This window comes from Asticcacaulis sp. (assembly GCF_051956075.1).
Taxonomy (GTDB): domain Bacteria; phylum Pseudomonadota; class Alphaproteobacteria; order Caulobacterales; family Caulobacteraceae; genus Asticcacaulis.
This window is the reverse complement of record NZ_JBQCGA010000031.1, coordinates 1-56,236: the sequence shown is the minus strand read 5'-3', so window position 1 is coordinate 56,236 and position 56,236 is coordinate 1. Positions and strand designations below refer to the sequence as shown.

Here is a 56,236-nt window from a genome sequence, read left to right as displayed (position 1 = left end):
TTAAACGACTCGATCTTGCCGCTGGCCAGACGGCGCGCGCCGATAGGGTGGTGCGCCTCAAAGCCGCGAATACGGTGGAAATAGACCAGACTCAGACGCCGTCCGTCATCAAAGGTCTCAATCCGTTGCGGTCCTTTTGGGCCGGAGGGCGGATAACCGCCAATCGTGACGGCGACCGTCTGGACGTCGCCAACAACAGCGCGATCAAGCGTGACCGTCGGGCGCTGGATAAGTCCAACCGGCAGGAAAAAGGCCAGATCGCGCACATAAGGGCCGACGTGCTGACTGAGAGCAGGCGCCAGCTTGGGACCAACGCCTTTCAGGCTGCTCACGCTGGTGAAGTAGGGAAACAAAATTTCTGGCCGCATGGGGCTTATCAAGCACCAAATTTGCTTTATGAGAAGGCCCCTTGATCTTTTTGCGCAAAGGCCCAGCTATGTCGGCGAACGATCGTGAAGCCCGGTTGAAGAAGTTATCGTTCCGCGCCTGGCGTCGGGGTTTCAAAGAGGCGGATATTATCCTTGGCAATTTCGCAGACGACCGGTTGCCGATGATGAGCGACGCGCAACTCGACCTGTTTGAAGTTCTGCTCGAAGTTCCCGATCAGGATCTTTATGGCTGGATCATCGAGCGCGATCCAACGCCGATTGAATATCAATCGGAAATCATGAATGAACTCAACTACTATTACAAAACAGCTTATACGAAACTCTAGCTCATAATGTCCGCCTTTCCCGATCTGAGCCGCCAGGAGGGCGCGCTGACCCTCAGCGGTTGCCCCGAAGGCTACGACAGTCTGGTCGCCGCCGATATAGCGCGCGGGGCCGATCTCAGCCTGTTTGTCGCGCGCGATTTCAGCCGCATGAACGCCGTGCTGGAGGCGCTCAAATTCTTCGCGCCTGAACTCGAGGTTCTGACCTTCCCGGCCTGGGACTGTCTGCCCTATGACCGCATGAGCCCGACGCCGGGCGTGGTGGCGCAGCGCATGTGCGCCCTGTCGCAACTGACCGCGCGGCGGAAGGGTGATGCGCCGCTTCTGGTGGTGACGACGGCGGCGGCGGTCATGCAGCGCGTGCCGCCGCGCGCCATGATCGAAGAGGGGCGTCTGAGCCTGAAGCCGGGTCAGTCGCTCGATCCGGCCGATCTGGAAGCCTACTTCCTGCGCCACGGCTATGTGCGCGTTTCCAGCGTATCGGAGCGCGGGGAGTTCGCCGTGCGCGGTGGTCTTGTGGACGTATTTTCACCCACGCATGACGATCCGATGCGGCTGGACTTCTTCGGAGACACACTGGAGTCGATCCGCAGCTTCGACCCGGAGACGCAGCGTTCGCTCAGTCAGGTCAAGTCGCTCGACTTTACCGCCGTCTCGGAAATTCGACTCGATGAGGCCGGGATCAGTCGCTTCCGCCAGGGCTATCTCAGTCATTTCGGCGCGTCTGGTGACGATCCTATGTATGCGGCCCTGTCGTCGGGCATACGACGTCAGGGCGTCGAGCATCTACTGCCTCTGTTCTACGATCATCTCGACACCCTGTTCGACTATCTGACGCCGGAAGCCGTCATCATGCTGGACGCCCTGGCGGAAAACGCCGTGGCCGAACAGCAGGCGGCGGCGCAGGACGCCTTTGAACTGCGCCGCGACGCCGCCGAAGGCCGGTATCGCGCCCTGCCTCCAGAACAACTCTATCTCGATAATGACGATCTAACGGCTCTCCTGACGGGACGGCGCGTGCGCCGTTTCGAACCGTTCGCCCATGCAGGCGGCGTCGATCTGGGCGGGCGTCCCGGGCGCGATTTTGCTGAAGCGCGGCGTCTCGACGCGACCAATCTGTTCACCACCGTCGCCGACCATGCGCGCGCCCTGGCCAAGACCGGCAAGCGTGTCCTGTTCGCCTCGTGGACGGAAGGCTCATCTGACCGACTGGGCCAGATGCTGGCCGATCACGGTCTGGAAGGTTTGAGATTGGCGAAGGACTGGCCGGACGCGCAGAGCTTTGGCGTCGCAGGCACAAAGGTCAAACCGATCCAGCGCGCGGTGATCCCACTCGATCATGGCTTCGAGACCGAAGCGCTGGCGGTCATTTCGGAAACCGATATTTTAGGCGACAGATTAGCCCGCCCACGTAAACGACGCAGAGCGCAGAATTTTCTTGCGGAAGCTTCATCCTTATCGACCGGCGATCTGGTCGTGCATATCGAGCACGGCATCGGTCGTTATGACGGGTTGCGAACGCTCGACGTCGCGGGCGCGCCGCATGATTGTCTCGATCTGCAATACGCCAATGACGCCAAACTGTACCTGCCCGTTGAGAATATCGACCTCCTGACGCGCTATGGCGGCGACAGCGAGATGGCGCAGCTCGACCGGCTCGGCTCGGCAAGCTGGCAGGCGCGCAAGGCCAAGGCCAAGGAGCGTTTGCGCGAAATGGCTGAGGGCCTTATCCAACTCGCCGCTGCGCGCGCCACCAAGGCGGGTCCGCAGATCGACCCGCCATCCGGGCTTTACGACGAGTTCTGCGCCCAGTTCCCTTATGAGGAGACGGACGACCAGCTCGGCGCCATCGCCGACGTGCTGGAAGACCTCGGACGCGGTCATCCGAGGGATCGGCTTATTTGCGGCGATGTCGGCTTTGGCAAGACCGAGGTGGCGCTGCGCGCCGCCTTCGTCGTCGCCATGTCGGGGCAGCAGGTGGCGGTCGTCTGCCCGACGACTCTGCTGGCGCGCCAGCATTTCAAGACCTTCAGCCAGCGCTTTCAGGGTTGGCCAGTGCGGGTGCGGCAATTGTCGCGCCTGGTCGGGCGCAAGGAGGCCGATGAGACGCGCGCAGGCCTGAAGGCGGGCGAGATCGAGGTGGTGATCGGCACGCACGCCCTGCTGTCGGAGCAGATCGCCTTCAAGGATCTCGGCCTGGTCATCGTCGATGAGGAGCAGCATTTCGGCGTCAAGCATAAGGAAAAGCTGAAATCCTTCCGCGCCGATGTGCATATGCTTGCATTATCTGCAACGCCCATACCTCGGACGTTGCAAATGGCGCTATCTGGGATTCGCGATATGTCGATTATCGCCACCCCGCCGGTCGATCGTATCGCGGTGCGCACCTATGTGCTGCCCTATGATCCTGTGACCCTGCGCGAAGCCCTGCTGCGCGAGAAATATCGCGGCGGTCAGGTCTATTATGTCGTGCCGAGGATCAGCGACCTGCATGAGGTCGCCGACTTCCTGCGCGCTCAGGTTCCAGAGGTGCGGTTCGTCATCGGGCATGGTCAACTCTCGCCGACCGCGCTCGAAGACGTGATGAGCGCCTTCTATGACGGCGAATACGACGTGCTGTTGTCCACCACCATCGTCGAATCGGGTCTGGATGTGCCGTCGGCGAATACGCTGATTGTGCATCGCGCCGATATGTTCGGGCTGGCGCAGCTCTATCAGATCCGCGGACGGGTCGGGCGATCCAAGACCCGCGCCTTCGCCTACCTGACCACGCCGCAACATAAGACTTTAAGTGTTGCCTCAGAGAAACGCCTCAAGGTTCTGCAATCCCTAGATAATCTTGGGGCAGGCTTCCAACTGGCCAGCCACGATCTCGACATCCGCGGCGGCGGCAATCTGCTGGGTCACGAACAGTCGGGCCATATCCGCGAAATCGGCGTCGAACTGTATCAGCAGATGCTGGAGGACGCGGTCGCCGAGCTTCGCGAACGAAGCGATCATAGCCTAACCGACGCGCGCGCCTGGTCGCCGCAGATCAATACCGGCGCGGCCGTCATGATTCCGGAAAGCTACATTTCCGACCTCAATATTCGCCTGGCCATTTATCGCCGCGTCTCCGAAGCGGAGAAGATGGAGGACCGCGAAGCCCTGGCCTCGGAACTCATCGACCGCTTCGGTCCGATCCCGGAAGAAGCCGAGCAGTTGCTCAAGGTGGTCGGGATCAAAGGTCTGTGCCGCGAGGCCAATGTCGCCAAGCTCGACGTCGGCCCCAAGGGCGCGGTGATCAGCTTCCGCAATGACAGCTTCGCCAACCCCATGGGATTGGTGCGCTTTATTCCGACCCGACCCGACTGGAAACTGCGCCCAGATCAGAAGCTGCTGGTGCGCGGTGACTGGCCGGACGCAGCGCAGCGTCTGACGGCGGCGGAGAAAATCATGAAGGATTTGTCGCGTTTGGCTAAAGAAGCCTAAACCGCTTCCTTAGCTGTGTCGCCCGCCGCGCGCGAGGCGCGCATCAGCGCAGCGCCCGCCGCTTCGCCAGGCAGCAATTCCGCTGCGCCAATCGTGAATTCGACCACGAAGGGCGGCTTGCCCTGACCGGAATCGAAAGCGGTGCAACTGATGACGGCGGATATGCGCTCGCCGACATTACGCGCCTGCGACAGGCTGGTGGCGGGCAGGGCGATGGCGAAGACGTCGTTCGACAATCGTCCGGCGCTGTCTTCGGAACGCACCAGTCGCGAGATCATCGAACCAATTTGCGGCGCGGCGCGCTCCAGCGCGCCCTTGGCGCGGGCGCGGGCGATGTCCGGCGTATCGGCGATGCGCAGAACGCACAGACTGAGCGTGCGCTGACGCTCCCGACAGGCTTGCGATAACCGCGCCAGATGGCCAGCAAACAGGTCGCGTCCGAACAGACCGGTCGCCTTGTCCATCTCCGGGCGATGACGCATGGAATCGAGTGTTTTGCGGATCGTTGTCTGGCGACGATAGCCGCGCGCCAGACGGATCAGGCGATGGGCGATTTCCGTGACGCTGGCGCTGGGATTGGCGATGTCGTTGACGCCGCGCAGGTAGGCGTCACCAACGTCGATCTCGACCAGCCGGTTCAGGCGCAACAGGACCGGCGTATGATAAAGGCGCGTATTGCGTCGCATACCGCCCGCAATGGCCAGAGCCTCCGCCGGTTGCGCGCCGCCCCACAGTAAAACCGCATCGAAAGTGCGGTCGTGCAGATAATCGAACGCGCCATAGCTGCTCAAGGCGGCGACCACATCGACGCCTTCGGCTTTCAGGATGTGGTTGATGGCGAGAAATTCCGGGTCCGGCTGGCCGACCGACAACAGGCTGAGCGCCGGTTGCGACGCCATCTGCGCTTCCAGATCGGGCATGTCGGCGGCGAAGGTCTGACAACGCGTATCATATTCTTCTTCGCAGACGCATCCGCGCACCAGATGTTCGATACTGAGCAGGATCTGCTGCGGATGCGACTCGCGCGTAAACACCATGTCCCAGCCGATCGGCACCACATGATGGTCGTCGCGGCGCATCATGGCGACGGCGATGCGGCGCGGCGCGGCGGCGGCGCGCAGGCTGTCGACTATCGCCTCCTCGGATGGAAAGCTTGCTTCATCAACCAGAACCGCTTCAATCGGCAGATCGCCCAGCGCTATGCGCGCTGCGTCCTTGTCGGTTGCGCAAAGCGTGCGCAGCCCCAGTCGGTCCATATCGTCCGCCAGGGCGTGCGACCACAGCTCATCCTGGCTGAGAACCAAAAGACGCGCAGGAAAGGTCAGCATGAAAGCGCCTTTATGCACGGTGAAAACGGAGGAATCAGGGTCATGGCAATGTCACCTTAGATACGCCAGGTAAACAGGAGTGTAACACAAAAGCGGGCTTTAAACCCGCAGGGAGACATCGAACGCCCACCCCTTGTCAAGCGCATGGGTCGCCATGAGTCGATACTGGTTTTGATTGCAAAAATGCGGCACGTCAATCTGCGCCATCGGGTCATCGGCCAGCAACCGCACCCCGGCGACGTCCTCTTGCGCCAGCGCGCGACGCAGGCGCAGGGTCGGCACAGGGCAGCGATGGCCGCGCGCATCCAGACAAAGCCAGTTGGATGGGAGATCAGGCGGCGCTCCGGTCATGTCAGGCGAACTTATTGCGGAAACGTAAGGCGAGAAAGTCGATCAGGGTGCGCACGCGCCGCGTCGGCGCCCGTCCCGGCGGCATCAGGATATGCACAGGCGTGACGCCCCAATCGTAATTGTCCAGCACCGTATCGGCTTCGCCGGACTGAATGTAGCGCCCGACAATATAGACCGGCAGCAAGGTCAGCCCCAGGCTGGCGCGCACGCCCTCCATCAACATATAGGCGTTGTTCGAGCGCAGATGCGGGCGGATCGTGACGGCGCGCTCTTCGCCCTCGGCCTGATAGCGCCACAGATCCTGAGCGTTGACGCCGTTATAGTGCAGGATGGTCTGACCGCCCAGATGCTCAGGTTCGAGAATGGGCGGGTGCGTATCGAGATAGCCGCGGCTGGCGACGACGACACGCCGGGACTGGCAAAGCAGGCGCGACGTCATGCTGGAATCGGGCAGGGCGCCGACGCGCACCGCCAGATCATAGCCTTCGCGGATCAGATCGACCTTTTCGTCAATATAGTCGATGCACAATTCGACATTGGGGTACAGCCGGGCGAACTCGGCCAGGGCTGGCGTCAGATATTCCGATCCGAAAAACACCGGGCCGGTCAGGCGTATCTGTCCGGAAATGTCGCCGACCGAACCGGACAGGCTTTCGGCGGCGCATTCCAGTTGCGCCATCGCCGCGCGCGCTTCTTCATAATAGGTCTGGCCCGCCTCGGTCAGCAGCGCGCCGCGCGCCGAGCGTTGCAGAAGTTGCGCATTAAGCGTCTCTTCAAGCCGCGCCACACGGCGGGAAATCAATGATTTGGATGATTCCAGCCTTTGCGCCGCCTTGGCGAAACTGCCGGTTTCCGCGACCCGGAAAAAGGCGTGCAGATCGTCGAAGTCGATGCGAGCCTGTTCCATTTTGTGCAACACCATGATGCGCTTTGCGCGTCTTCCTGAAACGAAGCTAGCGGATTATATCGACGCTCACAAGCGTAATCCTGTGATTTTGAGCGGGCGTATTTTCCGCAACGGAGATGGTCGATGTTCATGAGTTCGCAGACACAGAAGCACAAGGCGCGCCGTATCGAGCGCGTGGTGCGCGGTATTCCGTCCAGTGAAAATTCCGGCGCGCGGCTGAACCGGGTGATCGGAACCGAAGCGCTCGATCAGGTTGATCCCTTCCTTTTGTTTGAAGACATGCGCTACGGCGCGGTCTTCGGCGATCTGGTCGAACATCCATGTGCCGGTTTCGAGATCATCACCTGCGTCATGCAGGGCGTGGCGTGGCACAGCACGGCGGGCAAGGGCGGCATGATCCCTGCGGGCGGCGCGCAATGGCTGACCGCTGGTCGCGGCGTCAGCCAGGGCTTGAGTCTGGGTGGCGATGAGGCTTTCGGATTCCAATTGTGGCTGAACCTGCCGGGCGAGAATAAGCGGCAACAGGCTGTGGCGCGCGACATAGCCGCTGAAGACGTGCCTGCGCTTATCGTTGGCAAGGCCGAAGCGCGCGTGCTTGCGGGACGCTTGCAAGGCCTTATGGGGCCGATCATGTCGCCGCCGACCCAACCCGTCCTGATCGATGTCACATTGGACGGTGAGGGTGACATTACCCTGCCGCTGCCCAAGGATCATCAGGGCTTTGTCTATGTCTTCAAAGGCGGCGTCGCGGTCGAACAGACCCTGATCAGCGCTGGGCAGGCGGGCCTGCTGAACGCCGATGGCGATACGCTCAACTTGGTTGCAGGTCAGGACGGCGCCCGCGCCCTGGTCGCGACCGCCTTGCCCCTGAAAGAACCGCTGGTGCGTTATGGCCCGTTCGTCATGAATGACCATGACGGGGTCAAGCAAGCCTTTACCGATTATCAGAACGGCCTCTTCTGATTTTCGGTCTGGCCGCGCCCCTCGTCATCCCCCCCAGAGCGGCGCGGCCTTTTTCTATGCTGACGCCAAAGCCTTGAGGCGCGCCGCATGCGCGCGGATCAGGGCCTGCGTGCTGGTATCTGTATTGAATACGCTGTACCAGCCCTGCGGCTCGTGCGGCGGATCGCCGACATAGGCGGTTTCGCCACGCAGCATATGATGATCGGCGTGCAGGGCGCGACCTGCGCCGCCCCAGGCCCAGAAATTCGAGCCCGCCACTGGCGTATCGGACACGATGGCGTCTTCGACCGCCTTGTAGATCAGGCTGTAGAATCTGTCCTTGAAGGTGGTCGGCGTACCGGGATCGTAGGCGATATTATCGCGCGGGAAGCCGAATTCCTCAAACACCAGCGGTTTATTGATCTGACGCGCGATGCGGATATGGGCGTCGATATAGGCCTGCACCTTGGCGGCGCCAGCGTCGAAACTGCCAGCCAGATCATCCTTATCAACCCAGCTCCAGTTTTGCGGCCAGATGTGCGCGGTCAGATAATCTATGTGTTCATGGGCTTTTATCAGAATATCTTCATGCATATTGGCGCCCATCAGCCCTTCGTGTCCCAGCGACACCAGATGGTTGGGCGCCTGCTGACGGATCAGCGCCGCCGTGTCCGCAATCCAGCCGTAATAGGCGTCCGCATTGGCCAGAACGGCGGCGTCGCTGCCGCCAGGACGCGGCTCGTTGCAGAGCTGCCAGGCCATGATGGCCGTATCGTCCTTATAGGGCTTGCCAGTGATCGAGTTGACGCGGTTGGTCAGCATGCCGACATATTGCCAATAGGCCTGTTTGGCCGCGCCGTCGGCGTAGAACTGCGCCGAAAAATCCGCAAATTCCGGCCAAGGATGCGCAGGATCGTTCATGTTGATGTAGTGGCCGCCATTGGTCCAGTACTGGTAGGTCACCATGCCGCCTGACCATTCCCAGAAGTTGGTCAGGTACAGAACCGCCTTCATGTCGCGCTTGCCCATTTCGGCCAGCAGGAAGTCCAGTCCGGTCAGCAAGTCGTCATTATATTTGCCCGGCTCATAGGAAAAGGCCGGATCAAGCGAGTTGATCAGCGGCGACAGTTCCGACGAACCGAGAACGCGCAGATTGCCGACGCCCAGCGCTTTGAGATCGTCGAGTTCCTTCACCAGACGCGTGCGGTCGCCGAAACTGGCCGCCGAACCGATATAGGCGCCATACCAGATATTGGCGCCGACATAGCGGTAGGTCTGACCGTCAAGCTTGAAATGCGCGCCGTCGCGGGAGACAAAACCTGCGCCTTGCGCATGCGCGGGGCGGCCAAGATTAAGGCCGAGCGCCAGAGCGCCTATCGCGCTGGCGCCGATGAAACCGCGCCGTGAAACGGATGACATGATACGGACTCCCTGGGGACCATTATTATGGGGCGCAGGCTAGCGAATAATCACGAATAAGCCAATTCAAAATAATTATTGCAGAGGGGACGACCAAGTATGGCTGCAAACCATATCAGGTAGCGCCGGTCTTACCACGCGATTCGCGCACGGTTCTGCACACTGCAGCGTATGCAGCTTCGTCTCGAAAGGTTGCCTGAAGGTTAACGCGGCTAGATCGACTGGACATGATCGCCGCGCGTAAAACGAACAAAGCCGTTCATGCGGCGATAGGGACGCAGACGTTCTTCCGGCGCGAACCGCATCATCAGGCGCATCAGCGGATTGACCGGTAGGTCGCGTCCCAGTCTGCGGCCTTCTTCGCCCAGATAGATCATCTCGTCGATCTGCCAGCCGCAGGCGGCGAAAAAGCGCGGCCAGTCGTCGCGCGAACTGCCAGGATCGAAGCGGAACGGCGCGTTTTCCGCCAGCCGACGCATCACCTTGCCGCGCGCCGACAAGGTGTGGAACAGTGGCGCGTAATAGTCACTGAGCCAGGCCATGATATGGGGTTGCGCGGCCAGATCATGCGCCAGACCCGCGACCTGATCGTTGCTCAAATAGGGAACCACGCCCTCGGTCAGCACAAGGATGCGCTTCGCCCGCAAAGCCGCCAGCGTTTCGCGCCGCGCCGCATCGTCGCCCAGATCGCATACAAGACGCTTAAGTCGGCATACGGGCTTCTCGTCAGCAAGCGCCTCCTCCTTGTACGCGATCATCGGCGCGAAATCGACTTCGACCCATTGCAGTTCCGGTGGCAGCTCAAGGCGATAGGGGCGGGTGTCCAGTCCGGCGCCCAGATTGAGGATCATGTCGGCGCCGTCTTTCACGGCGTCGCGGATCAGTCTGTCGATAATATGGGTGCGCAGCGCCATCGACCATGCCATGGCGCGCGGAATCCCCATATGGCTGGCGATGTTGCGTCCGCGCTCTCCGGCCAGTTTTTCCGCCAGCGGATCGTGAAACAGGGCGTCGCGCCGTTTGCCTTCCTGCGCGCGATGCCACGCGACCCAGAAGGCGGTGTCGGAAACGTGTTGAACAGGTTCGGGCATAGACGGTAACCTTGACGCGATCGGACGACACTCAGACCATATTTCCTCATAAACCGCCAGAAAGCCTTAATGACCTCAGCCCTCGACGTTCTGAAAACAGTTTACGGCTATGACGCCTTTCGCGGCCCGCAGGCGCACATCGTCGAGCATGTCATCGCCGGTCATAACGCCTTCGTGCTGATGCCGACCGGGGGCGGCAAGTCTTTGTGCTACCAGATTCCGGCCATTGTTCGTCCCGGCATGGGGCTGGTCGTGTCGCCGCTGCTGGCCCTGATGGCCGATCAGGTCGCAGCCCTGCGGCAGGCGGGCGTTCGGGCGGCGGCGCTCAATTCCGATCTGTCGGGCGAGGCGCGCCAGGCCCTGTGGCGCGACGTCGAAAATGGCGCGCTCGATCTGCTCTACGCCGCGCCCGAAACTCTGCTGCGCGACGATGTGCTGGAGCGGCTGTCGCAGGCGCAGCTCTCGCTGATCGCCATCGACGAGGCTCACTGCCTGTCACAGTGGGGGCACGATTTCCGACCGTCCTATCGCCAACTCGACGCGCTGGTTCAGCGCTTTCCCGATACGCCGCGCATGGCCCTGACCGCGACGGCGGACGCGCCAACGCGCGCGGAGATTCTGGCGCATCTCGCCATAAGACAAGACGACGCCTTCATCGCCGGTTTCGACCGGCCGAATATTTATTATGCCATTGAAGAAAAGGACAATCCGCGCGTCCAGCTCAAGTCATTTCTCAATAAGCACAACGGCGAAAGCGGCATCGTCTATTGCCTGTCAAAGCGCAAGACCGAGGAGACCGCCGCCTGGCTGCGTGATCAGGGCTATGAGGCGCTCGCCTACCACGCGGGCATGGACAAGTCGGCGCGCGAAGCGAATCAGACGCGCTTTCAGCACGGCGAGGCGGTGATCATGGTCGCCACCATCGCCTTCGGAATGGGCATCGACAAGCCGGACGTGCGCTTCGTCGTCCATCTCGACCTGCCGGGCAGCATCGAGGCCTATTATCAGGAGACGGGCCGGGCCGGACGCGACGGCCTGCCGTCTGAGGCGCTGATGCTCTACGGCTCCGAAGACATAGCCCTGCGCAGCCGCTTTATCGAGCAGTCCGACGCGCCTGACGCGCGCAAACGCATGGAGCGCCAGAAACTCGACGCCCTGCTGGGTCTGGCCGAGACAGCGGGCTGCCGCCGTCAGGCGCTGCTGGCCTATTTCGGCGACCAAAGCGCGCCGTGCGGCCATTGCGACACCTGCGCCGATCCGCCTGAACTGTTCGACGGCGCCATTGCTGCGCAAAAGGCCCTGTCCTGCATCTACCGCACCGGCGAGCGTTTCGGGCAGGCCTATATTGTCGATGTGCTGCTCGGGGCGGACAATGAGCGCATCCGAGGCTTCGGCCACGATCAGATTTCCACCTTCGGCATCGGGACCGAACACGACAGTCGCACATGGCGGGCGATTCTGCGGCAACTAATCGCCCTGCGCCTGATCGAGGTCGATCTGGCCGGTCATGGCGGCCTGTCGATCGCGCCCGCAGGCCGCGACTTTCTGCGTCAGAAACCGCCGCTGCACCTGCGCGCGCCCTCAGCCAAACGCGTCAGAACCCGCAAGGCCGCCCGCCAGCAGGCGGCTTCCGCCATCCCCGCCGCCGATCAGGCCCTGTTTGAAGCCCTGCGCAGTAAACGCGTCGAACTGGCCCGCGAACAGGGCGTCCCGCCCTATGTCATCTTCCACGATAAGACGTTGATTGAACTGGCCAGCCGCCGTCCTGCAACGCGCGAAGATATGGCGAGCGTGCCGGGCGTCGGAGAAGCGAAGCTGGAACGGTATGGAGCGGCGTTTCTGGCGGTGATTGCGGCGTCTGAACGATGAGGCGGAGGCGAGCCCTGCACAACTGGATCAAAGCGCCGTGTGCAAATCTGACTGTGGTTTGATCAGGTTGTAATGCGATTGCGTTTAAAGAAGGCGGCGTTAGCGCGCAGACTGCTTTTTACAGCGCGCTTCGCGTCCGGCTTGCAGGTGAAATCGTCGATGACGCGGTCGCGATCCGCCGCGCTTTGCAGCGGTTTGAAATAACCCTCGATCCAGCCCATGTGATAGACGATGTCACAGGTCGCGCCCAGCGGCGGCAGTTTTTGCGCCTCGCCCTGATAGTTCAGATAGACGTCGAGACTGGCCAGGTGATTTTCCGTCACGCCGATCCTCAGCCAGGTGCGCAACAAACCGGACGGCGCAGGCTTTTTGCCGTATTCGCTGATGACGACATTGTGCAGGGTCGAGGTCTTGTAGGCGTAGTCGCTGGGTCCGGCATGTGCGACGCCAGCGACCATTAAGGCGGCGGCGAGGGCGAGGCTGGTGGGGACGGCAAGCGCTTTCATGGCGTTATAGTATATCGAATGGACCCTTGACGCAAAAAGAAAAAGCCTTGCGCTCGGCAAGGCTTTTTCATCGGTTTGGTCAGGCTTGCGGCGTCTGCGCCTTGATCCAGTTTTCCAGCCAGTGAATATTGTAGTCGCCGGTCTGGATGTCCTTTTCCTGCAACAGGTCGAGGAACAAAGGGATGGTGGTGTCGATGCCGGACACGACCGTCTCCTCCAGCGAGCGCTTCAGACGCGCCAGCGCTTCGGGGCGGTCGCGGCCGTGAACGATCAGCTTGCCAATCAGCGAGTCGTAATAGGGCGGAATCGCATAGCCGTTATACATGGCCGAATCCATGCGCACGCCGAGGCCGCCGGGCGCGTGGAAGTCGGTGACCGTGCCGGGCGACGGCGTGAAGGTGCGCGCGTTTTCGGCGTTGATGCGCACCTCAATGGCGTGGCCCTTGAACTGAATATCCTTCTGCGTAAAGGACAGCGGGTGGCCTTCGGCGATGCGGATCTGTTCGCGCACCAGATCGGTTTCGGTGATGTATTCGGTCACCGGATGCTCGACCTGCAGGCGGGTGTTCATCTCGATGAAGAAGAATTCGCCGTCTTCATACAGGAACTCGATGGTGCCGACGCCGAGATAGCCGATCTTTTTGATCGCGTTGACGACAATCATGCCGATCTTGTCGCGCGCCGCGTCGTCAATGACCGGCGAAGGCGCTTCCTCCAGCACCTTCTGGTGACGGCGCTGCAAAGAGCAGTCGCGTTCGCCCAAGTGGACGACATTGCCGTGGCTGTCGGCGATGACCTGGATTTCAATGTGGCGCGGCTTCTGGAGATAACGCTCCATATAGACCGTGCCGTCGCCGAACGCGGCGGCGGCTTCGGTCTGAGCGCTCAGGAAGGCTTCGTTGAGGTCATCCCTGGTCTTGGCGACCTTCATGCCGCGTCCGCCGCCGCCCGCCGCCGCCTTGATCAGCACGGGAAAGCCGATGGTCTCCGCCGCCGCCATCGCCTCTTCCAGCGTGGCGACGCCACCGTCCGAACCCGGAACGACCGGAATGCCGGAATCCTTGGCGGCCTGCTTGGCGGTGATCTTGTCGCCCATCATGCGGATATGTTCGGGCTTAGGGCCGATAAAGCTCAGGCCGTGCGCTTCGACGATTTCGGCGAAACGCGCATTCTCCGACAGGAAGCCGTAGCCCGGATGGACCGCTTGAGCGCCGGTGATTTCGGCCGCAGCGATGATCGAGGGAATGTTGAGATAGGATTTGGACGCCGCCGCCGGTCCGATGCAGACGCTTTCGTCGGCCAGATGAACGTGCAGGGCGTTACGGTCGGCTTCGGAATGGACCGCGACCGTGGCGATGCCCATTTCCTTGGCGGCGCGGATGACGCGCAGCGCGATCTCGCCGCGGTTGGCGATCAGGATCTTGTCAAAGGACTTGGTCATGAAACCTTACTCGAACGCGATCAGGGCTTCGCCGAACTCGACCGGCTGGGCGTCGCTGACCAGAATCTGCGCCACGACGCCGTCGCGCGGCGATGGGATCGGGTTCATCGTCTTCATGGCTTCGATGATCAGCAGGGTCTGGCCTTGCTTGACCTTGTCGCCGACCTTGACGAAGGCTGGCGAGCCGGGCTGCGGCGACAGATAGCAGGTGCCGACCATGGGCGACTTGACCGCGTCCTTGGCGGCGGCGGGCGCAGGGGTCGCTGCGGCGGGCGCGTCAGCGGACGGCGCAGCGACAGGCGCGGGAGCCGCAACCGGCGCAGGCGCGGCGACGGGCGCATAGGAGACGGCGGCCGCAGCGGTCAACTGGCGCGCGACGCGAATCTTAAGATCGCCTTGCTCGACCTCGATTTCCGTAAGTTCGGTTTCTTTGAGAATATCGGCCAGCTTGCGGACCAGCTTGGGGTCGATCGGTTCGGAAGCGGCGGATTTGGGAGTCGTCATGTCTTAACCTTGAGCAACGCGGTTGAGTTCGTTAAGCCTCTGATTTTTCTCAACCTGCGGGTTTCAGCAGGGCCAGAGCGGCGCGGATGGCCAGTTCATAGCCAAAGGCGCCAAATCCCGCAATAATCCCTTTCGCCGCCAATGACACATATGAGTGATGGCGGAAGGGCTCGCGGGTCTGGGGATTGGAAAGGTGGCACTCGATGATGGGGACGCTCAAAGCCTTGAGCGCATCGAGCAAGGCCACCGAGGTGTGGCTGTAGCCGGCGGGATTGATGATCAGCGCCGCCGATTCGGTGCGCGCTTCCTGAATCCAGTCAATCAACTGGCCTTCATGATTGCTCTGGCGGAAGACGAGGCTATGTCCGGCGTCTTCCAGCAGCGCAGCGCAGCGCGATTCGATATCGGCCAGCGTGTCATAGCCATAAATTTCCGGCTCACGCACCCCAAGAAGGTTGAGGTTGGGGCCATTGAGGACATATATGGGCTTCATGAAACCTGCACGGACAGCGAAGCCGATCTTGTACCGCCTGACACCAGGCGCCACAAGCATGCAAGCGCTGTCAGTGCGTCTTTTTTGCTGAGACGGGCGCAAATATGGTGAAAATTCGCTTGAATGGCGAGGCGCGCGAGGTCGAGGCGCGCAATCTGGCGGCCCTGATTGAGGAAATCGGTCTCGATGGCCGTAAGGTGGCGGTCGAAAAGAATCTCGAAATTGCGCCGCGTTCGACCTGGCTGGGCACCGCCGTCGATGAGGGCGACCGGCTGGAAATTGTACAATTTGTGGGTGGAGGTTAAGCCCGTGGACGATCAATCGCACATTGCTCAAGACACATGGTCCGTGGCGGGCCGCACCTTCCAGTCGCGGCTGATCGTCGGCACCGGCAAATACAAGGATTACGCCCAGAACGCCGCCGCCGCCGAGGCTTCGGGCGCTGAGATTGTCACCGTAGCCGTGCGCCGCGTCAACATCTCCGACCCCAGCCAGCCGATGCTGATGGACTTCGTCAAACCGGACCGCTTCGCCTACCTGCCCAATACGGCGGGCTGTTTCACCGGCGAGGACGCGGTGCGCACCTTGCGGCTGGCGCGCGAGGCGGGCGGCTGGAACCTCGTCAAGCTGGAGGTTTTGTCCGATCCCAAGACCCTCTATCCCGACATGGAGGAGACGCTGCGGGCGTTGAAGCTGCTGGTCAGCGACGGATTCGACGTCATGGTCTATTGCTCCGACGATCCGGTCTATGCGCGCAAGCTGGAGGAGGCGGGCGCGGCGGCGATCATGCCGCTGGCGGCGCCGATCGGGTCGGGGCTGGGGATTCAGAACCCCGTCACCCTGCGCATCATTATCGAAAACGCCAAGGTGCCGGTTCTGGTCGATGCGGGCGTCGGCACGGCTTCGGAAGCCGCCGAGGCGATGGAGCTGGGCTGCGACGCAGTGCTGATGAACACCGCCATCGCCGAGGCCAAAGACCCGATCCGTATGGCCCGCGCCATGAAGCACGCCGTCATCGCCGGACGTGAAGCCTATCTGGCCGGACGGATGCAACGCAAACTCTACGCCGATCCGTCTTCACCGCTGGCGGGGTTGATTTAAGAGGTTTGAACCACGGAAAACGCGGAAAGCACGGACGAAAAGCCTGTCGTCCTGTTGTGGATGACATCCCGAAAATGACGCGCTTCGCGCATCCTTTCTTGTCCGTGCTTTCCGTGGTTTCCGTAGTTCAATAATAATCGGATCGCGCGGTTCCCTTTCGTGGCCATAAAAAAAGCCCGCTCTGACAAACCAGAGCGGGCTTTGCTTTTGGATCGAAACGATCTTAGCCGCGTTGCGACAGCGGCACAAATTCGCGCTGCGCTGCGCCGGTGTAGAGCTGGCGCGGGCGACCGATCTTCTGCGAAGGATCCTCGATCATTTCCTTCCACTGGGCGATCCAGCCGACCGTGCGCGCCAGAGCGAACAGCACGGTGAACATGGTGGTCGGGAAGCCCATGGCCGACAGGGTGATGCCGGAATAGAAATCGACATTCGGGAACAGCTTGCGCTCGATGAAGTACTCATCGTTCAGCGCGATCTTTTCCAGTTCCTTGGCCACCTGGAACAGGGGATCGTTCGGATCGCCGACGGCGGCCAGAACCTCGTCCGCCGACTGCTTCATGACGGTCGCGCGCGGATCGTAATTCTTATACACGCGGTGGCCGAAGCCCATCAGCTTGTACTTGCGCGCCTTCACGCCTTCGATGAATTCCGGAATGCGCTCCGGTGTGCCGATTTCCTTCAGCATATTGAGCGCTTCTTCATTGGCGCCGCCGTGCGACGGACCCCACAGGCAGGCGATGCCCGCGGCGATACAGGCGAACGGGTTGGCGCCCGACGAACCTGCCAGGCGGACGGTCGAGGTCGAGGCGTTCTGTTCGTGATCGGCGTGCAGGATGAAGATTCGGTCCATGGCGCGGGCCAGCACAGGGTTGACTTCATACTCCTCAGCCGGAACCGCGAAGCACATGCGCAGGAAGTTTTCCGAATAGGACAACTTGTTCAGCGGATGCACGAAGGGCTGACCCAGATTGTACTTGAAGGCGCGCGCGGCGATGGTCGGCATCTTGGCGATCAGGCGGTGCGCCGAGATTTCGCGCTGCTTCAGATCGTGGATGTCGAGGCTGTCGTGATAGAAGGCCGACAGGGCGCCGACCGCGCCGGTCATGACGGCCATCGGGTGAGCGTCGCGACGGAAGCCGGAGAAGAATTTGTCAAACTGCTCGTGCAGCATGGTGTGGCGCGTGATCGTGCCCTCAAATTCTTCGTATTCCGCCGCCTTGGGCAGTTCGCCGTGCAGCAGCAGGTAGCAGACTTCGAGGAAGTTCGACTTGGCGGCCAGTTCGCCGATCGGGTAGCCGCGGTGCAAAAGCACGCCGGCGTCGCCGTCGATATAGGTGATCTTGCTCTCGCACGAGGCGGTCGAGGTGAAGCCCGGATCGTAGGTGAAGGCGTCGGTGGCGCCATAAAGCTTGCGGATATCGACGACGTCGGGACCGAGCGTCCCCTTCAGAACGGGCAGGTCAACCGCCTTGTCGCCCAATGTCAAATTCGCAGTAGTCTGGGTCATTACGCGTGCCTCAAAAAATTATAGTGAAACCCCAACCGGGGTTTTTGCGGCGCAACTTAAATCAGCGTCGCGCCTCTATATAAAGCTGCGGCCTAATTGAAAAGGCCCTGTTGCAGGCGCGTCAGGCTTTCTTCGCGCCCGAGGCTGGCCAAAACACTGGAAATGTCTGGCGCCGGATGACCTGCGGACAGCAGGCCACGCAGCACGGGACCGATCTTTCCAAAGCCAATGCCTTCATTTTCAACAAAGTTTTTCAAATCTGCGTCTATGGTCCCGGCGCTCCAGTCTTTCCACGTCAACACATTTTCGTGAAGTCGGCGCAGGCGCGCTACGGTTTCATCGGTCAGCAGATTTTTTGTTTTGTCGTCGAGTGCGAACGGTCCTTTCGCCAATGCGAACTGCACCAGATCACCAAGCTGCGCCAGTGTCTGGGCGCGTTCGCGCACCAAGGGCAGGGCGCGAGCCAAGGTTTCAAGCTGCACCGCATCCGTGATCTGTAGCCGCTGCGCGACGAGGCGGGTCAGGCGTTCCGGTTCGCAGACGCGAATCCAGTGGGCGTTGACGCTGCCCAGTTTGGCGAAGTCGAGGCGGGCGGGGGCCTTGTTGATGTCCGCAACGTCGAACCAGCTTATCGCCTGGGTGTCGTCGAAAATCTCGTCGTCGCCGTGCGACCAGCCGAGGCGGGCCAGATAGTTGCGCATGGCTTCGGGCAGGTAGCCAAGATCTTCGTAATCGCCGACCGCCTGCGCGCCGTGGCGCTTGCTGAGCTTGGCGCCATCGGGGCCGTGGATCAATGGGATATGCGCGAAGGTCGGCGTGCGCCAGTCCAGCGCCTGATAGATCAGGGTCTGGCGCGCGGCGTTGTTGAGGTGGTCGTCGCCGCGAATGACGTGCGTGACGCCCATATCGTGATCGTCCACGACCACGGCCAGATTGTAGGTTGGCGCGCCGTCAGACCGCAGCAGAATCAGATCGTCCATGTCTTTCGTATTGAAAGCGACCTCGCCTTGCACCGCGTCACGAATGATCAGCGGCTCATTCAGTGGGCCTTTAAAGCGGATGACGTGCGGTTTCTGCATCTCCTCAGCGGATGGCGTCCGGTCGCGCCACGGCGAACGCAGAGCGTGGCCATCGGCGCGCGCCTGTTCACGCGCGGCCTCAGTTTCCTCCGGCGTCATGAAGCAGGCGTAGGCGCAGCCCTTGGCCAGAAGTTCCGCCACGACGTCCTTATGGTGTTGCTCACGCGTATGCTGGAACACGACTTCGCCATCGCCGTGCAGGCCCAGCCAGTCGAGACCCTGAAAAATGGCGTCCACGGCCTCTTTCGTCGAACGCGCGCGATCGGTGTCCTCAATGCGGATCAGAAATTTGCCGCCGGTGTGGCGGGCATAGAGCCAGTTGAACAGGGCGGTGCGCGCGCCGCCGATGTGCAGGAAGCCGGTGGGCGAGGGCGCGAAACGGGTGACGACTTGCGAAGGCGTATCGGACATGGTCATGTAGCTCAGATTACGGTTTGGTCTGCGTCATATAGCGCCGGGGGCGCGCAACCAAGTCCTAAACATGGGCGGGGGGATGAAATCAGCGATATGGCGGGCCGTTCAATCGGCGTGGGCGCAACAGAGCGGACGCCTGTTCCTGTGGGGGCCGGTGGCGTTTGGGGCGGGCGCGGCTTTGTACTTCGCCCTGCCGAACGAACCGGTCTGGTGGTTATGCGCGGCGTCGTGCGGTGTATTGCTGCTGATGGTGGGGGCGCGCCAGCGTTGGCTGGCGCCGGGCTGGCTAAGCGCGGTGCTGACGCTCTTGTTGCTGTGCGCTCTGGGGCTGATGGTCGCCAAGCTGCGCGCCGACCATGTGGCGGCGCCGGTTCTGAACCCGGACCGCACGACATACCGGCTGACCGCCTTCGTCGTCGATAATATTTCGCCGTCGCGTGAGGCGCCGCGTTTGTTGCTGGCGCCGATTCGGATGGACGGCGTGGCGGCGGAGCGCACGCCGCTTCGGCTGCGGGTGTCCCTGAGGACCGGCGCGATCGAGGCGGCGCAGGTCCGACCGGGCGACGCCATTTCCGTTTTCGCTATTCTGAACCCGCCGCCGTCGCCGTCCCTGCCAGGCGGTTATGATTTTGCACAGGCGGCTTGGTTCCAGGGTATCGGCGGGGCGGGCTTTGCGCCGAGGGCTGTGTCGAAAACCGCTGCGCCCGGAGTGAGTTTCAAGCTCACTTGTATTTTAAAACTCAATCGGCTGCGCTGGTGGATTACACAAAAACTGGTCGCCGATATTCGCGACGTCTGGCGCGATGACGGCGAACTGGGCGGTTTTGCGGCGGCTCTGGTGACAGGGCAGCAAGCCTTTGTGCCGCAGACTCTGATCAATGATATGCGCGCATCGGGGCTGGCGCATATCCTGTCGATCTCCGGCGTGCATATGGCGGTGGTCGGCGGCTTTGTCTTTTTCGGTCTGCGCTGGCTGATGGCGTCAATTCCGCCGCTGGCGCTGCGTTTTCCGATCAAGAAGATCGCGGCGGCGTTGGGCGTCGTGTTCGTACTTGTATATCTGGCGATTTCCGGCGCGCCCGCGCCCGCGGTGCGTTCAGCGGTCGTCGCCTGCGTTGCGTTCGGCGCCATTCTTGTGGATCGTAGAGCCTTGTCGTTGCGCGCGCTAGCCATGGCGGCGTTTGTGGTCATCGCCCTGACGCCGGAGGCGGTGATCCAGCCCGGCTTTCTGATGTCGTTCAGCGCCACGGCGGCTTTGCTGGCGCTGGCTGAAGGCTGGCGCGCGCCCATTCGCGAGATCAGCGTCCCGGCCTGGGTGCGGGCCGTTCAGTCAGCGATGCAGGCCGTCTGGCTGTCCATTCTGGCGTCTCTGGTCGCCACCACCGCCACGACACCCTTCGCTATCGCCTATTTCAACCGCTTTTCCGTTTACGGTCTGGCGTCCAATCTGTTCGAGTCCCCGGTCACGGCCTTTATCGTCATGCCGTTTCTGGCGCTGGGGACCGCCTTGTCGGCGACGCCGCTCGGGCAGCCGCTGCTGAACGTCGCCGCTGGCGGATTATCGCTGTTACGCCAGATCGCCGCCATCACCGCCGGATGGCCGCATGCCGTCATTGGCTGGCCATCCGCGCCGGAGATCGTTCTGCCGCTGGCGACCCTGGGCGTCTTTTGGGTGTGTTTAATCAAGGGAAGGCTGCGTTGGCTGGGTCTGGTTCTGGCCAGCGCGATCCTGTGGTGGCCGCGCGCGCCGGTCAGCGATATCTGGATCGACCCGGCGGGCGGCAATGCGGCGGTGCGGATTGGCGGCCAGGCTTTCGTGCTGCGTCCGAAGGTGCGGCAATATGGTTTTCAGCTTTGGACACAGCGCTATAATCTGAACGTGAACGCCGACCTGCGCGATCGCTATTTTTCTTGCAAAGGCTATGCTTGCCTTCCGAAAGCGACCTCGCCCTATCGCGTCGGATTCTGGTTTTCCAACAAGCCGCCAAAGCCAGCCGTGTTCGAGGCCTTGTGTCAGGCCAGCGATCTGGTGGTGCTGCGCAATCCGATGGCGGACTGGCCCGCCGCATGCGCCAGCGTCAACCGCATCAGCGCCGGAGATTTCCGGCGTCTCGGCGCTATGGAACTGACGCGACAGCCAAAAGGCTGGGCGATCAGGGCCGCCCAGCCTTTGCGAGGTCATCGTTACTGGTCCATCAGATCGGACGCGGACGCCGATCAGTGATAGCGGCGCATCAGGCCGACGAGACGGCCCTGAATCTTCACCTGACCGTCGTTGTAAATCTGCGTCTTATAGGCCGGATTGGCGGCTTCGAGCGCAATCGACGCGCCCTTGCGGCGCAGGCGTTTCAGCGTCGCGGTCGCATCATCGACGAGGGCGACGACAATCTCGCCGGACTGCGCCGTGTCGGTCTTGCGGATCACCACATAGTCACCGTTCAAAATCCCGGCGTTGATCATTGAATCGCCTTCGATTTCAAGCAGATAATGCTCGCCAGCGCCAAGCATAGCCTCCGGGACCGACAGGCGGTCGCGTTCCTGACCCATGGCTTCGATCGGCACGCCCGCCGCGATCTTGCCCAGCAGCGGCAGTTCGCGCGCATCGTCATTGACCGCGCGCGGCGCCTCGGCGGGTTTGACGCCTTCAACCACCTGTGGCACAAAGGCCTGACGCCCGCGCGGCGGGGCTGAGGCGGTCGCCTGATCTGGCAGCTTGATGACTTCAAGGGCGCGGGCGCGGTGGGCGAGGCGGCGGATAAAGCCGCGCTCCTCCAACGCCGTGATCAGGCGGTGAATGCCCGACTTGGAGGCCAGATCCAGCGCCTCCTTCATTTCATCGAACGAGGGCGATACGCCCGTCTCCTTGATGCGTTCGTGAATGAACATCAGGAGTTCGCGTTGTTTGGTCGTCAGCATCAGGACATCCTTCGCATCGCCCGGCCACCCCACAGGTTGCGCGGAACAAGTCATGAACCTACGAATGATGTTCTATATGTGTTCTTGTTAATGTCAAGCTAACGACAAAAGTTTTTTCGTCGCCTGCGTCACATCGGCTTGCCGCATCAGGCTTTCGCCGACCAGCATGGCGGTTGCGCCGGTTTTGGCGCACCGTGCGACGTCGTCCGGTGTGAAAATGCCGCTTTCGGCGACCAGAACATGCTCACTACCCACCCTACCGGACAGGTCTTCGGTCGTGGCGAGGTTGACCTCGAAAGTTCTGAGGTTTCTGTTGTTTATACCGATGAGCGGAGATTTCAGGCGCAGGGCGCGGTCCATCTCATTGCGATCGTGGACCTCAACAAGCGCATCCATGCCAAGATCATGCGCGGCGTCGATCAGGTCGGCGGCCAGGGCATCGTCGATCATCGCCATGATGACCAGAATTGCATCGGCGCCCAGGGCGCGCGATTCGGCGACCTGCCAGACATCGACCAGAAATTCCTTGCGGATACAGGGTAGATCGACAGCGGCTCTGGCCGATTCGAAAAACGATTCATGGCCCATAAAGCTCGGCGCGTCGGTCAGGATGGACAGGCAGCTTGCGCCGCCCGCAGCGTAGGCGCGGGCCAGGCTTGGCGGGTCAAAGTCTTCGCGAATCAAGCCCTTGGACGGAGAGGCCTTCTTGATTTCGGCGATCAGAGACAGGTTGCCGGGTTTTTGGTCGCGCTTTAGCGCGCGCATGAAGCCGCGCGGCGCTGAGGCGGTTTTGAGGCGCGCGTCGAGATCGGCGTCGGACGCTTTGCGAGCGGCGACCTCTTCACGCCTATAAATCGCGATTTTTTCCAGAATATCGCTCATTTTTGGCTCTCAATGGGCGCGGTTGTCCGAATTAGGGTGTCCAGAGCCACCCGCGCCGCCCCTGAGTCAATCACATGAGCGGCGAGGTCGATGCCGTCGCGTAGGGTCTCGACCTTGTCGCCGACCAGAAAGGCGGCGGCGGCGTTCAGCAGCACGATGTCGCGATAGGGGCCGGTCTTACCGTCGAGCAGGGCCGCCAGTTCGGCGGCGTTATGCTCCGGCGCGCCGCCGATGATGTCGGCCAGCGCCGCGCGCGGCAGGCCGACGGCTTCCGGCGTGATTCTGAACAGGCGAACAAAGCCGTCGCGCCATTCGGCGACCTCGGTTTCGCCGGTCGTGGTCAGTTCGTCGAGACCGGAACCATGCACGACCCAGGCTTTTTGCGCGCCGAGCTGGCCCAGCGCCTGCGCGATCGGCTCGACGAAACGGATCGAGGGCACGCCGACCACCTGACGCTGCGCGCCCGCCGGATTGCTCAAAGGACCGAGCAGGTTGAAAATGGTGCGAAAGCCGAGTTGCTGGCGGATCGGCGAGACGTGGCGCATGGCGCCGTGATGCGCCTGCGCGAACATAAAGCAGATGCCCGCTGTCTTCAGCGCCTCAAGCTGCTGCGCCTGCGTCGGCTCCAGATTGACGCCGAGCGCCGCCAGCACGTCCGCCGTGCCGGATTTGGAGGTGATGGCGCGGTTGCCGTGCTTGGCGACCTTGAGGCCGCCGCCCGCCGCCACGAAACCGACGGCGGTGGAGATGTTCAGCGTATGCAGGCCGTCGCCGCCGGTGCCGCACACGTCGATGACCTGAAACGGATGATCGAGATGGATGGCGGCCTTGCGCATGGCGCGCGCGCAGGCGGCCAGTTCGCCGACCGTTTCGCCACGCAGGCGGATGGCAGTGACGGCGGCGGCGACCTGCGCCGGGGTCGGTTCGCCGCGCAGGCAGGCGGCGAAAAAGGCTTCGGCGTCGGCTTCGTTCAGCGTCGCGCCCTCGGCCAGCTTGGCCAGCAAAGGTTTGAAAGCGTCAGACATAGAGGTTTTGCGATTTCACGCCCGCCAGTTCGAGGAAGTTGGCCAGCAATTGATGCCCGCCTTCGGTGGCGATGGATTCGGGATGGAACTGCACGCCGTGGATCGGGCGCGTGCGGTGTTGCAGGCCCATGATCTCGCCGTCCTCGGTCCAGGCGGTGACCTCCAGCTCGGCGGGCAGGGTTTCGCGCTTGACGGCCAGAGAGTGATAGCGCGTGGCGGTGAACGGATTGGGCATGTCCCTGAACAGGCCCTTGTCGCTGTGATGGATCGGCGAGGTCTTGCCGTGCATCAGGGTCTTGGCGCGGATCACGTCGCCGCCATAGGCCTGACCGATGGACTGATGACCGAGGCAGACGCCGAGGATCGGCATGTCTTCGGGCGCGGCGCGTAAGAGCGGCAGGCAGATGCCCGCCTGATCGGGCGCGCACGGTCCGGGCGACAGCAGGATGGCTTTCGGCGCCAGGGCCAGCGCGTCCTGCACGCTGAGCGCATCGTTGCGATAAACCTTCGTTTCGGCGCCCAGCTCGGCCAGATAATGGACGAGGTTGTAGGTAAAGCTGTCGTAATTGTCGATGACCAGGATCATGTCGGCCTCCCGTTACGCCCTCATTACGGACATATGTCCGATTTTCCAAGCGGCAAGATGGCGCGCGCGGCAATTAGGCGGGAAGCGCGGCGCAGACTGTAAATTTTCATTAACCATACCAGCCTACCGTCTGGCGGATATTAAAGCCAACCGTCGCCAAGAACGCTTATGGACGCCTCCCAACCACATCAGCCTGATCAACGCCTGCTGGCCGCGCAGACTCTGTTGCAGGGCGAAAAAGCCTTACCGTCCGGGCTGGGTCTGCTGATGGCGGCAGGGGCCTTGCTGGTCAGCGTGGTTTTAATGGCGTCTGTCGTGTCGGCGGGGCCTAAGGCGGTCGCGGCGTCGGTTCAGGCGGCGCCGCAGGCCGATTTCCAGCTATCCGGCAGCGCCTTTCCCGACGCGCAATCCGCGCCAGCCCTGCCGTCGGGCAGCGAGCCGACGCGGTAAAGACCGCGCTTTAATTGCTCTGATAGCTGTAGCGCCAGGCGTCCTGCGCCGCGCGGATCAGGGCGCCCGCCTTGTGGCAGGTTTCCTCATATTCCTTTTGCGGCACGCTGTCGGCGACGACGCCCGCGCCCGCCTGCACATACATCATCCGGTCCTTGAACAGGGCGGTGCGCAGCACGATGCAGATATCGACCGAGCCGCCGGATGAGATGTAACCGACGCCGCCGCCATAGACGACGCCGCGTTTGACCGTCTCCAGTTCGTCGATGATCTCCATCGCCCGCACCTTGGGCGCGCCGGACAGGGTGCCGGCGGGCAGGGCGGCCAGCAGGGCGTCCACGGCGTCGAGCGTCTCGGGCGCGTCGCCTTCGACATTCGAGACGATGTGCATGACGTGCGAATAGCGCTCGATGATGAACTTTTCCGTCACGCGCACGCTGGCGGGCTTGGCGACGCGGCCGACATCGTTGCGACCCAGATCGAGCAGCATCAGATGTTCAGACAATTCCTTGGGATCGGCCAGCAGTTCGTCTTCGAGCGCCTTGTCTTCGGCGGGCGTCTTGCCGCGCGGGCGCGTCCCGGCGATCGGGCGAATGGTCAGCTTACCGTCGCGCACGCGGACCAGAATTTCCGGCGACGAACCGGCGAGCTGGAAGTCGCCGAAATTGAGATAATAGAGATAGGGCGACGGGTTATGGCGGCGTAAGGACCGGTAAAAGGCGAACGGATCGAGCGGATAGGGCGCCTCGAAACGGTGGCTGGGGACAACCTGAAAAATGTCGCCCGCCGCGATATAGTCCTTCGCGCGTTCGACCATGGCGCCGTACTGGCCCGCCGTGGTCGGCGACGACAGAGGCTCCTGATGATGGTCCTGCGGGGCCGGTTGCGCGTTGAGCGGGGCGCGCAGGTCGGCTTCGACCGCGTCGAGACGCGCATGGGCGTCATTATAGGCGTCCTGCGCCGGGCGCGCATCGGGCCAGACCGCGCTGGCCAGCAGGATTTCGTGCGCGACATTGTCGAACACGCAGACGACTGTGGGGCGCACCAGCACCGCGTCGGGCAAGCTGAGCGGATCGGGATTGCCCGCGCCAAGAGGCTCCATCAGCCGGATCATGTCGTAGCCGAACACGCCGAACAGGCCGGACGCCATCGGCGGCAGACCTTCGGGAATCTCCATGCGATTGGCGGAGACGAGGGCGCGCAGACTGGTCAGGGTCGTTTCGGACTCCGGCGTGTACCGCCCTGCGGCGATGGCGTCGCCGCGGGCGATCTCTGCGCGCTCTCCAAAGCAGCGCCAGACCAGATCGGGCGACAGGGTCAGGATCGAATAACGCCCCGACAGGGCGCCGCCTTCGACCGACTCAAACAGGAAGCTGAACGGGCGCGTACGCCCCAGTTTCAGATAGGCGGACACCGGCGTTTCGAGGTCGTCGATCAGCTTGCGGCAGACCAGGCTGGGCTGGCCCGCCTCATAGGCCTTGCGGAAGGCGCTTTCGGAGGCGCCGCCCGCCTGTTCGCTAAGGCTGAGAGTCATCGCGATCACGACTTCGCTTTCTTGTCCGTCTTGTCCGCCTTGGCGGTGGGCGGCGTGACGCCCAAGGCCTGAGCGGCGGTGGCCGGATAGGTGCGGGTCTTGACCAGATCGCGCGCCGCCGTTTCGGTGACGCTGGCGACATCGCGGCTGATCAACTGGCCCATTTGCAGGCGCGCATTGGCGGCCATGGTGTTGGCGGCGCCGACGTCGGCCTGATGGATGGCGTCGATGCGACCGAGGGCGTACACGAGGCCGCTTTTGTCGGCGACAGTCTGGAACAGGTCGCCCGCCTGACCGGCGAAGATGCGGCTGGCGAGGCCGTCGGGGATGTTCGACTGGCGCGCCTTGGCGCGGTCGAGGCTGTTCAGCGTCTGCACCGGGGCGTTATAGCTGGCGGCCACCTTGGCGAAGTCCTCGCCCTTGTCGAGACGCGCCTTGGCCTCCTCGGCCTTCTTCTGCACGGCCTCGGACATCTTCTCCATCATGTAATACTGCGTCAGTTCAGGCTTGATTTCAGCCAGAGGCGGCGGACCTGCGGGTTTGATGGCGTCGAGCTTCAGCGCGAAATATTCGCCATCGGCGAGGCGGGTGACGTCCGATGCGGCGCCGACCGCGCCAAGATCGAAGATCGCCTTCACAACGTCGGGATATTGCGAATAATCGACCTGCGGATTGCCGGTCTTGCCCTGCGCGGACATCGGCGGCAGTTGCGCGACCTTGAGGTTCAGCTTGGCGGCGGTGGCGGTGAAATCATCGCCTGCGTCGCGCGCGTCCTGGAACTTGTGGACCAGGTCGTTGACCATGTCGGCGGCCTTGTTCTGGCGGTATTCGTCGGCCAGCTTGGCGCGCACGCTGTCGAAGCTGGGCGTCCCGCCGCCCTTGACGTCGTCCATGCGGATCACGGCGTAGCCGAGGTCGCCCTGCACGGCGCCGGACACCTGGCCCTTGGGCAGGGCGAAGGCGGCGGCGGCGATCTTGGCGTCGGGAATGTCGGACTGGGCCTTGTCGGTGAACGGAATGACATTGCCCTTATGCGCCTTGGCGGCGTCGGCGGGCGACTTGCCCGCCTTGAGGTCGGCGGCGATGGCGTTGGCCGAGGCGGCGTCGGGCGCGCTGATCTCGGTGAAGGAGCGCGTCTCCGGCGTCTTAAGCGTCGGCAATTCCTTGTCGTACAGCGCCTTCAGGTCGGCGTCGGCGACCGTCACCGACTTGGCGTAATCGCTGGCCGAGAAGCGGACGATCGAGGCGGTGCGCAGTTCGGGCAGGGAAAGCTGTTCCTTGCGGGATGTGTAGTAGTCCTGAAGCTCTTTGTCGCTCGGCGGGGCCGGATGGGCGACATTGTTCGGCGACAGGGTGAAGACGCGGGCGTCGCGCGATTGCAGCTCATAGGCCGCTTCCAGCGCCGCCAGAATGCGCGGAGCGCGCACGCCGCTGAGCGCAGCCTGGCTATATTGCTGCACGGCCAATTGATCGGCGGTGTCTTTTTCAAACTGCGCCTGATTCATCTGACGCATGGCCAGGGCCTGATGATAGGTGTCCTTGTCGAAGCGCCCGGTCACCGGATTGAAAAACGCCGAGATCTGCGCGATCTGCTGCACCACCATCTTTGGCGTCGCCTTGACGCCCAGCTTGTCGAGCCAGGCCGAGAAGGCCGTCTGGTTGGCGACGGCCTCGAGCATCTGCAGATAGAGGCCGGACTTGACGAAGTCGTCATTGCTGATCGACTGGCCGTTATTCTGCTGCGCCTGCTGGGTTTTATAATTGTCGAACTGCGTCTTGAACTCTTCCGCCGAGACCTTGCGGTCGCCTGCGACCACGACATTATTGACGCCCGCCGAGCCGAACACGTCGCGCAGGCCGAACACGGCGAAGGAGGCGATCAGCAGCGCCATCAGGGCGGTGAAGATCCAGGATTTGGTGAAGTCTCTGAGGAGGCTGATCATGTAGTTTGCGTCAAATCCCTGCAAATCGGTCGCGGTCGCAAGTCCGCCTGATGGCGGACGGGGCCGTGTCTTACGGCGCTCCGTGTCTTACTGCGCTCATGCGGCAGTTACAAAGAGATTTTGTCGCTTTCAAGCTTTTCTTGGCTTTTTCCGCTTGGCCGCGCTTGGGGCGGCGGGCTATGCTTGCGCACGAAGACGGAGAAGACTTCGCTTCGTGAATAAGAAGCCGCAAACACCGGAAATAAATGCCACAAACTCACCTGATTGCGGGCAACTGGAAGATGAACGGACTGAAATCCGCGCTTCCGGTCGCCCAGGCCATCGCCGCGCGCAGCCGCAACCACCCCAATGCCCGCGTCGCCCTGTTTCCGCCCGCCACGCTCCTGCCTCTGATGGCTGAAGCTTTGGCGGGCAGCGCTATCATCCTCGGCGGGCAGGACTGCCATCACGCCGATTCTGGCGCCTATACCGGCGATGTGTCCGCCGCCATGCTGAAGGATGCGGGCGCGCAGATGGTCATTCTCGGCCACTCGGAGCGTCGTCACGGTCATCTGGAGCCGTGCGCTCTGGTGGCGCGCAAGGCGCAGGCCGCGCTGCGCGCCGGGCTGGAGCCGATCATCTGCATCGGCGAAACGCTCGATCAGCGCCAGAGCGGACTGACGCGGCAGGTGTTGGAGCGGCAACTCACCGACAGCCTGCCGGACGAACTGGGCAGGGCGGCGTTTCATGTCTCCTATGAGCCGGTCTGGGCCATCGGCACGGGGCTGGCGGCGACGGACGCGCAGATCGAGGAAGCGTTCGCCCTGATACGCGCGCATCTGCATCGGCGTTTCGGGCCGGATTTTGTCGGGCATCTTTTGTACGGCGGCTCCGTCAAGCCGCACAATGCGCGCCAGATCCTGGCCCTGCCGGGAATCAGCGGCGCCCTGGTCGGCGGCGCCTCGCTGACGGCGGAGGACTTCATGCCCATCGTGGCGGGCGCCGATTAGGAAGCTCTTGTCAGCCTGCCCTTATATTTAGCTTGCCACTATAATTTAGCTTGCCCTTGTATTCGCGGGCGGCGGGCATAAATGTGTCATGCGTTCCGATAAGCCTATGGCCAAGCGCTGTCGGGGATGCTAAGGGCGTGCAACTTTTCAAGGCCACAGAAGACGAAGATATGCTTTTTGGTATCCTGCTCACCGTCCAGATCATTATATGTCTCGCCATGGGCGGGCTGATTCTCATCCAGCAGTCCGAGGGCGGCGCCCTTGGCATGGGCGGCGGGCCGTCGGGCTTCATGTCGGCGCGCGGCGCCGGTAATCTGCTGACGCGCATGACCGGTATTCTGGCCTTCTTGTTCTTCGCCAACTGCATCGCCCTGACGGCGGTCGGCAATATGCAGAACCGCGTCAAGTCGGCGGTCGATCAGGTGGATACGTCCGGCCTGACCCTGCCGGTCAGCGGCGCTGCGACCTCTACTGCCGCCGCGTCGTCGAGCGCCTCATCCGCCGGTCCGTCGCTGAGCGATCTGCCGCTGGGCGCCCCGCCGCCCGCCGCGACTCAGGCGCCGCTTGCCGCTGCGCCCGCCGGCAAGATCGCTGGTCCGACGCCGCAACTGTCGGCCCCGGTGGTCCTGCCCAAGACGAACGCCGCGTCGGGCGCGTCGCAAAAGCAGGTCGAGGCCGCCAAGAACGCCATCTGGGACACCTCATCGTCCAGCAAGGCGGCCAGCGGCAGCAAGACGCCCGCAGCGACAAAGCCCGCGGCGTCCGCAACATCCTCCGCCGCGCAATAGGCGCGACTGACAATTCTAAACCTTTTCAACCCATGAGGTTCGCGCCTCATGGGTTAGTTATGATATTAAGCGACTGATTCCGGGATTAGGTTCGATATGGCGCGTTTTGTCTTCATCACTGGCGGGGTGGTGTCCTCGCTCGGCAAGGGTCTGGCCTCGGCGGCCCTGGGGGCGCTGTTGCAGGCGCGCGGCTTCAAGGTCCGCCTGCGCAAGCTCGATCCCTATCTGAACGTCGATCCCGGCACCATGTCGCCGTACCAGCACGGCGAGGTCTTCGTCACCGACGACGGCGCCGAAACCGATCTCGACCTCGGCCATTATGAGCGCTTCACCGGCGTCAATGCGCGCAAGTCGGACAACATCACCACTGGCCGCATCTATTCCAACATCATCGAGAAGGAACGCCGCGGCGATTATCTCGGCGCAACCGTGCAGGTCGTTCCCCACGTCACCGATCAGATCAAGCAGTTCGTCGTCTCCGATCAGGGCGACGCCGATTTCATCCTGGTCGAGATCGGCGGCACGGTCGGCGATATTGAAGGGCTGCCCTTCTTTGAGGCCATCCGCCAGCTGGGGCAGGAATTGCCGCGCCGCCAGTGCTGCTTTATCCACCTGACCCTTTTGCCCTTCGTCAAGACGGCGGGCGAGATGAAGACCAAGCCGACGCAGCACTCGGTCAAGGAGCTGCGCTCGATCGGCATCCAGCCCGATATTCTGCTCTGCCGCTGCGAGCAGGAGATTCCGCCGGAGGAACGCCGCAAGATCGGCCTGTTCTGCAATGTGCGCGAAACCGCCGTCATTCAGGCGATGGATTCGGAAAACATCTACGCCGTGCCGATCGACTATCACAAGCAGGGGCTGGATGTTGAGGTGCTCAATGTCTTCGGCATTGAAGACGCGCCTGCGCCGGAACTGTCCATGTGGAAGGACATCACCCAGCGCTATTCCTATCCCGACGGCGAGGTCTCCATCGCAGTGGTCGGCAAATATACGGTGCTGAAAGACGCCTATAAGTCGCTGATCGAAGCCCTTTATCACGGCGGCATGGCCAATAATGTCCGGGTCAATATCGACTGGGTCGAGTCGGAGACCTTTGAAGGCGATCCAGATCTGGTGCGGCAGCGGCTGGAAAACGTCCACGCCATTCTGGTGCCGGGCGGGTTCGGCGAACGCGGCGCGCAAGGCAAGATCGACGCAGCGCGATTCGCGCGCGAGAACGAAATTCCCTATTTCGGCATCTGTTTCGGCATGCAGATGGCGGTGCTGGAAAGCGCGCGCCATCTGGCCGGGATCAAGGACGCCTCATCGACCGAGTTCGGCCACACCGCCGAACCCGTGGTCGGCCTGATGACCGAATGGCTAAGCGGCAATGAGCTAACCCAGCGCGCGGCGGGCGGAAATCTGGGCGGCACCATGCGGCTGGGCGCGTTCGACGCAAGCTTGCGCGAAGGCTCAAAAGTCGCGGACATCTATGGCGCGACAGGGATTTCCGAGCGCCACCGTCACCGCTACGAAGTCAATCGCGACTATATCGAGCGTCTTGAGGCCGTCGGGCTGAAATTCACCGGCATGTCGCCGGACGGGCTGTTGCCGGAAATCGTCGAACGCGACGATCATCCGTGGTTCGTCGGCGTGCAGTATCACCCCGAACTCAAGAGCCGCCCGTTCGCGCCGCACCCCCTGTTCTCCAGCTTCATCGCCGCCGCCAAGGTCAAGAGCCGCCTGTTCTGACGAACACGCAAAATCATTGATACCGCTCACATTTTCGGCGGCGCGCCGCTTCAGGTCGCGCCGCCGGTCACGTTTTGACAACAATGATAAAAACGATGTGATTGCAGCGCTCGAAAATACCGGCTCTGCGATAAATTCTTTCGCAATGCCGGACACGTTCCGTAACACTCCGTTAACTGCGTCCTTGTCAAATAAGCGCCTGTGTCGAGTTCCGGTCCAAAAGGGGCGATAAGTCGTGTTTTTCAGATTAAGGCCATATCTGCCAACAGCTCTGATTACCCTTGTCCTGACCTATGTATGCGTTCAGTATCTGACAGGCGACAAAGGTTTTTTCTCTCAGGAACTGCGCGATAAACAGCTCGTTCTTAAAGAGCAGCAATTGGCGCAACTCAAAACAGAGCGCGAAGATTTGGAAGCGCGCGCCAAATACCTGCGTACGGATCATCTTTCCAAAGATTTACTTCAGGAGCGCGCCCGCATGTTGCTGGGGCTTTCCGAGCCCGGCGCCTATGTGATCCGCGATCCTTCGCCGCAAAGCGGCAATTCCTGACCCTTTTTAAGCCCTTTACGCGAAGGCGGTCCTCTCCTAAAGGAAACCTGCCTTCGCTGGCGCGTGCGCAAACGCCGCCGCGATTCCCGAAGTCATAAGATGAGGACCGCCCGTTCAGGGCTGCCGCAATATTCACTGTAGGAGGTGTCCATGGCGCGTGCCGCCGCTACCGAGACCAGCAAGAAGGGCGGCGATACCAGCCGTCGCAACGTCTCCAAAGACGAACTTCTGAAATATTACCGCGAAATGGTGCTGATCCGCCGCTTTGAGGAGCGCGCGGGCCAGCTTTACGGCATGGGCCTGATCGGCGGCTTCTGCCATCTCTATATCGGTCAGGAAGCGGTCGCCGTCGGCATGTACGCCGCCTCCGAAAAGGGCGACCAGGTCATCACCGGCTATCGCGACCATGGCCACATGCTGGCCGCCGGCATGGACCCCAAGGCCGTCATGGCCGAGCTGACCGGCCGTTCGGGCGGCTCGTCCAAGGGCAAGGGCGGCTCGATGCACATGTTCGACATCGAGGCCGGCTTCTTCGGCGGTCACGGTATTGTCGGCGCACAGGTCTCGCTGGGCACGGGCCTCGGTTTCGCCGACTGGTACCGCAATAACGGCAATGTCTCCTACACCTATTTCGGCGACGGCGCGGCCAATCAGGGCCAGGTCTATGAAAGCTTCAACATGGCTCAGCTCTGGAAGCTGCCGGTCGTGTATGTGATCGAGAACAACGAATACGCCATGGGCACGGCCCTGGCCCGCGCCTCGGCGACGACCGAGCTTTATCAGCGCGGCCTCAGCTTCGGCATTCCGGGCGAGCAGGTGGACGGCATGGACGTGTTCGCCGTCAAGGCCGCCGCCGAAAAGGCCTCCGAACATGCGCGCTCCGGCAAGGGGCCGTACATCCTCGAAATGAAGACCTACCGCTATCGCGGCCACTCCATGTCCGACCCGGCCAAGTACCGTTCGAAAGAAGAGGTCGATGAGGTCAAGACGAAGCGCGATCCGATCGAGCATATCAAGACCATGCTGCAACAGGCGGGCGTCGCCGAGGACGAGATCAAGGCCCTCGACACCGAGGTCAAGGCGATTGTGATGGAAGCGGTCAGCTTCGCGCAGGAAAGCCCGGAGCCCGATCCGTCCGAACTCTACACCGAAGTCTATCTTGAGGCGTAATCTTCCATGACCGATATTCTTATGCCCGCGCTTTCCCCGACCATGGAGGAAGGCACCCTTAGCAAGTGGCTGATCAAGGAAGGCGACGAGGTTTCCGCCGGCCAGGTGATCGCCGAGATCGAAACCGACAAGGCGACGATGGAAGTCGAAGCCGTCGATGAAGGCAAGGTCGAGGCCATTCTCGTCCCCGCCGGAACCGAAAACGTCAAGGTCAATACGCCGATCGCGCGTCTGGAAGGCGGGGCGGCAAGCGCCGCCGGGCAAACCGCGCCCGCGCCCGCTGCGGCGGCTGCGCCCGAAACCAAAACAGAAGAAGCGCCTGCGCCCGCCGCCGCGCCGGTCTCCCAACCGAAGGCCGACCCGGAGTTTCCGGAAGGTACGCCGATGGTCAAGATAACGGTGCGCGACGCGCTGCGCGACGCGATGGCCGAGGAAATGCGCAAGGACGACAAGGTCTTCCTGATGGGCGAGGAAGTCGCTCAGTATCAGGGCGCCTATAAGGTGTCGCGCGACCTGTTGCAGGAGTTCGGCGACCGCCGCGTCATCGACACCCCGATCACCGAAATGGGCTTCGCCGGCATCGGCGCGGGCGCCGCCATGGCGGGCCTGAAACCCATTGTCGAGTTCATGACCTTCAATTTCGCTATGCAAGCGATCGACCAGATCATCAACTCGTCGGCCAAGACGCTCTATATGTCGGGCGGCCAGATCAAGTCGTCCATCGTCTATCGCGGCCCGAACGGCGCCGCCGCCCGCGTCGCGGCGCAGCACAGTCAGGATTATTCGTCATGGTACGCGCATGTGCCGGGCCTCAAGGTGATCGCGCCCTATGACGCGGCTGACGCCAAGGGCCTGCTGAAAGCCGCCATCCGCGATCCGAACCCGATCGTCTTCCTCGAGCACGAGCTGATGTACGGCATCGAGTTCGAGATTCCCGACGTGGAAGACTTCGTGCTGCCGATCGGCAAGGCCAAGATCCAGCGTCCCGGCAAGGATGTGACCATCACCGCCCATTCGCGCATGGTCGGCTTTGCTCTGGAAGCGGCGGAAAAGCTGGCCGCCGAGGGCATCGACGCCGAGGTCATCAACCTGCGCACCCTGCGTCCGCTCGACACCGACACGATTGTCGAATCGGTGCGTAAGACCAACCGTCTGGTGACGGTGGAAGAGGGCTGGGGCCCGTGCGGCATCGGCGCCGAAATCGCCGCCAAGGTGACCGAGCTGGCCTTTGACGACCTCGATGCGCCGCCTGCGCGCGTGCATCAGGAAGACGTGCCCATGCCCTACGCCGCCAATCTCGAAGCCCTCGCGGTTCCGAGCGTCGATAAGATCGTCAAGGCCGTCAAGGCCGTGACCTACAAGTAAAGAGGCAAGCCCATGACAGATATTCTGATGCCGGCCCTCTCGCCGACCATGGAAGAGGGCACGCTGGCCAAGTGGCACGTCAAGGTCGGGGACGAAGTCTCCGCCGGTCAGGTGATCGCCGAGATCGAGACCGACAAGGCCACCATGGAGGTCGAGGCCGTCGATGAAGGCGTGGTCGAGGAGATCCTCGTTCCCGCCGGGACCGAGAACGTCAAGGTCAACGCGCCCATCGCCCGTCTGAAGGGCGAGGGCGGGGCCGCGCCCGCGCCTGCGCCTGCGCCCAAGGCGGCGGAAGCCCCTAAGGCGGAAGCGCCGAAAGAGGCGCCCAAGCCCGCCGCCGCTCCGGCGCCTGTGCCCGTCGCCGCGTCTGCGCCTTCCGGCGCGCGCATCGCCGCGTCGCCGCTGGCGCGCCGTCTGGCCGGGATGCACAATCTCGACCTCAAGGCCATTACCGGTTCCGGTCCGCGCGGGCGTATCATCAAGCGCGACGTGGACGCCGCTTTAGCGGGCGGTGGGGCCAAGGCCGCGCCTGCCGCTGGCGCTGGCGCAGAGCCGCGCAAGGTGCAATCGCTGGAGCAGATGGGCATTCCCGCCGGTTCCTACGACCTCGTGCCGCTGGACGGCATGCGTAAGGTCATTGCGCGCCGCATGACCGAATCGTTCCGCGACATTCCGCACTTCCCGCTCACCGTCGATATCGAACTCGACAACCTGCTGGCGGCGCGCGCCAAGATCAACACCGCGCTGGAATCGCGCGGCGTCAAGGTGTCGGTCAATGACATGATCATCAAGGCGGTGGCGCTTGCGCTCAAGGCCGTGCCGGAGGCCAACGCCTCCTATACACCCGAAGGCATCGCCCTGCACCATCACGCCGATGTCGCTGTGGCCGTGGCCATTGACGGCGGCCTGATCACCCCGATCGTGCGCAAGGCCGAGACCAAGTCGCTGGCCGAAATCTCGTCGGAGATGAAGGATCTGGCCCAGCGCGCGCGCGACCGCAAGCTGAAGCCGGAGGAATTCCAGGGCGGCACGTTCAGCGTGTCCAACCTTGGCATGTTCGGCATCAAGACCTTCACTTCGATCCTGAACGAGCCGCAGGGCTGCATCATGTCGGTCGGCGCAGGCGAACAGCGTCCGGTCGTCAAGAACGGTCAACTGGCCGTCGCGACCGTCATGTCGGTGACCCTGACCTGCGACCACCGTGTCGTGGACGGTTCGATCGGCGCAAAATTCATCAGCGCGTTCAAGCCGCTGATCGAAGACCCGATTAAAATGTTGGCCTAAGGAGCAGACACATGACCTATGATCTCGTTGTGATCGGCTCCGGTCCCGGCGGCTATGAAGGCGCGATCCGCGCCAGCCAGAACGGACTGAAAGTCGCCATTGTCGAGCGTGAGCTTCTGGGCGGCATCTGCCTGAACTGGGGCTGTATCCCGACCAAGGCGCTGCTCAAGTCGGCGGAAGTGTTCGACAAGATCAACCATCTTGGCGATTACGGCCTGACCGGCGAAAAGCCCGGCTTTGACTTCGACAAGGTGGTGGCGCGGTCGCGCGCCGTCGCCAAGCAGTTGAACGGCGGCGTCGGCTATCTGATGAAGAAGAACAAGATCGACGTGATCGAGGGCTTCGCGACCCTGTCGCCCGGTAAAGACGCGCCGAAGGTCACCGTCAAGCTCAATAAGGGCGGCGAACAGGTGGTCGAGGCGAAGAACGTCATGCTGGCGGTCGGGGCGCGGGCGCGCGAAATCCCGGCCATCGGCGCGGTGGCGGACGGCGAAGCGATCTGGACCTATCGTAACGCTTTGACGCCGAAGAAGATTCCCAAGTCGCTGGTCGTTATCGGTTCGGGCGCCATCGGCATCGAGTTTGCCTCCTTCTACCGCTCGCTCGGCGCGGACGTGACGGTGATCGAGGCGCTGGACCGCATCCTGCCGGTCGAGGACAAGGAAGTCTCCGCCGAAGCGCACAAGGCGTTCGAAAAGCGCGGCATCAAGTTCCGCGTCGGCGCGAAAGTCACCAAGGTCGAGAAGGCCGGGGCGGGCGTCAAAGTGTCGGTCGAGGCGGGCGGCAAATCTGAGGTGCTGGAGGCCGAGGGCTGCATCGTGGCGGTTGGTATCGTCGCCAATACGGACGGCATCGGGCTCGACAAGCTTGGCGTCGAAATGGATCGCGGCCACGTCAAGAACGACGCGCACGGCAAGACCAATGTGAAGGGCCTCTACGCCATCGGCGATTGCGCCGGACCGCCGTGGCTGGCGCACAAGGCGTCGCACGAGGCCGTCCACGCCGCCGACTATATGGCGGGCAAGAAGGGCTCGAACCTCAATCCGCCGATTCCGGGCTGCACCTATGCGACGCCCGAAGTCGCCAGCGTCGGCATTACCGAGCAGGGCGCGAAGGAAAAGGGCATCGACGTCAAGATCGGCCGCTTCCCGTTCAAGGCCAATGGCAAGGCCATTGCGGCGGGCGAGCCGGGCGGCTTCGTGAAGGTGATCTTCGACAAGACAACCGGCGCGCTGATCGGCGCGCACATGATCGGCGCCAATGTCACCGAAATGATCCAGGGCTTCTGCCTGGCCATGACGATGGAGGCGACCGAAGAAGACCTGCAAGGCACGATCTTCCCGCACCCGACCATGTCAGAAGCCATTCTCGAAGCGTCGCTGGACGCGGACGGGAAGATGATCAACCTGTAAGAGGGTCGGTTTGAACATTCAGGCCGCGCTGTTTTGCGACAGCGCGGCCTTTTTGTATGGCGAATTTATGGGCGACAGGCGTTTAATATCTGCCGGGGGCTTCAAGAGCAGGAGCCAATCATGCCCAAACAATCCGAAGGTCAGCGCGATACGATGGCGCGCGTCATGCATGAATATAAGCATGGCGAGCTGGAAACCTCGACCGGCAAAAAGGTCAAAAGCCGCAAGCAGGCGGTCGCTATCGGCATGCATGAATCCGGGTCGAGTAGCACGGAAAGCAAGTCCGAGAACAAGCGTAACTACGCTCACACCAAATCCAAGGAACGGCGTGGCGAGACCGCGCAGCAGGAGAAGGAAGGGCATATGCATCACAGCCGCTAGGCGGGCGTGTAGTCCCTTTTCACCGTCTCGACCTGCCGCGACCAGAGCGCCTCCTGCTGGCCGAGCCAGGTCTTGAGGTCGGCCATCGGTTGCGGGCGCAGCGCATAGACGCGCACGCGCGCATCGCGGCTGAGCGGCGCCTCAATGATCATGCCGAGTTGACGCAGGATGCGTAAGTGACGGCTCAGGGCGGCGGCGGACAGGCCGGTTTCGCGCGCCAGTTCGCCCGCCGACAGGGGTTGTTGACACAGGCGCTCGATCACCGTGCGGCGCGCCGGATCGGCGAGGGCGGCGAGAATCTGATCGAGCGCAGGCGTCATCGGCGTTTTATTCCAGAAAGATAGAAATTATAACATTCAGAAATATCACGAAAAATTCTCATAAATTCCTAATTTTGTGAATAATTTCCATCAACATTAATAGTTAACATTATAATTAACTATTTGATCCAAGTCAAACCTTACGCCGCGCGCGCGTCCAGTTCCGCCATTTTTTGCAAGGTGACATAATCGGTCTTGCCGGAACCGAGAACCGGCACGGCGTCGATCTTGAGCAGGCGCTTTGGCAGGGCCAGGGCGGGCGTGCCGTGCGCCTTGGCCCAGCGCGCGATCTCGGTCAGATCAGCGTCGTCGCGGTCGGTGATCAGCACCAGACGCTCGCCCTTCCTGCCGTCGGAAATGGCGACGACGGCGTGGCGGCTGTCGGGCCAGATCTCCTCGGCGATGCGCTCAACGGCGGTCAGCGAGATCATCTCGCCCGCGATCTTGGCGAAGCGTTTGGCGCGGCCCAGAATGCGGATGAAGCCCTCTTCGTCGATATGCACGATGTCGCCGGTGTCGTGCCAGCCGTCGCTCGGTTTTTCCAGCACATAGGGGCTGTCGATATTGATATAGCCCGCCATGACGTTCGGCCCCTTGACCCAGAGGCGACCGCCGACGGGGATGCCTTCGACCGGCTCAAGACGCGCCTCAATGCCCGGCAGCAGCGCGCCGACCGTGCCGAAATGGTTGTCGTCGGGATAGTTGACCGCGATCACCGGCGAACATTCGGTGACGCCATAGCCTTCGAGAATGGGGATGCCGCCGAACTCCCTGGCGAAGAGGTTGTGCGTCTCGTCCCGCACCTTTTCGGCGCCGCAGACGATGAATTCCAGCGATTTGAAATCCTCCGGCGCGCCGGCGCGCGCATACTGATTGAGGAAGGTGTCGGTTGAGAACAATAGCGACGATTGCGTCTCGCGCAGCAGGTCGGGGATCTGTTTGACGTGCAGGGGCGACGGATACTGGAAGCTGCGCAGACCCGCCAGCAGGGGCAGGACGATGCCGCCGGTCAGGCCCAGCGAATGGAAGATGGGCAGCGGGTTGAAGATGCGCCATTCCGGCTTGAGCGCGATATGGGCCTCGATCTGGCGCGTATTGGCGACCAGATTGGCTTGAGTCAGCACCACGCCGCGCGGGCTGCCGAAACTGCCGGAGGTGAACAGGATGACGCCCGCGTCTTCGGGGCGCGCCTTATGCGCGAACAGGGCTGGCGCCTTGGCGGCGGCGAGGCCGTAAAGCTTGTCGGCCAGGCCGACCTCCTTGCGGACCTCATCGAGATAGATGATGCGCACATAGTGCGACATGGCCTCGGCGAGGTCTTCGAGCTTGGCCTGTTCGATGAAGCGGCGCGCGGTGATCACGGTCTTGACCTGCGCGGTCTGGATCGCGGCGCGGATATTGGCCTGACCGGCGGTGAAGTTGATCATCACCGGCGTCTTGCCGAGCGCGTGCAGGCCATAAAAGCTGACCGCGCCGCCTACCGAGGTCGGCAGCATCAGGCCGATGCGCGGCTCGTCCTTCAGATAGCGCTTGAACAGGCGCGACAGGGCGAAAACGCCTGTCAGGAACAACCCGTAGGACAGGGGCTTGCGGTCCTGATCCTCGATAATGATCTTGTTGGCGCCGAAACGCTTTTGCGCTTCGGCAAGGGCCTGAAACAGCGATGTGTTATAGTCGTCAGGCCGCAGTTCGCGCTTGCTGCGCTGGCTCATGGTCTTCGTCGCTCCCCGGCGGACCGGGCCGGGGGCCATCGCCGCCGATCCGCGCATCGCGCCATATGTTCGCCGCCGTCATCCTCGGACCGGTCGGCCATAGGGCGGCGATCATAGACGAACTGCCCCTTACGTCAAAGGACAAGATCGACGCCGATTAGCGCTCAGCGAGGATGACGATGCGGTCTTCGCTGGCGCTCGGCGCGGGCAGGGCGCTGGCCTTGGCGGCGGGAAGGGCGCGGGCGGCGGGGCTGGCCGGAGGCGCAGGCGGCGCTGGCGCAGCGACCTTCGGGGCGGCAGGCGCGGGCGGGATGGCGGGAACCGTCAAGGCAATATCGGGGGGCGAGGCCGGACGGGCAGGCTGCGGAGCAGGCGGCATTGGCGGCGTTGGCGGCGCGACCTCGGCCAGCGGGGCGGGCGTTTCCGGCGCCGAGGGGGGAACATCATACTGGATCACCCACCTATAGGTCTTGACCTTGGCGGCTTCAGCCTTGGCGCGGCGGATTTCGACCTGGCTCTTTTTCATCTCGACGCGCACCTGGGCGGCGATCTTGTCGGCGTCGATGCTGGCGACGGCGGTTTTCGCGGCTTCGATCTGCGCCTTGACGGCCTCGCTGCGGGCTTGCTGCGCGATGGCGTCCGGGTCAATATCAATATCTATATGTCCGGCGGCGATCTGTTGATCACGCTCGGACTGCGCCGCGCGACGCGCTTCGGCCGCGATTTTATCGGCGTCGATCTGGATTTTGAAACTGGCCTTGGCGGCGAGGACAGCCTGACGCGCCTGCTCTGCGACCGCATCCGCGTCGATCACGTCCTTCGCGTCGATCTCAACGTCTTTCACAGCGGTTGGCGGGCAGTCTTTGGAGTCCCTGGTGGCGTCTTTGATCTTCTCCTTAGGCTGGGACTCCTTAGGCTGGGGCGCCAGATTTTCCGCCGTGCGGGCGACGGTCTGCGCCACCGGCGGGGCGAAGGCGGCCAGCAAAGCGACGGCCAGCGGCAGGGCCAGCACGGCCCCGGCGGCGCGCAACAGGCGCGAGGAGGACGGATGCTCGCCCGTCTCTTCATCGAGCATGCGGGCGATGCGCCAGAACAGATTGCGGCGGTGGCCGTTGAGCGCCATCGCCAGACTCGGGGCCAGCCGCGGCGCCGCAGGGGCGGCCTGACGGCGGCCTTCCTCCAGTTGCAGCAGGGCGGTGGCGTACACCAGCGGGTCGCGGCAGGCCAGAAGCGCCGCGTCGTCGCAGATCAGCTCGCGCTGTTCGCGCAGGCGACCGCCCAGCCACCAGACGGCGGGATGGAAGAAGAACAGGATTTCGACGAGGCTCTGCGCCAGATTCCACGCATAGTCGCGGCGCAGCACGTGCTCAAGCTCATGCGACAGCACGGCGTCAAGCTGGGCGGGCGTCAGCATGGTCACCGCCGACAAGGGCAGATAGACGACCGAGCGCAGCACGCCGGTGACGAACGGGCCGTCGATGCGCGGATGCAGGCGCAAAGCGACCTTTCCCGTAAGACCGAGCGTGGCGGCCATCGCCTCGAAGCGTCGGGTCAGGGCCGGATCGGCGGGCAGGGCGGCGCGCGGCAGGCGGGCGATGAACCACAGGCCGCCAATCAGGCGCAAGGACAGGACGACGACGCCCAGGGCCCAGGCCAGGTCGAGCCAGGGCGTCAGTTGCGTGAGGATTTGCGGCGCCATAACGGGCGTTGCGAGGGCGGCGGATGTCGGCATTGGCGTGTTCGCCAGACGGACCTCTTCATAGACAAAGGTGGCGAGCGCCAGAGCCAGAACCGTCATCATGGCGGCGAGGCCGAGGCGGTAGCGCGCGCGGTCGCTGAGCCGCGTCAGGCAAAGCTCACACAGACGGTAAAGGGCGGCGACAAGCAGGGCCTGCCAGCCGACATGCAGCAGGGTCAGTCCCAAGGCGGTCAGATGCGTGTTCATGATGTGCCTCGCTTGCGCTCGATCAGCGCCTTGATGCGTTCGAGATCGTCGTCGCTGGCCGAATCGAGCGACAGGGCGTGCATGGCCAGCATGGCGGTGGAGCCGGAGAACAATTTGTCGCTGAGGTCGCGCAGCAACTGGCCCTGCATGTCGCTTTCGCGCATGGCGGCCTGATAGAGATGCGCCTTACCCGCCTCGCGCCGCGTGACCAGACCCTTTTCGGTCATGATCTGCATCAGTTTCAGCACAGTCGTATAGCCGGTCTGGCGCGTTGCGTTCAGCGCATCATGCACGTCGCGGACGCTGGCCTCGCCCTGCGCCCACAGGACGCGCAGGATGTCGAGTTCGGCTTCGGTCGGTTTACGGGCGGGGTTGATCTGGGTCATGGCGGAAATCTACGAACGATTTCGTAATGAGTCAACGAAGAATTTCGTAGATGGCGATCAGCCCTTGAAAGCGCCGAGCCATTCCGCGCCGAATGCCGCTTCGCCCTGACTGGCGCGCATCTGGCAATTGGCGACATGCGCGCACAGGGATTTGGCGGCGCGCATCTGTGCTGCGTCGGCCGTCTGAGGCTCAAAAAGCCAGACCGGCGCGTCCTTGCCTGACAGGCTGAGGCGAGGCGCGTTAAGCGCCGCGAACGCCTTGCCCATCTCCTTGCGCCAGCGTTCGCTTTTCATGCGCAAGCGAAGATCGGGATTCTGCATCTGCCAGCCCTGCGCTATGCCGCCCCAATAGCCGGGCAGGGCGTCCTCGCGATGCCAGAGGCCGCCGGGCGCGATGGCGCCGCCCAGATAGGGATTGAAGGCCGCGAAACCCGCATAGGCCGGGCCTTTCAGGTCTTTGGCGAGGGTCAGGGCTTCGATGGCGCTATAGCCGCTGCCGATCACGTAGAGCGGTCTTTGCGGCGTCGGGTGGATCACGTCGCGGATCAGGCCTGTCGCGGCTTTTTCGGCGTCGTGACGATCGGGCGTGTGGATGGTGTTGCCTTGCAGCAGATAGCGACCGGCGCCGCCTTGCCCCGGCGGCTCGAACAGCCAGACGCCATAGCCTGCGGCCAGAAGCTGGCGCGTCAGCTCGAAATAGGTTTCCGCCGGATAGTCGGCGTCGGCCAGGATCAGCACTTCGGCGTGGGGATTGAGCGGCGGCGAGGCGACGCCGTAGCGCGCTTCGGGCAGATCGCCCGCGCGATAGCCCGCCCAGACAAAGCCATCCGGCGGGTAGTATTGCGGCGCAAGGCCGGACGGTATCTGGCTGTCGAGAAAGGCCTGCCCCGGCTGGCGCTCGCGCTGGCCATGCGAACAGCCCCCCAGACTTAGGGCGGCGAGAACCAGTGCGGAAATGACAGCGCAGCGCATGACGGGAACTTACGGCAGATTCCATCACAAGCCTACGCCCAACTGGCGTAAAAGGTTGCCGATTGTGACTTGATCTTGACGGGCAAAAAGACCAATTAGGCCAAGGGCGATCTGCGCCCGTCATCAAAGCGTCATCATGGTTACTGTCATCAATCGCATCGGCGGCGACTCCGCCGGACAGCGCGAACTGCGTCACCCTGAAAAGCAGAAGCGTCCCGATTCGCCGATCCTGAAAAAGCCGGACTGGCTGCGCGTCAAGGCGCCGGGCTCGGCGGGTTATAACGAGACGCGCGGCATTGTGCGCGACGCCAAGCTGGTGACGGTGTGCGAAGAGGCGGCCTGTCCGAACATCGGCGAATGCTGGTCGAAGAACCACGCCACCATCATGATCATGGGCGACACCTGCACGCGCGCCTGCGCCTTTTGCAACGTCAAGACCGGTCTGCCCGACGCATTGGACGCCGACGAACCGCGCCGCGTCGGCGAGACGGTGGCGCTAATGAAGCTGTCGCACGTCGTCATCACCTCGGTGGACCGCGACGATCTTCAGGACGGCGGCGCGCACCATTTTGCCGAGGTGGTGCGTCAGATTCGCGCGCAATCGCCCAAGACCACTATTGAAATCCTGACGCCGGACTTTTTGCGCAAAGACGGCGCGGCGGAGATCGTCATCGACGCCAAACCCGACGTGTTCAACCACAATCTGGAGACCGTGCCGCGCAACTATCTGAAAATCCGCCCCGGCGCACGTTATTACCATTCGCTTCGCCTGCTGGAGCGCGTCAAGGAGCGCGATCCGCAGCAGTTCACCAAGTCGGGCATCATGGTCGGCCTTGGCGAATCGCGCGAGGAGGTCATGCAGGTCATGGACGACATGCGCTCGGCGGGCGTCGATTTCATCACCATCGGCCAGTATCTGCAACCGACACGCAAGCACGCCGCTATCGACCGCTTCGTCACGCCGGACGAGTTCAAGGCCTATGAATCCATCGCGCGCGCCAAGGGCTTTCTGATGGTGTCGTCCTCGCCGCTGACGCGCTCATCGCACCATGCGGGCGAGGATTTCGAGCGCCTGCGCACGGCCAGAAATGCCCTCAGAGCCGCCAAAGGCTGACACTTGACGACGTTTCGCCTGGAGCGCCATCTGCCTTACGACGCCGATCAGTTGTTCGAGCTGGTCGGCGATGTCGAGCGCTATCCGGAATTTATCCCGTGGATCACGCGGTTGCGCGCCTACAATCGTGACGCGGGGGCGTCGGGCGAAAGCCGTTTCGACGCCGATGTCGGCGTGGGCTTTCGCATGTTGTCGGAGACGTTTTCGACGCGCATTGTGCGCGACCCGGTTCAGCGCACCGTCGATATCGCCCTGATCAAGGGGCCGTTTCGCAAGCTGAAAGGCCACTGGCGGTTCACGCCGGACGAGAATGGCACGCAGATTGGCTTCGATATGGAACTGGATATCCGCAACCCGATCCTCAACGCCCTGTTCAAGGCCAATTTCAATCTGGCGGTGTCGAAGCTGATGAAATGCTTTGAGGATCGCGCAGCCTTGAAGCTCAAGCCGGTGCAAACCTGATGGCGAGCAGGTCGAGGACGCCTTTCAGCGCGTGTTCGACGCTTTTTTCGCGGATCTTGTCGCGGCTAAGTTCGCCGAAATCCATGCGCTGCGCCACGGTGACGATCTCGTCCTCCGGGTCGCGATAGGACAGGCCGAAACAGACCGTGCCGACGGGTTTCTCCGTCGTGCCGCCGCCGGGACCGGCGACGCCGGTGATGCTGACGCAGATATGGGCGCCTGACGTCTTGAGGCCGCCCTCGGCCATGCTGGCCGCGACCTCGATGCTGACGGCGCCGCGGCTTTGCAGCAGATATTCCGGCACGCCGACCAGATCGGTCTTGGCGGCGTTGGCGTAGGTGACGAAGCCATAGCCGAACACGTCCGACGATCCCGCAATACTGGTGATGGCGCCGGACAACAGGCCGCCGGTGCAGCTTTCAACCGTGGCGATGGTTTTTCCATGCGCGCGTAGCTCATCCACCACCTGCTTCGCTAACCTGTTGATCGCCAAATTCGCCCCTCCGGCAGGACACAAAAAAGGCGCGGATCGAAATCCGCGCCTCGATTTTTTTACTTCGTGCCTTCAAACAACGGCGCGTCGAGGCGCTCATTGGCGAAGTCCCAGTTGACCAGCTTGTCGAGGAAGGTCTCGATGAATTTCGGGCGCAGGTTCTGGTAGTCGAGATAGTAGGCGTGCTCCCAGACGTCGATGGTCAGCAGCGGCTTGTCGCCCTTGGTGAACGGGTTTTCGCCGTTCGGCGTCTTGACGACTTTCAGCTTGCCGTCTTCGCCAAGCACGAGCCAAGCCCAGCCCGAACCGAACTGGGTGGCGCCCGCCGTCTTGAACTGCTCGACAAAGGCGTCGAAGGAGCCGAAATCGGCGTTGATCTTGTCGGCGATCTTGCCGGTGGCCGCGCCGCCGCCGTTCGGCTTCATCGAATGCCAGAAGAAGGTGTGGTTCCACACCTGGGCGGCGTTGTTGAACACGCCGGGATTCTTGCCTTCCGACGCCTTGACGATCTCGACCAGCGACTTGCCTTCGAACTCGCTGCCCGGCAGCGCCTTGTTCAGATTATCGACATAGGCCTTGTGGTGCTTGGCGTGGTGGAAGCTGAAGGTGTTGGCCGACATATAGGGCTCAAGCGCATCGGCGGCATAGGGAAGGGGGGGCAGTTCGAATGTCATGACAGACCTCTCAGCAGCGGATTGAAAAAATTACGGGAACCTTGCTGATATATGGGGCTGCCCCAGGCAATGCAAGGCGGAAACTTGCGTTTTTATGGCGCCCGATTACCATAAAAATTCAATGGGTTTTACGCTTCAAAGTTCAATTGCACACACAGCCGACGCGGCCAGACCTTCGCCGCGACCGGCAAAGCCCATGCCTTCGGTCGTGGTCGCCTTGACAGAGACGCGGTCAAGATCGAGCGTCAGGATTTCGGCGACGCGGCGGCGCATCGCCTCGCGATGGGGTTTGATCTTGGGCCGCTCGCAGATCAGGGTGACATCGACATTGAGGATGCGCCCGCCGCGCTGAGCGATCAGCTCCGCGGCGTGACGCAGGAAGCGGTCGGACGACACGCCCCTCCATTGCGGGTCGCTGGGTGGGAAATGGTCGCCGATATCGCCGAGCGCCGCCGCGCCGAGCAGGGCGTCGGTCAGGGCGTGCAGGCCCGCATCGGCGTCGGAATGGCCGATCAGGGTCTGATCGTGCGGAATTTCGACGCCGCACAGCCAGACGCTGTCGCCATCGCCCCAGCGATGCGCGTCGAAACCCTGGCCGGTGCGGATGTCTTTCACGTCGATCTCCTTGAGAATCAGGGCTTCGAGCAGGGCGAAGTCTTCGGGATAGGTCAGTTTGTGCAGGCGCATATCGCCGGGAACGAGCGCGACCGCGATTCCGGCCTCGCCCGCCACCATCGCCTCGTCCGTGGCGGCGCGGTCTGCGGGCCAGGCGGCGTAAGCGGCCTGGATATCGCCATAGCGGAAGGCCTGCGGGGTCTGGGCGCGCCACAGATTGTCGCGTGACGGGGTGTCGGTGATGACGGCGTCCGCGCCGAATTTCAGCGTATCGGTGACGGGCAGGGCGAGGATGGCGGCGCGGTGCTGCGTAAGGCTTTGCAAGAGGTTGCGGATATGGCTTGTCGTCAGCAAGGGACGTGCGGCGTCGTGGATCATGACGATCTCGTCGGCTTCCGCCGTCAGGGCGGTCAGGCCATTGACGACCGACGCCGCGCGGTCGGCGCCGCCCGCGACGATCTGCGCGCGATCGCCATAGGCGTCCTCGGCGCGCGCGATGTCGTCAGCCGGAACAACGACGACGATCTGCGTTGCGCCCGCCGCCGCGAAGGCTTCGACAGACCAGTCCAGCACGGCGCGACCGCCCAGAGGCGCCCACTGTTTCCTGCCGCCGGAGCGGCTGCCGGACCCGCCGGCGACGATAAGGGCGTGAAAGATCATGGACGCTGTTTAGCGCGAAACCGGGACGCTGCAATGCCGAAATCTTCGCCGTTCTTGTTGTGAGCTTTTTTGACCACGAAAGACACGAAAACGATGCGCGAAGCGCATCAACACGAAAATGAAACTCAATGAAGCCGTCACTAATGAGCCATCGCCTTTTCGTGGCGCTGGCCTTTGGCCAGCGTTTCGTGTGTTTCGTGGTCAACCTACCTCGTCGGACTCGCCTGTCTCATTCCCGTTAGCCATCCGCCTGCAAATCCTGTATGAGCGCGGCGATGAGCGCAAAAACCTTGCAGATTGGAGACGTGATCCTTCCGGGACGGGTGCTGATCGCGCCGATGACCGGCGTGTCGGACCTGCCGTTCCGGCGCATGGCGCACAAGCTGGGGGCGCCCTATGCGGCGACCGAGATGGTGGCCTGCGCCGAGATGCAGACCGGCCGCGCCGATGTGGCGCGCAAGGCGCAGTTGGGCGATCATGATGGGCTGAAGATCATCCAGCTTGTCGGACGCGACCCGCAGCACATTGCGCGCGGCGCGCGGCTGGCCGAGGAGATGGGCGCGGATCTTGTCGATCTCAACTTCGGCTGTCCGGCCAAGGAGGTCACCGGTGTGCTGTGCGGCTCGGCCCTGATGCGCGATCTCGATCAGGCCGAACGGATTATCACGGCGGCGCTGACCGCCACATCGCGACCGGTGACGGTCAAGATGCGGCTGGGCTGGGATGACCACAATCGTAACTGCGCCGAGCTGGCGCAGCGGGCGGAAAGCCTCGGCGTCAAGGCGATCACCGTGCATGGCCGCACCCGTCAGCAATTCTATAAGGGCGAGGCCGACTGGCGCGCCGTGGCGCAGGTTAAGCAGGCCGTCGCCATTCCGGTCATCGTCAATGGCGATATTGTCGATCTGGACAGCGCCAGGGACGCGCTGACGCAATCCGGGGCGGACGGCGTGATGATCGGACGCGGAATCTATGGCCGCCCGTGGTTCGCGGACGCGCTGAATACGGCGCTTAATGACAATGCGCCCTTATGCGAACCGGAGGCGGCGGACCGCGCTGATCTGCTGGTCGAACATATGCAGGCCAGTCTGGACTTTTACGGCGCGCCGCTGGGACTGCGCATGTTCAAGAAGCATCTGGGCAGCTATATCGAAGCCTCGCCGCATCACCCCGACCCGCTAGTCCGCCGTCAGGACAAGGGGCGGCTGTGTCGTCTCGACGATCCGGCGCAGATCGAAACCGAGGTGCGCGCCTTGATGCGGTAAAATTGCCGCTTATGCGCAACATTGCTGTTGATTTTCGGACACAGTAGTGCGCAAATGCCACGCACTTTAACGGTCTTCAAGGGCGCAAGTGAAGGAAACCACGGCAAAACGGCGCTGGCGCCTGTGGCTCTCACGCAATCTCCGCAGCATTCGGGCGGCGGGGCTGCAAAAGCTGCTGCTCGGCGCGGGCTATGGCGCCGCCATCCTGACCACCGCCTTCGTCATGTGGCTGATCGTCGCCGCGCCGGGAACCGGACCGATCAGTCAGGTCGGCGACTATCTGCTCATCCTGATCTGCCTGAATCTTGTTCTGCTGCTGAGCCTTCTGTCGGTCGTGGTCATGCGCGTGGTGCGCATCGCCAGGGCGCGCGGCGCCGACGCCGGAGCACGGCTCCACCTGCGCTTCGTCTTCTTGTTTTCGATCGCGGCGGTGGCGCCGGCCATTATCGTGGCCCTGTCCTTCGGTCTGCTGAATCGCGGCATCGACACCTGGTTCTCCGACCGGGTGAAGACGACGGTGGAGAACGGCGCCGTTATCGCCCAGACCTATCTCGACGCCCAGCACGACACCTCGTCCAAGGCGCTGACCCATCTGCAACAGCTTGTCGAAAGCCCGGATGCGCGCAAGCTGTTTCCCGACCGGCTGGCCTTTTCCATCGCTCTGAAAAACGCCTTTATCGAACGCGGCGACCTCGACGCGGTCTATATCGTCGATTCATCGGGTCAGGTGCTGGCCCGCGCCGAAGGCGAGAATGCGCCGCCCTATATGGCGCCGCCCGCCGAGGCCATAGCCGACGCCAGGGCCAAGGGCGCGGTCGGCTTCACCGCGCCCGACGCCGAGCGCATTCTGGCGCCGCTGCAAAATTATAATGGCGCCATCCTCTATGGCCTGAAGACCTGGCCGCCAGGCATTCTGGAAAAGCTGAAATCCTCCAGCCAGGCCGTTACCGACTACAAGGGCACGATCAAGAGCAAGGGCCGCGCCCAGACCATCTTTTCGCTGGCCTATGTCGAGGCGGTGCTGCTGGTGCTGATCGGCGCCATCTGGGGCGGGGCGTCGGCGGCGGAGAGCATCGCGGTGCCGGTCGCGCGCCTCGTGCAGGCGGCGGGCAAGGTCGCGACGGGCGATCTCAATGCGCGCGTTTCGACCGCGCATCAGTCTGAAGACATCGCGGTGCTGTCACGCGCTTTCAACCACATGACCTCCGACCTGCAAAGCCAGCAGGCGGCGCTGAAATCGGCGGGCGAGGAGGCCGAGAGCCGCCGCCGCTTCATCGAAACCGTCTTGTCGGAAATCAGCGCGGGCATTGTCGGGCTCGACGTGCTGGAGCATGTCTCGGCCATCAACCGCCACGCCGCCAACTTCCTCAATGTCAGCGCCGAAGACGCGCTGGGGCGCAAGATACGCGACATCGCGCCGGAAATCGCCGAACTGCTCGACAAGGTCAGCATGCACCGCGTCGAGGAGCAGGAGGTCGATCTGGTCCGGCAGGGTGAGACGCGGCGCGTGCGCGTGCGCGCCTCGGCGCTGGAGACCGGCGGCGCCGTGCTGACCTTTGACGACATCACCCGTCTGATCGCCGCCCAGCGCAACGCCGCCTGGAAAGACGTGGCGCGGCGCATCGCGCATGAGATCAAGAACCCGCTGACGCCCATCCAGTTGTCCGCCGAGCGTCTGCGCCGCAAATATCGCGGTCAGATCGAGACCGACGGCGACACCTTCGACCGGCTGACCGACACGATTGTGCGTCAGGTCGGCGATATTGGCCGCATGGTCGATGAATTTTCCTCGTTCGCGCGCATGCCGGCGCCGAATTTCGCCGAGGAAGAGGCAGCCGAACTGGTGCGCGCCTGCGTGTTTTCGCAGCGCGTGGCGCGACCCGATATTGCGATAGCGATCATCGAGCCCCTGCCGGAAGTGCGCGTGGTCTGCGATGGCCGCATGTTGTCGCAGGCGCTGGGCAATGTGCTGAAAAACGGCGGTGAGGCGATTTCGTCGCGACTGTTGCGCGACGGCGCGGCGGAGACCGGCGGCGATCAGGTGGTCGGCCATCTACGCGTCGAGATGCGGTTGGATGGCGGCGAACTGGTGATCGAGGTCGAGGACGACGGGGTGGGCCTGCCGGAAAAGGACCGCGACCGGCTGACCGAGCCCTATGTGACGACGCGGGAAAAAGGCACGGGCCTGGGTCTGGCGATTGTAAAGCGTATTTTAGAGGATCACGGCGGCGAGTTCTATCTCACCGACGCGGTTGTTTTAAGCGGCGCGCGGGCTGTCCTGCGTCTGCCGCGCCAGCAGCAGGCCGGACACGCGCCGTCGGCTGCGCAAGGCTCCGACAGTGGGCCGCCTAAAATGATGAGGGTCTGATGAAAGTATCGTCTGGCGTTGATATTCTGGTCGTGGACGACGAGGCCGATATTCGCGAACTGATCGCGGGCATCCTTGAGGACGAAGGCTATGCGGTGCGCACGGCCGCCGACTCCAATGCGGCCCTGCGCGCGATCAAGGCGCGCAAGCCGTCCTTATGCGTGCTCGACATCTGGATGCAGGGCGGCGGGCTGGACGGGCTGGAGCTGCTCAGCGTGATCCACGAGCTTGATCCCGATATTCCGGCGATCATGATCTCCGGTCACGGCACGATCGAAACGGCGGTTAGCGCAATCAAGAAGGGCGCGTTCGATTTTATCGAAAAGCCATTCAAGACCGAGCGGCTGATCATGGTGGTGCAGCGCGCGCTCGAAATCACCAATCTGCGTCGTGAAAACCGCCGTCTGCGTTCTCAGGCGGTCGTGCCGGACGGTCTGGTCGGCAATTCGGCGGCGGCGCAGTTGCTGCGCTCGACCATCGCCAAGGTGGCGCCCGCCAATTCGCGCATCATGATCTCTGGTCCCGCCGGTTCCGGCAAGGAACTGGTCGCGCGCATGATCCATGAGGCCAGCCCGCGCGCCAAGTGTGAGTTCGTGCCGATCTCGGCGGCGGGCATGACGCCTGAGCGGCTCGACATCGAACTGTTCGGTGAGGAAGGCGAGGGCGGACGTCCGCGCAAGATCGGCGTGTTCGAGCGCGCGCATGGCGGCACCCTGTTTCTCGACGAGGTGGCCGACATGCCGCCGGAAAGCCAGAGCCGCATCCTGCGCGTGCTGGTCGAGCAGCGCTTTACCCGCGTTGGCGGCGCGCAGGACGTGCAGGTCGATGTGCGGGTGATCTCCTCGACCTCCAAAGACCTGCCCGCTGAAATCTCCGCCGGACGGTTCCGCGAAGACCTGTTCCATCGCCTGAACGTGGTGCCGGTGCGCGTGCCGGGCCTGTCGGAGCGGCGCGGCGACATCGCCGAACTGGTCACCTATTTCATTGAGCGCATCAGCGCGGCGCAGGGCCTGCCCAAACGCACCCTGTCCGAGGATGCCATGGCGACGCTTCAGGTGCATGAATGGCCGGGCAATGTCCGCCAGTTGCGCAACAATATCGAGCGCCTGCTGATCCTCGCCTCCGGCAATCCTTCCGACCCGATCACCGCCGAAATGCTGCCGTCCGAGGTGGTGGAATCGGCTGTCGCGGGCGCAATTCGGCCTGAGCGCATCATCGCCCTGCCGCTGCGCGACGCGCGCGAAGTGTTCGAACGTGAATATCTGTCGTCGCAGATCGTGCGCTTCGGCGGCAATATTTCGCGCACCGCCAACTTCATCGGCATGGAGCGCTCGGCCCTGCACCGCAAGCTGAAATCTCTGGGTCTGGCGCATATCCGCGGCGATGAGGACGAGCTATAAGATGTCGCGCATCGCCTATGTGAACGGCGCCTATGTGCGCAGCGACGAGGCCGGGGTATCGATCAATGATCGCGGCTATCTGTTCGCCGACGCGGTCTATGAGGTCTGGTCGGTGTTCGACGGACGGCTGGCGGACGCAGAGGGCCATCTCAACCGGTTGGACAGAAGCCTCAAAGAGTTGCAGATTATGCAACCCATGACGCGTGCGGCCTTGCTGAACGTGCTGAACGAGGTCATACGCCGCAATCGCATCAACGAAGGCATGGTCTATTTGCAGATCAGCCGGGGCGTGGCGCCGCGCGATCACGTCTTTCCGTCGCACACGCCGCCCAGTCTGGTGATCACGGCGCGTCCGGTGGACCGCGACGCGGCGGCGCGCAAGGCCGAGGCGGGTATTCGCGCCATCAGCGCGCCGGACATCCGCTGGGGGCGCTGCGATATCAAGACGGTGGGCCTGTTGCCGAACGTGCTGGCCAAGCAGGCGGCGCGCGAACGCGGCGCGGGCGAGGTGATCTTCGTCGATCAGGACGGCTATGTCACCGAAGGCGGCTCAACCAATGTCTATATGGTCACGCGCGACGGCGTGGTCAAAACCCGCCCGCTCAACGCCAATATCCTGCCCGGCGTGACACGGCTCAACCTGCTGCCCATCATCCACAACAGCGACCTCTCCTTACGCGAAGAAGCCTTTACGCTGGACGAGGCCAAGGCCGCCGCCGAGGTGTTCGTAACCGCCGCAACCAGCCTTGTGCTGCCGGTCGTCGCCATTGATGACCACAGGATCGGAACCGGCGCGCCGGGGCCGGTGGCGCTGAGTTTACGGGAAGCCTATATCGATCAGGCGCGTCGGACGGCGGGTTCGTAAAATAATTTTACCGCCATGAGGTTGAAAAAGGGCTGAGTCATGCCCTAATGTCGCTATGTGTGTGGAGAATATCCTGTTCTCCAATGTCAACGAGAAGGGCCTGACAATGTCCCACGAAAAGAAACAAAACCTGCAAGACACCTTTCTGAACAGTGTCCGCAAAACCAAAACACCCCTGACCATCTTCCTGATCAATGGCGTCAAGCTGCAGGGCATTGTGAGTTGGTTCGACAATTTCTGCGTGCTGCTGCGCCGCGATGGCCAGTCGCAACTGGTCTATAAGCACGCGATCTCGACCATCATGCCCGCCGCGCCGGTGCAACTGTACGAACAAGAAGACGACAGTGAGGACTGACCTTCGTTTAGAAGGGCCTTCTTTTGAAGGGATTCCGAATTGAGTGACCGTTTTCACGACCACGCGCCCGAAATCGTGCGCGCGGTCGTTGTCGATCCCGATATCGACCTGCGTTCCCGCGACGCGGACGCGCCCGCCGCGCGTCTGCATGAGGAGTCGCGTCTGGAAGAAGCGACGGGTCTGGCCCTGGCGCTCGATCTCGACGTGGTCGGCGGCGTAACGCTGCGCGTGCGCAAGATCCATCCCGCCACCCTGTTCGGTCAGGGCAAGGTCGAGGAGATTCGCGCCCTGTGCCAATCGCATGAGGCGTCGCTGTGCGTCGTCAACGGCGCGCTGACGCCGGTGCAGCAGCGCAATCTGGAAAAGGCGCTGGAGATCAAGGTCATCGACCGCACCGGCCTGATCCTGGAAATCTTCGGGCGGCGCGCGCGCACCCGCGAGGGCAAGCTTCAGGTCGAACTTGCGCGGCTCGATTACGAGCGCTCGCGCCTCGTGCGCACCTGGACCCACCTGGAGCGGCAGCGCGCCAGCGGCACGACCGGCGGTCCCGGCGAAACCCAGATCGAACTCGACCGCCGCATGATCGCCGACAAGATCAAGCAGTTGAAGACCGAACTGGACGAGGTGCGCCGCACGCGCGCCCTGCACCGCTCGGCGCGCAAAAAGGTTCCGTACCCGATCGTCGCTTTGGTCGGCTACACCAATGCCGGCAAATCGACCCTGTTCAACCGGCTGACGCGCGCCGAGGTGCTGGCCAAGGATCTGTTGTTCGCCACGCTGGACACCACCTTGCGCAGCCTCAAACTGCCGAACGGGCGCTCGGCCATTCTGTCCGATACGGTCGGCTTCATCTCCGACCTGCCGCACGAACTGGTCGCGGCCTTCCGCGCCACGCTGGAGGAGGTCGAAGAAGCCGATCTGATCCTGCACGTCCGCGACGTCTCCAACCCGGAAACCGAAGCGCAGAAACAGGACGTCGAACAAGTCTTGGGCCAGATCCTGCCCGATCTCGACCGCTCACGCCTCATCGAGGTGTGGAACAAGATCGACCTGCTGAGTGAAGACGACCGTGAGACCCTCTATGCGCGGGCGGCGACGACGCGCGGCGATAACCGCCCCATCGCCGTCTCCGCCGTCTCCGGGGAAGGCCTGCCGCGCCTGCTGGAGACCATCGCCACCCTGGTCGATGCGCAGGGCGAGGAGATTGACCTCGTGCTGGAGCCGCATCAGGGCGACCGGCTGGCCTTTTTGTATCAGCACGGCCGCGTCACCGGACGCCATGACGACGAACAGGGCCGCATCCACCTGCGCGTCCGCCTCAGCGACCAGGCCTACGGACGGTTTGAGCGGTTGAACGCTTAAGCTCTTGACGAGTCGCGCGACAAGGCGCATAGCGTTGCACAGATAGTTAGACGCCTAATCATTAGTCGCTTTACGATGTCGCCGGAAGAACGCTTTTCACATGCCCTGCACAACACCGCCCGTCTTTGGCGCGCGGCGCTGGATCGACGCATGAAAGATCTGGGCATTTCGCAATCGGGCTGGCTGGCCGTCGCCTATATCGCCAAGGCGGAAGCGCCTCTGTCGCAAAGCGAACTGGCCGCCCTATTGTCGGTCGAGGCCGCCACCGTGGTGTCGACCGTCGATAAGCTGGAGAAGGCGGGCCTTGTGTCGCGCGTGGTCTGCGAAAGCGATCGGCGCGTCAAGCATCTCGAACTGACCGAGGCCGGGCAGGGCGTTTATCGCAAGGTGCGCGGCAAGGCCGATGAGATGCGCAGCCAGCTCCTCAGCGGCATAGCGCCGGACAAATTGGCTATGACGACCGATATACTCGAAAAATTACAGTTGCTTATAGAGAATTCCTGATGAGCGGCGCTTCCGCACCCACCGATAACGCCCATCGCGCCGATATCAACCGCCCCATGATCACCATCGCGATCATGCTGGCGACCCTGATCGTGTCGATCGACGGCACCATCGCCAATGTCGCCCTGCCGCACATGCAGGGTTCGCTGAATGCGTCGCAGGACCAGATCACCTGGGTGCTGACCTCATTCATCGTCGCCACCGCCATCGCCACGCCGGTGACTGGCTGGCTGTCCGACCGTTTCGGCTCCAAACAGGTGTTTCTGGCTTCTGTACTGGGCTTCACCGTCGCCTCCATGTTGTGCGGCGTCGCAGGTTCGCTGATGGAGATCGTCGGGGCGCGCCTGTTGCAGGGCCTGTTCGGGGCCGCCCTGGTGCCGTTATCGCAATCGACCCTGCTCGACATCAATCCGCGCGAAAAGCACGGCTCGGCGATGGCGGTCTGGGGTATGGGCGTCATGGTCGGCCCCATTGTCGGACCGACTCTTGGCGGCTGGCTGACCGACGCCTATGACTGGCGCTGGTGCTTCTTCATCAATGTGCCGATCGGCGCGGCGGCCTTTCTTGGCGTGCTGAAATTCATCCCGCATCAGGTCGCCAGGCGTTCGATCCGGTTTGAC

52 protein-coding genes and 1 pseudogene are annotated in these 56,236 nt (G+C 62.8%); 27 read left to right on the top strand and 26 right to left on the bottom strand.

Annotated features, from left to right (window positions below):
- Positions 1-368: pseudogene (locus tag ACTHLA_RS08415) on the bottom strand (ATP-dependent DNA helicase RecG); the annotation flags it as partial.
- Between the two features lie 68 nt (positions 369-436).
- On the opposite strand from ACTHLA_RS08415, the gene ACTHLA_RS08410 reads away from it, so the two are divergent.
- Both ACTHLA_RS08410 and mfd read left to right on the top strand, forming a co-directional pair.
- Positions 437-715, top strand: coding sequence for a succinate dehydrogenase assembly factor 2 (locus ACTHLA_RS08410; RefSeq protein WP_440187272.1), 279 nt, complete (start codon positions 437-439; stop codon positions 713-715).
- Positions 716-721: 6 nt separating this feature from the next.
- The gene (mfd, locus tag ACTHLA_RS08405) at positions 722-4,183 is read left to right on the top strand and encodes a transcription-repair coupling factor (protein ID WP_440187269.1); all 3,462 of its coding nucleotides are present in this window, start codon (positions 722-724) and stop codon (positions 4,181-4,183) included.
- Here the strand turns inward: mfd and ACTHLA_RS08400 are convergent.
- The 3 genes from ACTHLA_RS08400 to ACTHLA_RS08390 form a co-directional block, all read right to left on the bottom strand.
- Positions 4,180-5,511 carry a GGDEF domain-containing protein gene (locus tag ACTHLA_RS08400; RefSeq protein ID WP_440187266.1) on the bottom strand — a complete coding sequence of 444 codons (1,332 nt, stop codon included), beginning with the start codon at positions 5,509-5,511 and terminating at the stop codon, positions 4,180-4,182. The two genes, mfd and ACTHLA_RS08400, sit on opposite strands and share 4 nt — an antisense overlap.
- A gap of 99 nt (positions 5,512-5,610) precedes the next feature.
- Positions 5,611-5,862: a sulfurtransferase TusA family protein gene (locus ACTHLA_RS08395; RefSeq protein ID WP_440187263.1), complete on the bottom strand. Its 252-nt coding sequence runs from the start codon at positions 5,860-5,862 to the stop codon at positions 5,611-5,613.
- 1 nt (position 5,863) lies between these two features.
- Positions 5,864-6,769: a LysR substrate-binding domain-containing protein gene (locus ACTHLA_RS08390; RefSeq protein ID WP_440187260.1), complete on the bottom strand. Its 906-nt coding sequence runs from the start codon at positions 6,767-6,769 to the stop codon at positions 5,864-5,866.
- A gap of 129 nt (positions 6,770-6,898) precedes the next feature.
- Here ACTHLA_RS08390 and ACTHLA_RS08385 point away from each other — a divergent pair, with 129 nt between their 5' ends.
- Positions 6,899-7,732, top strand: a complete 834-nt coding sequence (locus ACTHLA_RS08385; RefSeq protein WP_440187257.1) for a pirin family protein — start codon at positions 6,899-6,901, stop codon at positions 7,730-7,732.
- A 54-nt stretch (positions 7,733-7,786) separates the two neighbouring features.
- Here ACTHLA_RS08385 and ACTHLA_RS08380 read toward each other — a convergent pair whose 3' ends face one another.
- On the bottom strand, positions 7,787-9,130 hold the full coding sequence (locus ACTHLA_RS08380) for a glycoside hydrolase 5 family protein (RefSeq protein WP_440187254.1): 1,344 nt from the start codon (positions 9,128-9,130) through the stop codon (positions 7,787-7,789).
- A gap of 212 nt (positions 9,131-9,342) precedes the next feature.
- Entirely contained in the window at positions 9,343-10,221 is an 879-nt protein-coding gene (locus ACTHLA_RS08375) for a class I SAM-dependent methyltransferase (RefSeq protein WP_440187251.1), read from the bottom strand.
- Positions 10,222-10,290: 69 nt separating this feature from the next.
- Here ACTHLA_RS08375 and recQ point away from each other — a divergent pair, with 69 nt between their 5' ends.
- Entirely contained in the window at positions 10,291-12,090 is a 1,800-nt protein-coding gene (gene recQ / locus ACTHLA_RS08370) for a DNA helicase RecQ (protein ID WP_440187248.1), read from the top strand.
- A 62-nt stretch (positions 12,091-12,152) separates the two neighbouring features.
- Here the strand turns inward: recQ and ACTHLA_RS08365 are convergent, their stop codons facing one another.
- From ACTHLA_RS08365 to aroQ, 4 genes are all read right to left on the bottom strand, one after another.
- The gene (locus ACTHLA_RS08365; protein WP_440187245.1) at positions 12,153-12,596 is read right to left on the bottom strand and encodes a hypothetical protein; all 444 of its coding nucleotides are present in this window, start codon (positions 12,594-12,596) and stop codon (positions 12,153-12,155) included.
- A gap of 79 nt (positions 12,597-12,675) precedes the next feature.
- Complete coding sequence (accC, locus tag ACTHLA_RS08360) at positions 12,676-14,037, bottom strand: acetyl-CoA carboxylase biotin carboxylase subunit (RefSeq protein ID WP_440187242.1); 1,362 nt, start codon at positions 14,035-14,037, stop codon at positions 12,676-12,678.
- Between the two features lie 6 nt (positions 14,038-14,043).
- The gene (accB, locus tag ACTHLA_RS08355; protein WP_440187239.1) at positions 14,044-14,541 is read right to left on the bottom strand and encodes an acetyl-CoA carboxylase biotin carboxyl carrier protein; all 498 of its coding nucleotides are present in this window, start codon (positions 14,539-14,541) and stop codon (positions 14,044-14,046) included.
- A 49-nt stretch (positions 14,542-14,590) separates the two neighbouring features.
- The gene (gene aroQ, locus ACTHLA_RS08350; protein WP_440187236.1) at positions 14,591-15,034 is read right to left on the bottom strand and encodes a type II 3-dehydroquinate dehydratase; all 444 of its coding nucleotides are present in this window, start codon (positions 15,032-15,034) and stop codon (positions 14,591-14,593) included.
- 107 nt (positions 15,035-15,141) lie between these two features.
- On the opposite strand from aroQ, the gene thiS reads away from it, so the two are divergent.
- The gene (gene thiS / locus ACTHLA_RS08345) at positions 15,142-15,339 is read left to right on the top strand and encodes a sulfur carrier protein ThiS (protein WP_440187278.1); all 198 of its coding nucleotides are present in this window, start codon (positions 15,142-15,144) and stop codon (positions 15,337-15,339) included.
- 4 nt (positions 15,340-15,343) lie between these two features.
- Complete coding sequence (locus ACTHLA_RS08340) at positions 15,344-16,135, top strand: thiazole synthase (RefSeq protein ID WP_440187233.1); 792 nt, start codon at positions 15,344-15,346, stop codon at positions 16,133-16,135.
- Positions 16,136-16,358: 223 nt separating this feature from the next.
- On the opposite strand, the gene gltA is transcribed toward ACTHLA_RS08340, so the two are convergent.
- Together gltA and gltX are read right to left on the bottom strand one after the other, a co-directional pair.
- A complete protein-coding gene (gene gltA, locus ACTHLA_RS08335) occupies positions 16,359-17,645 on the bottom strand; it encodes a citrate synthase (protein WP_440187230.1) in 1,287 nt (428 codons plus the stop codon).
- Positions 17,646-17,737: 92 nt separating this feature from the next.
- Complete coding sequence (gene gltX, locus ACTHLA_RS08330) at positions 17,738-19,135, bottom strand: glutamate--tRNA ligase (RefSeq protein ID WP_440187227.1); 1,398 nt, start codon at positions 19,133-19,135, stop codon at positions 17,738-17,740.
- Positions 19,136-19,217: 82 nt separating this feature from the next.
- On the opposite strand from gltX, the gene ACTHLA_RS08325 reads away from it, so the two are divergent.
- Positions 19,218-21,362, top strand: a complete 2,145-nt coding sequence (locus tag ACTHLA_RS08325) for a ComEC/Rec2 family competence protein (RefSeq protein ID WP_440187224.1) — start codon at positions 19,218-19,220, stop codon at positions 21,360-21,362.
- Here the strand turns inward: ACTHLA_RS08325 and lexA are convergent.
- The 4 genes from lexA to ACTHLA_RS08305 form a co-directional block, all read right to left on the bottom strand.
- Entirely contained in the window at positions 21,356-22,054 is a 699-nt protein-coding gene (gene lexA / locus ACTHLA_RS08320; protein ID WP_440187221.1) for a transcriptional repressor LexA, read from the bottom strand. The genes ACTHLA_RS08325 and lexA overlap by 7 nt on opposite strands.
- Before the next feature lie 93 nt (positions 22,055-22,147).
- Entirely contained in the window at positions 22,148-22,936 is a 789-nt protein-coding gene (gene trpC / locus ACTHLA_RS08315; RefSeq protein WP_440187218.1) for an indole-3-glycerol phosphate synthase TrpC, read from the bottom strand.
- Positions 22,933-23,961 carry an anthranilate phosphoribosyltransferase gene (trpD, locus tag ACTHLA_RS08310; protein ID WP_440187215.1) on the bottom strand — a complete coding sequence of 343 codons (1,029 nt, stop codon included), beginning with the start codon at positions 23,959-23,961 and terminating at the stop codon, positions 22,933-22,935. Before trpD ends, trpC begins: the two co-directional genes overlap by 4 nt.
- Positions 23,954-24,547, bottom strand: coding sequence for an anthranilate synthase component II (locus ACTHLA_RS08305; RefSeq protein ID WP_440187212.1), 594 nt, complete (start codon positions 24,545-24,547; stop codon positions 23,954-23,956). Before ACTHLA_RS08305 ends, trpD begins: the two co-directional genes overlap by 8 nt.
- Before the next feature lie 168 nt (positions 24,548-24,715).
- On the opposite strand from ACTHLA_RS08305, the gene ACTHLA_RS08300 reads away from it, so the two are divergent.
- Positions 24,716-24,997, top strand: a complete 282-nt coding sequence (locus ACTHLA_RS08300) for a hypothetical protein (RefSeq protein WP_440187209.1) — start codon at positions 24,716-24,718, stop codon at positions 24,995-24,997.
- A 10-nt stretch (positions 24,998-25,007) separates the two neighbouring features.
- On the opposite strand, the gene trpE is transcribed toward ACTHLA_RS08300, so the two are convergent.
- Together trpE and ACTHLA_RS08290 are read right to left on the bottom strand one after the other, a co-directional pair.
- Positions 25,008-26,531, bottom strand: a complete 1,524-nt coding sequence (gene trpE, locus ACTHLA_RS08295; RefSeq protein ID WP_440187275.1) for an anthranilate synthase component I — start codon at positions 26,529-26,531, stop codon at positions 25,008-25,010.
- Positions 26,532-26,536: 5 nt separating this feature from the next.
- Positions 26,537-28,474: a peptidyl-prolyl cis-trans isomerase gene (locus ACTHLA_RS08290; RefSeq protein WP_440187206.1), complete on the bottom strand. Its 1,938-nt coding sequence runs from the start codon at positions 28,472-28,474 to the stop codon at positions 26,537-26,539.
- 245 nt (positions 28,475-28,719) lie between these two features.
- Between ACTHLA_RS08290 and tpiA the strand changes: the two genes are divergently transcribed.
- The 9 genes from tpiA to ACTHLA_RS08245 all read left to right on the top strand — a co-directional run bounded on the left by tpiA (position 28,720) and on the right by ACTHLA_RS08245 (position 38,144).
- A complete protein-coding gene (tpiA, locus tag ACTHLA_RS08285) occupies positions 28,720-29,463 on the top strand; it encodes a triose-phosphate isomerase (RefSeq protein ID WP_440187204.1) in 744 nt (247 codons plus the stop codon).
- Positions 29,464-29,633: 170 nt separating this feature from the next.
- On the top strand, positions 29,634-30,251 hold the full coding sequence (gene secG, locus ACTHLA_RS08280) for a preprotein translocase subunit SecG (RefSeq protein ID WP_440187201.1): 618 nt from the start codon (positions 29,634-29,636) through the stop codon (positions 30,249-30,251).
- A 96-nt stretch (positions 30,252-30,347) separates the two neighbouring features.
- Positions 30,348-31,982: a CTP synthase gene (locus ACTHLA_RS08275; RefSeq protein ID WP_440187198.1), complete on the top strand. Its 1,635-nt coding sequence runs from the start codon at positions 30,348-30,350 to the stop codon at positions 31,980-31,982.
- Between the two features lie 235 nt (positions 31,983-32,217).
- A complete protein-coding gene (locus tag ACTHLA_RS08270; RefSeq protein WP_440187195.1) occupies positions 32,218-32,532 on the top strand; it encodes an FtsB family cell division protein in 315 nt (104 codons plus the stop codon).
- Between the two features lie 150 nt (positions 32,533-32,682).
- Positions 32,683-33,702: a pyruvate dehydrogenase (acetyl-transferring) E1 component subunit alpha gene (gene pdhA / locus ACTHLA_RS08265; RefSeq protein ID WP_440187192.1), complete on the top strand. Its 1,020-nt coding sequence runs from the start codon at positions 32,683-32,685 to the stop codon at positions 33,700-33,702.
- A 6-nt stretch (positions 33,703-33,708) separates the two neighbouring features.
- On the top strand, positions 33,709-35,067 hold the full coding sequence (locus ACTHLA_RS08260) for a pyruvate dehydrogenase complex E1 component subunit beta (protein ID WP_440187189.1): 1,359 nt from the start codon (positions 33,709-33,711) through the stop codon (positions 35,065-35,067).
- Between the two features lie 12 nt (positions 35,068-35,079).
- The gene (locus ACTHLA_RS08255) at positions 35,080-36,351 is read left to right on the top strand and encodes a pyruvate dehydrogenase complex dihydrolipoamide acetyltransferase (protein ID WP_440187186.1); all 1,272 of its coding nucleotides are present in this window, start codon (positions 35,080-35,082) and stop codon (positions 36,349-36,351) included.
- Positions 36,352-36,362: 11 nt separating this feature from the next.
- Positions 36,363-37,763, top strand: a complete 1,401-nt coding sequence (gene lpdA, locus ACTHLA_RS08250) for a dihydrolipoyl dehydrogenase (protein ID WP_440187183.1) — start codon at positions 36,363-36,365, stop codon at positions 37,761-37,763.
- 120 nt (positions 37,764-37,883) lie between these two features.
- Positions 37,884-38,144 carry a DUF6496 domain-containing protein gene (locus ACTHLA_RS08245; protein WP_440187180.1) on the top strand — a complete coding sequence of 87 codons (261 nt, stop codon included), beginning with the start codon at positions 37,884-37,886 and terminating at the stop codon, positions 38,142-38,144.
- Here ACTHLA_RS08245 and ACTHLA_RS08240 read toward each other — a convergent pair.
- From ACTHLA_RS08240 to ACTHLA_RS08220, 5 genes are all read right to left on the bottom strand, one after another.
- On the bottom strand, positions 38,141-38,464 hold the full coding sequence (locus tag ACTHLA_RS08240; protein WP_440187177.1) for an ArsR/SmtB family transcription factor: 324 nt from the start codon (positions 38,462-38,464) through the stop codon (positions 38,141-38,143). The two genes, ACTHLA_RS08245 and ACTHLA_RS08240, sit on opposite strands and share 4 nt — an antisense overlap.
- A gap of 140 nt (positions 38,465-38,604) precedes the next feature.
- On the bottom strand, positions 38,605-40,176 hold the full coding sequence (locus ACTHLA_RS08235) for an AMP-binding protein (RefSeq protein ID WP_440187174.1): 1,572 nt from the start codon (positions 40,174-40,176) through the stop codon (positions 38,605-38,607).
- Between the two features lie 157 nt (positions 40,177-40,333).
- Positions 40,334-42,121 carry a M56 family metallopeptidase gene (locus tag ACTHLA_RS08230; RefSeq protein WP_440187171.1) on the bottom strand — a complete coding sequence of 596 codons (1,788 nt, stop codon included), beginning with the start codon at positions 42,119-42,121 and terminating at the stop codon, positions 40,334-40,336.
- On the bottom strand, positions 42,118-42,507 hold the full coding sequence (locus ACTHLA_RS08225; RefSeq protein ID WP_440187168.1) for a BlaI/MecI/CopY family transcriptional regulator: 390 nt from the start codon (positions 42,505-42,507) through the stop codon (positions 42,118-42,120). The genes ACTHLA_RS08230 and ACTHLA_RS08225 overlap by 4 nt, the downstream gene beginning before the upstream one ends.
- A 57-nt stretch (positions 42,508-42,564) precedes the next feature.
- Positions 42,565-43,479: a hypothetical protein gene (locus ACTHLA_RS08220; RefSeq protein WP_440187165.1), complete on the bottom strand. Its 915-nt coding sequence runs from the start codon at positions 43,477-43,479 to the stop codon at positions 42,565-42,567.
- Positions 43,480-43,615: 136 nt separating this feature from the next.
- Here ACTHLA_RS08220 and lipA point away from each other — a divergent pair, with 136 nt between their 5' ends.
- Both lipA and ACTHLA_RS08210 read left to right on the top strand, forming a co-directional pair.
- Positions 43,616-44,593, top strand: coding sequence for a lipoyl synthase (gene lipA, locus ACTHLA_RS08215; RefSeq protein WP_440187162.1), 978 nt, complete (start codon positions 43,616-43,618; stop codon positions 44,591-44,593).
- Positions 44,594-44,596: 3 nt separating this feature from the next.
- Entirely contained in the window at positions 44,597-45,055 is a 459-nt protein-coding gene (locus ACTHLA_RS08210) for a type II toxin-antitoxin system RatA family toxin (RefSeq protein WP_440187160.1), read from the top strand.
- Here ACTHLA_RS08210 and ACTHLA_RS08205 read toward each other — a convergent pair.
- The 3 genes from ACTHLA_RS08205 to ACTHLA_RS08195 form a co-directional block, all read right to left on the bottom strand.
- A complete protein-coding gene (locus ACTHLA_RS08205; RefSeq protein ID WP_440187157.1) occupies positions 45,036-45,548 on the bottom strand; it encodes a CinA family protein in 513 nt (170 codons plus the stop codon). The two genes, ACTHLA_RS08210 and ACTHLA_RS08205, sit on opposite strands and share 20 nt — an antisense overlap.
- 59 nt (positions 45,549-45,607) lie before the next feature.
- On the bottom strand, positions 45,608-46,222 hold the full coding sequence (locus tag ACTHLA_RS08200) for a superoxide dismutase (protein ID WP_440187154.1): 615 nt from the start codon (positions 46,220-46,222) through the stop codon (positions 45,608-45,610).
- Positions 46,223-46,357: 135 nt separating this feature from the next.
- Complete coding sequence (locus tag ACTHLA_RS08195) at positions 46,358-47,497, bottom strand: bifunctional 2-C-methyl-D-erythritol 4-phosphate cytidylyltransferase/2-C-methyl-D-erythritol 2,4-cyclodiphosphate synthase (protein ID WP_440187151.1); 1,140 nt, start codon at positions 47,495-47,497, stop codon at positions 46,358-46,360.
- A 275-nt stretch (positions 47,498-47,772) separates the two neighbouring features.
- Here ACTHLA_RS08195 and dusB point away from each other — a divergent pair, with 275 nt between their 5' ends.
- The 8 genes from dusB to ACTHLA_RS08155 form a co-directional block, all read left to right on the top strand.
- On the top strand, positions 47,773-48,762 hold the full coding sequence (gene dusB, locus ACTHLA_RS08190; protein WP_440187148.1) for a tRNA dihydrouridine synthase DusB: 990 nt from the start codon (positions 47,773-47,775) through the stop codon (positions 48,760-48,762).
- An 88-nt stretch (positions 48,763-48,850) separates the two neighbouring features.
- On the top strand, positions 48,851-51,130 hold the full coding sequence (locus ACTHLA_RS08185) for an ATP-binding protein (protein WP_440187145.1): 2,280 nt from the start codon (positions 48,851-48,853) through the stop codon (positions 51,128-51,130).
- Positions 51,130-52,530, top strand: a complete 1,401-nt coding sequence (gene ntrX / locus ACTHLA_RS08180; protein WP_440187142.1) for a nitrogen assimilation response regulator NtrX — start codon at positions 51,130-51,132, stop codon at positions 52,528-52,530. The genes ACTHLA_RS08185 and ntrX overlap by 1 nt, the downstream gene beginning before the upstream one ends.
- Before the next feature lies 1 nt (position 52,531).
- Positions 52,532-53,395: a D-amino-acid transaminase gene (locus tag ACTHLA_RS08175; protein WP_440187139.1), complete on the top strand. Its 864-nt coding sequence runs from the start codon at positions 52,532-52,534 to the stop codon at positions 53,393-53,395.
- Between the two features lie 106 nt (positions 53,396-53,501).
- Positions 53,502-53,750 (top strand): RNA chaperone Hfq, encoded by a 249-nt coding sequence (hfq, locus tag ACTHLA_RS08170; RefSeq protein ID WP_440187137.1) that lies wholly within the window; start codon positions 53,502-53,504, stop codon positions 53,748-53,750.
- A 39-nt stretch (positions 53,751-53,789) separates the two neighbouring features.
- Positions 53,790-55,112, top strand: a complete 1,323-nt coding sequence (gene hflX / locus ACTHLA_RS08165) for a GTPase HflX (RefSeq protein WP_440187134.1) — start codon at positions 53,790-53,792, stop codon at positions 55,110-55,112.
- Between the two features lie 150 nt (positions 55,113-55,262).
- A complete protein-coding gene (locus ACTHLA_RS08160) occupies positions 55,263-55,616 on the top strand; it encodes a MarR family winged helix-turn-helix transcriptional regulator (RefSeq protein WP_440187131.1) in 354 nt (117 codons plus the stop codon).
- A partial coding sequence (locus tag ACTHLA_RS08155; protein WP_440187128.1) for a DHA2 family efflux MFS transporter permease subunit occupies positions 55,616-56,236 on the top strand: 621 nt, incomplete at its 3' end. The genes ACTHLA_RS08160 and ACTHLA_RS08155, both read left to right, overlap by 1 nt.

Coding starts and splice junctions, on each gene's coding strand:
- ACTHLA_RS08410 (WP_440187272.1), top strand. CDS start 437: ATGTCGGCGAACGATCGTGAAGCCCGGTTGAAGAAGTTATCGTTCCGC.
- mfd (WP_440187269.1), top strand. CDS start 722: ATGTCCGCCTTTCCCGATCTGAGCCGCCAGGAGGGCGCGCTGACCCTC.
- ACTHLA_RS08400 (WP_440187266.1), bottom strand. CDS start 5,511: ATGCTGACCTTTCCTGCGCGTCTTTTGGTTCTCAGCCAGGATGAGCTG.
- ACTHLA_RS08395 (WP_440187263.1), bottom strand. CDS start 5,862: ATGACCGGAGCGCCGCCTGATCTCCCATCCAACTGGCTTTGTCTGGAT.
- ACTHLA_RS08390 (WP_440187260.1), bottom strand. CDS start 6,769: ATGGAACAGGCTCGCATCGACTTCGACGATCTGCACGCCTTTTTCCGG.
- ACTHLA_RS08385 (WP_440187257.1), top strand. CDS start 6,899: ATGAGTTCGCAGACACAGAAGCACAAGGCGCGCCGTATCGAGCGCGTG.
- ACTHLA_RS08380 (WP_440187254.1), bottom strand. CDS start 9,130: ATGTCATCCGTTTCACGGCGCGGTTTCATCGGCGCCAGCGCGATAGGC.
- ACTHLA_RS08375 (WP_440187251.1), bottom strand. CDS start 10,221: ATGCCCGAACCTGTTCAACACGTTTCCGACACCGCCTTCTGGGTCGCG.
- recQ (WP_440187248.1), top strand. CDS start 10,291: ATGACCTCAGCCCTCGACGTTCTGAAAACAGTTTACGGCTATGACGCC.
- ACTHLA_RS08365 (WP_440187245.1), bottom strand. CDS start 12,596: ATGAAAGCGCTTGCCGTCCCCACCAGCCTCGCCCTCGCCGCCGCCTTA.
- accC (WP_440187242.1), bottom strand. CDS start 14,037: ATGACCAAGTCCTTTGACAAGATCCTGATCGCCAACCGCGGCGAGATC.
- accB (WP_440187239.1), bottom strand. CDS start 14,541: ATGACGACTCCCAAATCCGCCGCTTCCGAACCGATCGACCCCAAGCTG.
- aroQ (WP_440187236.1), bottom strand. CDS start 15,034: ATGAAGCCCATATATGTCCTCAATGGCCCCAACCTCAACCTTCTTGGG.
- gltA (WP_440187230.1), bottom strand. CDS start 17,645: ATGACCCAGACTACTGCGAATTTGACATTGGGCGACAAGGCGGTTGAC.
- gltX (WP_440187227.1), bottom strand. CDS start 19,135: ATGTCCGATACGCCTTCGCAAGTCGTCACCCGTTTCGCGCCCTCGCCC.
- ACTHLA_RS08325 (WP_440187224.1), top strand. CDS start 19,218: ATGAAATCAGCGATATGGCGGGCCGTTCAATCGGCGTGGGCGCAACAG.
- lexA (WP_440187221.1), bottom strand. CDS start 22,054: ATGCTGACGACCAAACAACGCGAACTCCTGATGTTCATTCACGAACGC.
- trpC (WP_440187218.1), bottom strand. CDS start 22,936: ATGAGCGATATTCTGGAAAAAATCGCGATTTATAGGCGTGAAGAGGTC.
- trpD (WP_440187215.1), bottom strand. CDS start 23,961: ATGTCTGACGCTTTCAAACCTTTGCTGGCCAAGCTGGCCGAGGGCGCG.
- ACTHLA_RS08305 (WP_440187212.1), bottom strand. CDS start 24,547: ATGATCCTGGTCATCGACAATTACGACAGCTTTACCTACAACCTCGTC.
- ACTHLA_RS08300 (WP_440187209.1), top strand. CDS start 24,716: ATGGACGCCTCCCAACCACATCAGCCTGATCAACGCCTGCTGGCCGCG.
- trpE (WP_440187275.1), bottom strand. CDS start 26,531: ATGACTCTCAGCCTTAGCGAACAGGCGGGCGGCGCCTCCGAAAGCGCC.
- ACTHLA_RS08290 (WP_440187206.1), bottom strand. CDS start 28,474: ATGATCAGCCTCCTCAGAGACTTCACCAAATCCTGGATCTTCACCGCC.
- tpiA (WP_440187204.1), top strand. CDS start 28,720: ATGCCACAAACTCACCTGATTGCGGGCAACTGGAAGATGAACGGACTG.
- secG (WP_440187201.1), top strand. CDS start 29,634: ATGCTTTTTGGTATCCTGCTCACCGTCCAGATCATTATATGTCTCGCC.
- ACTHLA_RS08275 (WP_440187198.1), top strand. CDS start 30,348: ATGGCGCGTTTTGTCTTCATCACTGGCGGGGTGGTGTCCTCGCTCGGC.
- pdhA (WP_440187192.1), top strand. CDS start 32,683: ATGGCGCGTGCCGCCGCTACCGAGACCAGCAAGAAGGGCGGCGATACC.
- ACTHLA_RS08260 (WP_440187189.1), top strand. CDS start 33,709: ATGACCGATATTCTTATGCCCGCGCTTTCCCCGACCATGGAGGAAGGC.
- ACTHLA_RS08255 (WP_440187186.1), top strand. CDS start 35,080: ATGACAGATATTCTGATGCCGGCCCTCTCGCCGACCATGGAAGAGGGC.
- lpdA (WP_440187183.1), top strand. CDS start 36,363: ATGACCTATGATCTCGTTGTGATCGGCTCCGGTCCCGGCGGCTATGAA.
- ACTHLA_RS08245 (WP_440187180.1), top strand. CDS start 37,884: ATGCCCAAACAATCCGAAGGTCAGCGCGATACGATGGCGCGCGTCATG.
- ACTHLA_RS08240 (WP_440187177.1), bottom strand. CDS start 38,464: ATGACGCCTGCGCTCGATCAGATTCTCGCCGCCCTCGCCGATCCGGCG.
- ACTHLA_RS08235 (WP_440187174.1), bottom strand. CDS start 40,176: ATGAGCCAGCGCAGCAAGCGCGAACTGCGGCCTGACGACTATAACACA.
- ACTHLA_RS08230 (WP_440187171.1), bottom strand. CDS start 42,121: ATGAACACGCATCTGACCGCCTTGGGACTGACCCTGCTGCATGTCGGC.
- ACTHLA_RS08225 (WP_440187168.1), bottom strand. CDS start 42,507: ATGACCCAGATCAACCCCGCCCGTAAACCGACCGAAGCCGAACTCGAC.
- ACTHLA_RS08220 (WP_440187165.1), bottom strand. CDS start 43,479: ATGCGCTGCGCTGTCATTTCCGCACTGGTTCTCGCCGCCCTAAGTCTG.
- lipA (WP_440187162.1), top strand. CDS start 43,616: ATGGTTACTGTCATCAATCGCATCGGCGGCGACTCCGCCGGACAGCGC.
- ACTHLA_RS08200 (WP_440187154.1), bottom strand. CDS start 46,222: ATGACATTCGAACTGCCCCCCCTTCCCTATGCCGCCGATGCGCTTGAG.
- ACTHLA_RS08195 (WP_440187151.1), bottom strand. CDS start 47,497: ATGATCTTTCACGCCCTTATCGTCGCCGGCGGGTCCGGCAGCCGCTCC.
- dusB (WP_440187148.1), top strand. CDS start 47,773: ATGAGCGCAAAAACCTTGCAGATTGGAGACGTGATCCTTCCGGGACGG.
- ntrX (WP_440187142.1), top strand. CDS start 51,130: ATGAAAGTATCGTCTGGCGTTGATATTCTGGTCGTGGACGACGAGGCC.
- ACTHLA_RS08175 (WP_440187139.1), top strand. CDS start 52,532: ATGTCGCGCATCGCCTATGTGAACGGCGCCTATGTGCGCAGCGACGAG.
- hfq (WP_440187137.1), top strand. CDS start 53,502: ATGTCCCACGAAAAGAAACAAAACCTGCAAGACACCTTTCTGAACAGT.
- ACTHLA_RS08160 (WP_440187131.1), top strand. CDS start 55,263: ATGAAAGATCTGGGCATTTCGCAATCGGGCTGGCTGGCCGTCGCCTAT.